Here is a 44458-nt window from a genome sequence, read left to right as displayed (position 1 = left end):
TATCAATAACGATAAATTCATGTTCATCGATTTTCGCCTGACCGTATTTACGATCTCGCGTTAAACCTGGAAAATCCGCGACTAATGCATCACGCGTACGAGTTAAGCGGTTAAATAAAGTTGATTTGCCCACATTTGGGCGGCCAACTAAAGCGACGACTGGTAACATATTTCAATCCTATAAAACAAAAAAAACCCCTCCGCAATAAATGCAAGGGGCTGACAGTATACAGTAAAAATTAAAGGAATTATTCTACATTTATCGATGGTTTTTCAATCGCAACTAATTTACCACTGCGGGAGAGCAAATAGAGGTGTGTTTCTGTGGCTATCGGCTCTTTATATAACCCATCGGAGTCAATTTTCTGTTGCGCAACAAACTCTCCGGTATCACGATCCAGCCAGTGCAGGTAACCTTCCCCGTCACCAACAACCAGATACTCATTAGCAACAGTCACGCCGCTGACATTTCGGTAAGAGAGTTGCTCGTTTACCCAAATCTGAGCGCCGCTGCGACGGTCAACCGCATACACCCAGCCGCGATAATCCGTTAAATAAAGGCTGTTACCCGATAACGTAATATTATTAAAACCAGAATATTTAGTTGACCAGAGCTGTTCACCTTTGAGCAGATCAATGGCCGTTAAATTGCCGTTATAAGCGAGTGCAAAAACCTCACCGTTGGAGATCACAGGTTGCATATCAACATCGACAATACGGTCTAATTCAGTTGCACCATAGGGACGAGCGATGGGCAGTTGCCACAATGCCTGACCGGTCTCGAGTAACGCCGCTGAAACAAACCCATCAGCCCGGCCGTAAATAATCCCTCCTTGAGAAACGGAAGGAGCAGAACTGCCGCGTAATGTTAAATTAGGCTGTTTATTTCTCAGAGTCCAAAGTTCTTCGCCGGTTTGGCTGTCTAAAGCAATCAAATCTCCACGGCTCGTATGGACAACAATTTTACCGTTGGCATAAACGGGTTTGGCAAGCACTTCACCGCTGACCGTAGATAACCATTTTAATTTACCGGTGTTTTTATCAATCGCTAAAACTTGCGCATTTTCAGTGCCGATAAACAGGGTATCTAACGCCACCGTGATACCGCCGGAGAAGCGTGCTGAACGGTTTAATTGATTATCTTTATATTCACTAAAATCATTTGACCAAAGTGATTTACCTTCGCCCAGCGTAAAAGCTTTGACTTTTCCTGCACGGGAAGCGGCATAAATGGCTTCTGAATCAACGGCAGGTTGTAATTGTGAATAATATTTATCAATACCGTTACCGACACTTTTTTGCCAGCTAATCTTGGGTTGATAGGAAGCTTCAAATACAGGCAATTCAGCCATCGTCACAACATCTTCTTCGCTATTAAAAAGCGAACAACCGGTTAATAAAAAAGCTGCTCCAGAAATAACAGCAATACATTTAAGCCATTTTTTCATCTGATATCTCAATCTATTTTTCAGTTTCAAGAATTGGGGCAGCAACCGTTTTATCGGCAACTGTCGCAAGATCATCAAATTGTAATTGTAAAAGAGGCCCAACATTTCCCTGGCTTGCATTCACCGCATTCTGAAATGCAGCGCGCGCATTTTCAGTATCACCCATCTGCACATATACACCCCCTTTGACTTGATTAGCTTTCGCTAAAAAACTCGGTTCTGTAATTAATGCCAAAGTGCCTAAGGCCTGTTGATTTTCGCCCAGTTGCGCTTCTACGCGGGCTAAGCGTAAATTGATAATATTATCGAGTGGTGCGTATTCATTTTGTGATTGCAGTTGGACAAATTGGGTTTTAGCAAGCGCAAAATCTTTTTGCTGTACCGCTTCTTTGGCAAGCAGTAAAGCGGCTAACACACCGTAGTTATTATCCTGGTTGTCCGCCACAAAGGCTTTGATATCATCAAGTCCGGCTGCCGCATCTTTGCTTTCAAACTTAACTAACATGTCAGAATAAGCCTGCGAAGCTTCTTCCTGTCCGCTGAGCAGCGAGTCGTTATAAAAACGCCAGCCCCACAGTCCGGCCAGACCGACAACGGCAGCAATCATTAATGTATTGCCGTTTTCTTTCCACCAGCCTTTAATGGCATCAACCTGCTGTTCTTCTGTTTCGTAACCTTCAATAATATCAACCACGTGTTATTCCTTGTTATAAATTATTTAAAATAGCCAGGTAGTACCTTAATTAGCTCACTCATTGCAACGCTTTGTTGCTCAAATTGACCCTGTAAGTCTTTAATTGTGACACAACCACTCTCTAGCTCACTTTCAGCAATGATCAACGCCAAACGAGCGCCGCTTTTATCGGCCCGTTTCATTTGTTTTTTGAAGTTACCCGCGCCGCAATGGTGCATCATTTTCAGTTCAGGCAACGCAGTTCGAATCAGTTCTGCCATTTTAAAACCGGCAATATTAGCACCTTCGCCAACCACTATGCTGTATATATCGACGTCTTTTTTAACATCCTCATTTAATGCCAGTGTTTCCAGCATCAGGATAATTCTTTCCAGACCCATTGCAAAACCGACCGCGGGTGTTGCTTTACCCCCGAGTTGTTCAACCAGACCATCATAACGTCCACCCGCGCAGATTGTACCTTGCGATCCAAGACTTGTGGTTACCCACTCAAAGACAGTACGATTATAATAATCTAAACCACGCACTAAGCGCTCATTAATTACATATTTAATACCTGCCGCATCAAGATATTTTTGCAGTTGCGCAAAGTGCTCGACAGATTCGTCATCAAGATATTCAGACAGTTTCGGCGCATCGACTAATAACGCTTGAACATCAGGATTTTTACTGTCAAGAACACGTAATGGATTGCTCTGCATACGGCGCTTGCTGTCTTCATCCAACTGTTCAACATGAGCCGATAAATAGACAACTAATGCCTCTTTGTATAAAAGACGCGCTTCGTTAGAGCCTAAAGAGTTCAACTGCAGTTCTACATCGTTAAAGATTCCCAGAGATTTCCACAAACGCGCAGAAAGTAAAATAACTTCCGCGTCAATGTCGGCACTGGCTATGCCAAAGGTTTCCACACCAAATTGATGAAATTGACGGTAACGTCCTTTTTGCGGACGTTCATGCCTGAACATCGGGCCGGTGTACCATAAACGGCGTTCCTGATTATATAATAAGCCATGCTCGTTACCGGCACGCACGCAGGATGCTGTCCCTTCAGGACGCAAGGTTAAGCTGTCGCCGTTACGATCGGCAAAAGTATACATCTCTTTTTCAACGATATCGGTTACTTCTCCGATTGAGCGTTTAAAAAGATTGGTATTTTCGACAATTGGCATACGTATTTCAGAGTAACCGTAACTGCTCACGACTTGTCTAAATAATGACTCTAATTTTTGCCAAACCGGTGTTTGTTCAGGAAGGGTATCGTTCATGCCACGAATTGCTTGGATCTTTTTTGCCACAATGATTTCCGCATACAGTTGAGAATAAAATAATGAGTCATTATAAGGACTTTTCAAATTAGATGGAACCATGCAGCCGGGTTTCTCAGATAATTTGTAATATCTCATTGAATAACTTATAAAAAAGCCCGTTATTGTTTAACAAATAACAGGCCGGCTCGAATTAGTTACACTTTTAGGATGATGTTGCTCTGATCCGTGCGGCTGACACGCGCTCGAATTTTAGCCTCAAGCTGATCAATCACATCATTATTATCGAAACGATCCCGCTGACGCACGCCATCTTCGTAAAAACCACTTTTGTTTTTACCCCCAGTAATGCCCAAATCAGAAATTAATGCTTCTCCCGGCCCGTTGACAACACAACCGATAATAGACACATCCATTGGCATGACGATATCCTCAAGACGCTGCTCTAGTGCATTGACCGTCGCAATAACATCAAATTCTTGACGCGAACAGGTTGGACAGGCAATAAAATTAATTCCGCGGCTGCGAATACGTAATGATTTTAAAATATCAAAACCCACTTTAATTTCTTCTACAGGATCAGCGGCCAGAGAGACACGCAGGGTATCACCTATGCCCTGAGCAAGTAACATGCCTAAGCCAACGGCAGATTTAACCGAACCGCTGCGCAGTCCCCCGGCTTCGGTGATCCCTAAATGCAGTGGTTGGTTTATCTGTTTTGCAAGCAATTGATATGATTCAACCGCAAGCCATGCATCCGAGGCTTTTACGCTCACTTTAAATTGGTCAAAATTAAGCCGGTCTAAAATATCCACATGACGTAATGCCGAATCAACCAGCGCTTGTGCCGTTGGCTCTCCGTATTTTTCCTGAATATCAGCTTCCAGTGAACCACCGTTTACGCCAATCCGAATAGGAATATTATAATCACGCGCGCAGTCAACAACGCTGCGAATGCGCCGTTCATTACCAATATTACCGGGGTTAATGCGCAGGCAATCAACGCCATATTCGGCGACTTTCAGGGCGATACGATAATCAAAGTGGATATCGGCTATCAAAGGGATATTGCTTAAGGCTTTAATTTCTCGAAAAGCCTCCGCAGCATTCATGGTCGGCACGGAAACGCGCACCATGTCTGCACCAACCGCTTCTAAGCGTCTGATTTGCGCAACGGTGGCGGCAACGTCAGTGGTCAAGGTGTTGGTCATAGATTGCACTGTAATGGGCGCATCTCCACCAACAGGTACATTACCCACCATTATCTGTTTCGATACACGGCGTACAATTGAAGAAGGATGGCTCATAATAGTATTACTCTTTGCTGATAGACCACTGTTTAAAAAACGCTTCACGCGATAATGATATTCTCCCTCAAACCGCTGCGACGTTATCTTCACTTTCAAAGAAAAAGTCAACTATTCAACTGTTTCATTAGCCGGTTTGGGAGTTGCTTTCTATACAGATTTATTCTGCTCGAACCTGAGCTTATGCCGGAATATAAAACTCCAGCGCTTGTCCCGCAGTAAAAGCACGTTCGATTATTTTATCTTGATATTTTATGTCAACGGCACTTGGAGCACCTAATTTCATTTTAAAGGGTGCGATTCCTTCAAGTGACAAAGTGTCATTATTTTTGTACAGACCAAAAGCCAAACGTTTACCCGTTGCATCAAAGATGACCGTCCAACAATCTGCGCTGAAAGATAAATCCAGAGACTCAGCAACAGCCGTTGGCGGCTCTGCAATCGGCTCATTCTTTTCGACGGCAACACTTGTGTCAGCACTGATGATTTCATCTGCACTACTACTTTCATCGACGGCGCTTTCAATGACTGCCTCAGGACTAATTTGCTCAACCGCTTCGAGCTCGGTTGACTGTTCTAATTCAGGCAAGGTCTGATCATTTTGCTCATTTTGATCAATAGGGTTGAAGGGTTTATTTTCAACACCTTTGCTGCTTTCAGCTGGTGCAGCCGACTCTGCTGCGGCAAAAAAACCTGACTGCTTAACGAGCACTGTGGCCAGTATGGCGATTAACAGCAAAAGCACTAACAGCCACAAAGGTATTAGTCTCTTTTTGGCAGCAGGCGCCATGCTAGCCGTCGCTCTAATGCTTGCATGGCACGCCTGATTTTTGGAAAGTTGTTGGTACTCAACAAATTCATCTAAGGACTTTAAAGCAACTACTTTTGCATAGTTAGCAAGGTACCCTCGCAGATAGATAGGCACATATTTGCCACTTTCAATCAAAGCAGAGACATCGTCTTCTAATTCTTTTACTGCGCTCTCGTTTAAATTCAAAAGCTTGGCAACCTGTTCGACAGATAATGAAGCTTTTAATCGAGCATTATGCAGTGCGAGGCCCAGTGGGGAGATAATTTTAGTTGTGTCGTTATTCATAATATCCATGATTTAAATAATCTAATGCTTGATGGGATTCTGGGAATGTTTCTAATAATATTCCGGCATATTTATTCAGACTTGCATCATTTCCAGTCACATAGCTTAAGCGAATCCATTGCCATAAACTCTCCGCAGAGTGTCCATTTGGTTTTTGATAATTGAATAAATTTAACTGTGCCTCTTTATAATTTTTTTGAGTAATATTTATTCTTGCCAGTGAAAGATTCAAATATAATTTATTCGGATTATGTGAAAGGGAAGATTGGTAATAAAATAGTGCTTTATCTAGCTGGTTTATTTGTTCAACACACAATCCTGCATTCTCATAGATATCTGCAACATTGCTATGATGGTTCTGTGAAAGTGCCGTTAAAAATGCATTTTCTGCTTCATCGTAACGCTTTTGCTGACACAAAAAAGTACCGTAGTTATCGTAAGTTTCCGAATTATTACGATCCAGAGACAGGGACTTTTTATACATCTTTTCCGCTTTTTCAATTTCATTAACGGCTTCATAATAATGAGCAAAAACACGGTAAACATTGGCATCTTCGGGCTGGTATGACAAGGCTTTTTCAAGGTTCACTTTCGCTAGCTGCATCTGCTTGTTTTCTAAATAAACGAGCGCAAGTTTAACGCGTATTGCGGATGCACTCTTTTTGTCCAATGACATTTTTTGACCCACAGCAGAATTTCTTGTGGTGGTTGTAGTTGCACTGGAAGTACAGGCCGACAAGACCAATAAGAGCAAAATAGAAACGAAAGTTTGACGCATATATTCCTTAAAATGATGCTAGTTAATCTACACACCAAGGTAATAATGTACTCATTTTAAAGATCTAAAATGTTCACAAAAAGTGGTCGTATTGTGACCTAAAATGCTGACTATTGCATTCCTTTTAATACCTTTATGGAAGGTCAGGCAGCTTATACTTAAGAAGATCAAGCTATTGAGTTTACTTGTAACACTACTTGACTTCAAGGTACAAATTCAGAGGAAAGCCCGAATAAGCAAACAGAAGACAATATACAAAGAGTGACCTGCTCTTTTTAACTATTGTAAGCACTGACGCTACTCGGTTGTCTCCCGCCGTAAAAGGCGGGAAACAGCTATCTTAATGTGCTACAACTAAGTTACCCAATGGCAATAGAAAATCAATTATCCCTGATTAATAGCGATATTTTCACCCTGCAGGCGTTTTTTCATAGTGCGTTTAGTGCGATCAATTACATCCCCGACGAGTTGCCCGCAGGCGGCATCAATATCATCACCACGCGTTTTCCGAACGATCACCGTATATCCGTATTCCATTAACACTTTATTAAAACGATCCACCCGGCTGTTGCTTGGTTTTTGGTAATCATTACCCGGGAAGGGGTTAAAAGGAATAAGGTTTATCTTACAAGGTGTATCTTTAAGTAAAATGGCCAATTCATGAGCTTGATCGGTCGAATCGTTAAAGTGATCCAGCAACAAATACTCTATCGTCACTTTACCACGGTTAGCCTTGGATTTTTCGATATAACGTTTCACACCCGCTAAGAAATCAGCAATATTATACTTGTCGTTAATGGGCATCATTTGCGAGCGCAATGTATCGTTTGCAGCATGCAATGAAATCGCCAGAGAAACATCAATGCGGTCGCCTAAAATATCAAGCGCCGGGACAACGCCCGAGGTTGAGATGGTGACACGACGTTTTGAAAGTGCATAACCAAAGTCATCTAACATCAACTCCATGGCGGGGATGACATTATTAAGATTAAGTAACGGCTCACCCATTCCCATCATGACCACATTAGTAATAGGACGCTTACCACTTTCCCCCATCACTCCGACAATTTTAGCGGCACGCCAAACCTGGCCTATAATTTCACTGACGCTTAAATTACGGTTAAATCCCTGCTGGGCAGTTGAGCAGAAGTTACAGGCTAACGCACAACCTACCTGTGAAGAAACGCACAAAGTCGCACGATCTTTTTCGGGAATATAGACAGCCTCAACTTCTTGGTCGCCGACCGTCATCGCCCATTTTATCGTACCATCATTACTGCGCTGTTCGACTTTAACCTGCGGTGCAACAATTTCTGCGCATTCTTTTAATTTTTCACGTAGTTTTTTATTAACGTTACTCATCTGGTCAAAATCTTCACAACCATAATGATAAATCCATTTCATTACTTGCTCAGCACGAAAGGGTTTTTCACCCAATTCGACAAAAAATGCACGTAAACCTTCGCGGTTCAAATTCAGTAGGTTTACTTTTTTTATATTCATGAAAGCCTCGTTAACAACAATAAATTACTCAATACTGCCAGGTGCCGTTGACCTTACAGCATCGAAAGGTTAACAGCCCGGATATGATCAAAATCAGGGAAAGGATTGTACAAAGGTTAAACGCATTTGGCTAGGGCGAAAATAACAAATAAAAAAGCATTTCCCGATGAAAAATCTATTTTTCTGTTTAAACAACTGTCAACATGGGTATTTGTTGTTTTTCTGACCAGCTGTAATAAATTTCAGGGGGCAGCTTTTCTCCTCTTTGATTAATCGTTTTCTGAATTTTCCCGCGTTTTAATAAAACCGCCATCATAGGTGATAACCCTTCGACTCTTAAGTGGAAGTGTTTAAGCAGCTGTTTTTCTTCAACGCGTCCGGCATTTTTTACATATTCTGCAATGGTCGATAAAATCATGAGTAAAGAACCTTTAATTGTACTGCCGCTAATACATTTCCTTTGCGGTTAAGGCCGTAAAATACGCAAAGAATGACCATCGCTGATAGCATTAAATACATCAAGCTACTTAGCGGATGCTCCATGAAGGTCATTACCTGGTAATAACAAACGGAAATAATATAAGCGGCTGCCGTTGACCATACCGCAATAAAACGTGCCCAAACAATGCCCACCTCACGCACTATAGCCCCCATTGCCGCCGCGCAGGGTGCATACAACAAGATAAATAACAGATAAGCAAAAGCCGCTTCTTTGCTGACAAAAGCCTTTTGAATATTGCGGTAAATAGTAAGATCAACTCCCTGCTCTTGTGCAGCTAGCGCTAAATTTGTGGTCTCCCCCACACCGAGTCCCAGCGGATCTCTAATATTAATACCTAATAAATTTTCAGGGATGGTTTGCAGTGCGCTATTGAGTTTTTCAAGCAGGGTTAATTCCACCTCCACTTCACCGGACTGAGTTGAATAAAGGTTATTTAAAGTCCCGACTATCGCTTCTTTAGCAAATATCCCGGTGACAATACCCAATGTTGCCGGCCAGTTATCCTGGGTAATGCCCAGCGGCGACAATACCGGCGTAATAATTTTAGCACCCTTGCTCAGTAGTGACTGATCACTATCCTGATGGCCAAAGCTGCCGTCTACACCGACCGAGTTAATCACATTCAACAGTGTTACTACCAGGATGATGGTTTTCCCGGCTCCCAGTACAAAACCTTTCATTTTTTGCCATGTTTTAATGAAAGTATTTTTTAATTTTGGCAGTTCATAATCGGGTAATTCTAAGAGTAGATTTTCACTTTTACCCGGTAAAATGGTATGACTTAAAATATAACCGGTTATAACAGCTACTAAAATACCGATCAGGTAGAGTGAAAAGACAATGTTCTGACCATTTTCAGGAAAGAAAGCACTGGCAAACAGCGCATACACCGGTAAACGTGCTCCGCATGACATAAACGGAGACATAATAACCGTCAACAAACGTTCGCGTTCTTTTTCAAGTGTGCGAGTGGCCATCACCGCGGGCACGGTACAACCAAAACCCACAATCATAGGCACAAATGATTTTCCGGGCAGACCGAGATACTGCATGCCCTTATCGATCACAAATGCGGCACGAGCGAGATAACCTGAGCTTTCTAATACGGCTAAAAACAGGTATAAACAGCCGATAACTGGAATAAAGGTCATCACGGTTTGTATACCGTTACCAACACCGTAAGCTAATACATTAATTAACCATTCGGGGGCTGAAACAGCGCTTAATAACTGTGCACTGCCATCAACAAAAATAGCACCCGCAGTAATATCAAAGAAATCAACAAAGGCACTGCCGATATTAATTGAAAACATAAACATCAGGTACATAACCAATAAAAAGAAGGGAATGCCGGTAAACCTGTTTAAGGTAAGTGCATCAATCTTCTCGGTGATGCTTCTGCCTAAATGTCCCTGTAAACGTACCGCCTGTTGCGAAAGCTCGTAGATAAAACTGTAGCGTGTATCGGCTACCTGAAGGTCGATATCAATAGTGGCAGCTAACTTTGTTTTTGAAAGTGCCTGGTTTTGCTGGGGCGAAAAAAGTTCTGTGATGCTTTGGTCATTTTCTAACAGTTTGATTGCTAATCCGCGATTTTCAAGTCTGTGCTCAACCGTTGCTAACAAAACAGTTGCCTGATCAATCACTGCCTCCAGAGTTTCACCGTAATCCAGTTTAATAGGGGCAGTCGATACTTGTCGGTTAAAAGCCTGCAGTTTGTTTTTAAGCTGCTGCACCGCATTTTTATCATGGGCAGATAAACTAATCACCGGGCAGTCTAATATTTTACTAATACATTGTTCATCAATGACTAATTGTTTTTTGTCCGCAACATCCATTTTATTTAGCACCGCAACGACCGGTAAACCAAGCTCTTTAAGTTGCAGGGTAAGGTATAAACTGCGTTCCAAATTACCGGCATCAATCACATTAAGTAGCAAATCCGGGCTATTTTTCATAATATATTCAAAGGCCACACGCTCATCAAGCGAGTTTCCGTCCGGATCGTAATCAAGACTATAAATACCGGGTAAATCGATTACCTGAACTTCACAGTCACGATCTACATTAAAATAGCCTATTTTTTTTTCGACCGTTACACCACTCCAGTTGCCAACATGCTGATTGGCACCGGTTAATGCATTAAATAATGACGTTTTACCTGAATTTGGGTTACCAATAGTGGCGACAGTTAATGTCATACGGACAACTCCACCTCAATTTGACTGGCTAACATTTTGCGCAGGGCAATATTATTGTTTGCGCAGCGAATAGCGAGGGGATCCCCCATTGGCGCTAAACGTAATAGTTTAATTTTGGCTTTCGGTAAAAAGCCTAAGTTGAGCAGCTTTTTACGCATCACCGGCTCCATATCCTGCATATTAACGATATTGGCCGTTTGCCCTACTTCCAGATCCGATAAAACCATTTCTAACCCCTTTTAAATCTTAATACAAACCGCAAATGTTAATTATTATCATTTAGATTTAATGTTAATACAAAGCCCTGCTCCATTCAATGTTCTAGATCATTATATTTACAGTATTTAAAAAAGACTCTGGTAAACTTAAGCTCACACAATGTAGAGAATAGGAATTCATATGAACTTCAACGACCTTAATCTTGTTTATTCGACCGACGGAGGGAAGATTGATAAGCCAAAAATTGAAAAAAAAGCGGCTAAAGGTGATGGTATTATTCGCATTCATCGCGAAACTAAAGGACGCAAGGGCAAGGGAGTCACCTTAATCAAAGGGCTGGAATTGGATGAAAAAGCATTAAAAGCACTTGCCAAAGAGATCAAAAAACGCACCGGAACAGGGGGCTGCGTTAAAGATTTTGTGATAGAGATTCAGGGTGACCAGCGAGAAATTGTTAAACTTTTTTTAGAGCAAAAAAATCACAAGGTGAAATTGGCCGGCGGTTAATGGCGACATAGAGTCTTAACAGCCCTAAGAAGATCATCTTAATGAGGCTGTTAAGTACTTTATTTTTTATAAAGTGCCTGAGAAGTGAAATTAATGCCCTGCCAGCCGGAAATCATAAATTGACGAATATTTTGATGATCTGTTGCCTGCGGATGTTGTAAAACATCTTCCCGGTAATAATCTCCAAAACATGCCAGTGTTTGTGCTGCCGTTAAATCTGCTAATTTTGCAAAAGAGAAGATCTTACATGAACCGGAGTTTTGACCCGCTAAATTTAAATGCGGACCATTTTCAAAGGCAGTTTCGCTAAAATTATAATTTTTTTCAATCAAATCCAATACCTCGGAGAAACTAATCTCCTGCGGCTGAGTTTTTATTTTATTCAAAAATTCATTAACTGACATAACAATTATTCCACCTTTTACGAATCAAAATAAATGCTTTTATTTGCGGGCATATTTTCGGGACTGACAGACTCACCTTTAATGACTTTCTCTTCAAAAGCCCATTCACCAAGATCGATCAGTTGACAACGTTTACAACAAAATGGACGATGAGCACTTTCAATTATCCATTCAACTTCTTTTTTACAGGTTGGGCAGTTAACTATCATATAAAACTCCTAGCAATTTAAAACGCCTAGCAACACATTTGCTCAAACTCAATACTGTCTAAGGTATTGGTTTCACTTTTGGCACTCATAAAGCGAATCGAATAACGCTGGTTATGTCCACTTATAACAGGATAAACTCCCTGTTTTTTATCTACTTTGACAACGATAAAACCGCATTTTTCAACTTCCGCCTGATAAAAACCATTTTTAGCTGTCTGCATTGTGGCAACAGCTTGAGAACGCTTTATTTTTAAAAATAAGGTTAATGCTTTTTCTAAACTGGTAAAATGGCTGAACCAGGATTGCGCATCCTGCTGGCGTTTTCCCAGATCAGAGGCCAACCAAAAATGGAACTGTGGTAAATCAAAATTACAGGTACCACCCGGAATAAAAAAGCGTTGTTTTAAAGAGGTTAAAAAACGGTTGGTTTTAAAGAAACGCAGTTGTTTCGGCAGAATAAGTACGGCATGAATGAGTTCCTCAATTTCTGAAATTAAATCAGTCACGGTTTTCTGATCCACTTGATCATGGTTTAACCACTTTCTCATCTGCTCAGACAACGAACGTAAGTCTTTAATTAGATCATGGCGAATATCGCTACGTTCAGCTAATTCGACCAATTCCAACAGGGCTTTAAAAAAAATAGTCGAGTCATTAACATGCTCAAAAGAGATGCTCATTTTAAGCTGAGAGAAGAGAAATTCAAACCGTAAATAACTACGATTTTTCTCATTCAGAGGGTATTCAAAAGCAATCATTTTTATCTAAATATCTCCACAAAAAATGGTAACAATACAGCAAAATAAGGCAAACAGAAACAAATGTCTGTTATTTGATTAGTTTTTCAATTTGCGAAATTGAGCATCCAGCAGCTGCACTCTCTTTTTTAATTCAGGCAGGGAAAGGTGACTGTTATCGATAATATAATCCGCTTTCCCCAGGCGAGTCTGCCTGTCTATTTGACTGGCAATGATAGCATAAATAACCTCTTCATCCCCACCATCCCGCGCACAGGCTCTTTTTACCTGAACAGCAGGGTCAGCATCAACAACCACATCATAATCGGTTAATCTATCTATATTATTTTCAAATAATAAAGGGGCTTCCAGGAGTATATAATCTCCCTTAGCCTTAGCCAATTGCTCAACTATTCGAGCGCGAATAAGAGGATGCAGTAAATTATTCAGCCATACTTTTTCCTGTTCATTTTCAAAAATAAGCCGGCGTAAAAAAGCGCGATTGAGATCCCCCTTTGTCAGTACCTCACGGCCAAAGTGCTGCTCAATTTTTTGCAATGCCAGTTGCCCCTTTTCAACAACTTGCCGGGCCACAATATCCGCATCAATAATCTCAATGCCTAATTCAGAAAAAAAACCGGATACCGTTGACTTCCCGCTACCAATGCCGCCTGTTAAACCGATAATTAATGTCATAAGATTCCTTTATACGCAAATTACTGAAGATACATCTTCAAGTAATTTAGGTATAGGTTAGATTTATTTTTATTATTTATAAGAGTAGTCACTTTAGAACATTGGTATTAACAATGCATTAAGGTAATATTTGTTTTTTTATTGTTAATGGAAATTCAGCATGGTTGCACAAGAAATAATTCAGAGTGTCAAAATCGCGTTAGATGAAGATTTAAACGGCCTCTCTCCTCTTGAAGGTGATATCACAGCGAATTTAATTCCTGATGGTAAACAAGCTAAAGCGATTGTGATAACACGTGAAGATGCGGTTTTTTGTGGCAAAGCATGGACCGAAGAAATTTTCCGCCAACTGGGAAATCAAGTAAAAATAACTTGGTTTGTCAAAGATGGTGATTTTGTTGAAGCCAATAGCCAATTATTTAGCCTTGAAGGGGCTGCCCGTACTTTATTAACGGGTGAACGCAGCGCGCTTAATTTTATACAAACATTGTCGGGCATTGCAACTAAAGTTAAATACTATGCGGATTTAATCAAAGAAACAGATTGTAAATTACTCGATACCCGTAAAACCTTACCCGGTTTACGTAATGCCTCTAAATATGCCGTATTATGTGGTGGAGGTTTGAACCACAGGATTGGTTTGTATGACGCATACTTAATTAAAGAAAACCATATTATGGCCTGTGGCGGCATTGATGCGGCAGTTAAGATGGCTAAAACCCAACACCCGGAACGATTGGTTGAAGTAGAAGTGGAATCTATTGCGGAACTAAAACAAGCATTAGATGCGCGGGCAGAGCGTATTATGTTAGATAATTTCAGTATTGCAATGATGCTGGAAGCCGTGGCAATTAATAGTAAAATACCAAACTCAACTGCAAAGTTAGAAGTTTCAGGCAATGTTGACAGCAAAACGATCCTTCCCTATGCCCAAACGGGCGTGGATTATATTTCCGTAGGTGCTTTAACCAAACACGTACGTGCCATTGATTTATCGATGCGTTTTATAGACTAGTTTGTATTTATTAAAAACCGCCCTAAGCTTGTTACACTGTTTAGGGGGTTTTTATGTCATACAAAACGTTGTTTTTTTTACTTTGTCTTTTTTCTGCGTTATCCCACGCCAACAAAACCTTACCACCACCGATTCAACTTGCTACGATTTATCACCAAGATATTAATATCCAGGAGTATTGGGTAAGTGAAAAATTGGATGGTGTGCGAGCCTACTGGGACGGTAAGCAGCTCATCTCTAAACAGGGTAATATTTTTAATGCACCGCAGTGGTTTATTAAAAATTTCCCGCAGCAACCGTTATCTGGCGAATTGTGGATTGATCGTCAGCAATTTGAACAAGTTTCAGGAATCACACGTAAACAGCATCCCATTGACCGAGAGTGGCAAAAAATCTCTTTTATGATCTTTGACCTGCCAGCCTCTGACGCTGATTTCACCTCCCGCCTGCAACAAATGGAAAAATTAATTAACTCAAGTGAGTCAGCTTACCTAAAAATGATTAAGCAGCAACGAATTGAAAATAATGAGCAGTTACAATTATTATTAGAAGAGGTTCTGGTCAAGGGTGGCGAAGGTTTAATGCTGCATAGAGGAAGCGCTTATCATCAGGCTAAACGCAGTAAAGATTTAATGAAATTAAAAAAATATGAAGATGCTGAAGCGGTTGTTATTCAACATCTCTCAGGTAAAGGCAGGAATACAGGCAGGCTTGGCGCGCTGCTGGTTGAAACAAAAGACGGGATTAAATTCAAAATTGGCACGGGATTCTCGGATCTCGAACGTGAAAACCCGCCGCCCATAGGCGCGACAATTACTTATAAGTATGTCGGAAAAACAAAAAACCATGTTCCCCGCTTTGCAAGCTTTATGCGTATCAGAGACTCTTATTAAAAATTAAAGGCTTACAGTTTTTTTATAATCGCTGCATTGGCATCGGGAAATGAATAATTATGTAATTCTGCTTTTTCAACCCAGCGCATGCTTTGCCCCTCTTGAGCCAAGGCTTCACCGGTAAATTGACTAACCAGAAAAAAATTAAGATTTAACTGCTTATCTCCATAATCAAAAAAGGTTGTTTCTAACAAACAATAGCCAAGCGCTGTTATGCCGACTTCTTCCTTTAATTCTCTTAACATCGCCTGCTCTGCACTTTCATTTTTGTTAATTTTTCCGCCGGGAAACTCCCACTTTCCACCCTGGTGCACATCATCAGGACGTAAACAGATTAAAAACAAATCTTGTGAATTTTTTACAATGGCAATACTAATGTCAATATTTTTCATAACAGTCCTTTTAAATCCATAAAAAAAGGCTCTTCTAAAAGAGCCTTTTTATAACCGTGAAATCTTAAGACAAACTAGGCAAGTTTACCATGGCACTGTTTGTATTTTTTACCAGAGCCGCAGGGACAGGGTTCATTGCGCCCCACTTTTTTCTCGTTACGTACAAAAGTTTCATCGCGGCTGCTGTTTTCTTCGGGAACTATTTCACCCTGATTTGCCTGCGCATGCTGCATTTGATGTTGAGCCTCTGCTTCAGCCTGACGACGCTGCTCTTGAATAGCATCAGCCTCGTCCTTTGACTGCACTTGCACTTTAGAAAGGATAACCACAACATCATGCTTTAAGTTTTCCAGCATTTGTAAAAACAACTCGAATGACTCACGTTTGTATTCCTGTTTAGGATCCTTTTGTGCATAACCACGTAAATGAATACCCTGGCGTAAATGATCCATTGCAGCAAGGTGCTCTTTCCACAAGGTATCAATTGTCTGTAGCATTACAGATTTTTCGAAACCTGCAATAATTTCTGGACCGACCTGTTCTTTCTTCGCAAGGTATGAAGATTTGGCATGCTCAACAATTTTTTCACGAATGTTTTCTTCCTGCAGGTTAGCATCATCAATTAACCATTGCTGAACAGGTGAATCCACTAGAAAATCAGTTTTTAAACGACGCTCTAACCCTTCAAGATCCCACTGTTCAGTGAGTGAATGGGGGGGAACATATTCATTAGCACAACTATTAAACACATCATCCCAGATTTGCTCAATAGTATCAGTGATCTCTTCACTGTCCATCACACCGTTACGCTGCTGATAAACAACTTTACGTTGTTCATTAGCCACATCATCAAAATCAAGAAGAGATTTACGCATATCGAAGTTTCGACCTTCGACTTTACGCTGCGCATTCTCAATCGCACGAGAGACCCAAGGGTGCTCAATGGCCTCGCCCTTCTCCATGCCCAATTTTTTCATCATATTAGACACTTTTTCTGAAGCAAAAATACGCATCAGAGCGTCTTCCATTGATAAATAGAAACGGCTTTCGCCAGGATCGCCCTGCCGTCCGGAACGACCACGCAGTTGGTTATCAATACGACGAGATTCGTGCCGCTCGGTACCGATAATATATAAGCCACCCGCATCTAATACTTTTTGATGTTCCTCTTTCCAAAGATTTTTTTCAGCTTCAGTTTGCTCGGGAGTCAACTCGCCTAACTTATCCAAACGAGCCTGCAAGTGACCGCCCAGAACGATATCGGTACCTCGTCCTGCCATGTTTGTTGCAATAGTGACAATACCTAACGCCCCTGCCTGAGCAATAATATCCGCTTCTTTAGCATGAAACTTAGCGTTTAACACGCTGTGTTTTATTTTTGCTTTATCCATTAAGTTGGATAATAACTCAGAGTGTTCAATAGACACAGTACCGACCAGGATAGGTTGCCCTTTCTCCAAACGCGGTTTAATGTCATCGACAATAGCTTGATATTTTTCCTGTTCCGTTAAATAAACCAAGTCTCCGCCATCTTTGCGGATCATTGGTTGATTGGTTGGAACCACGATCGTTTCTAAACCATAAATAGACTGGAATTCAAATGCTTCAGTATCAGCAGTACCGGTCATACCGGCCAGTTTGGTATACAGACGGAAATAGTTTTGGAAAGTGATCGAGGCTAATGTTTGGTTCTCATTTTGAATTTGTACACCTTCTTTGGCTTCTACCGCCTGATGTAACCCTTCAGACCAACGACGACCGGGCATTGTACGTCCGGAGTGCTCATCAACAATAACAACTTCGCCCTTTTCGGTGACGATATATTCAACATCTTTTTCAAATAGGGTATGCGCACGCAAGGCGGCATTGACATGGTGTAATAAACTAATACTGGCAGCTGAATAGAGTGATTGGTTTTGATCAAGTAAACCACGCTCTTGTAGAATAAGCTCTACTTTTTCCTGACCACGTTCGGTGAGTAAAACCTGTTTATTTTTTTCATCAACAGTAAAATCGCCTTCGCCTATATAATCCTCGGTATCTTCTTTATCCTGTTTAGTTAACATCGGGATAACAGTATTCAACTCAGTATATAGGGTAGAATCACCATCGGTCGGGCCGGAGATAATCAGCGGCGTTCTTGCTTCATCAATTAATATTGAGTCAACTTCATCGATAATGGCATAGTGTAACGGGCGCATAACACGCTGCTGCGCTTCAAAGGCCATATTATCGCGCAGGTAATCAAAACCAAATTCATTATTGGTACCATAAGTGATATCAGCGGCGTAAGCTGCGCGTTTTTCATCGCCCGACATACCCGAGATATTAATACCAACAGTTAGCCCTAAAAATTCAAAAAGTTGAGCATTCCACTTGGCATCACGACTGGCAAGATAATCATTTACCGTTATAATATGCACGCCTTTACTGGTCAGTGCATTAAGATAAGCTGGCAATGTCGCCGTTAATGTTTTACCTTCACCGGTACGCATTTCGGCAATTTTATTGTCATTTAAGACCATTCCGCCAATTAACTGCACATCAAATTGGCGCATACCAAAGACGCGCTCAGAGGCATTACGCACCACGGCGAAAGCCTCAACCAAAATGCTGTCCAGGCTTTCACCCGATGCGACACGCTCTTTAAACTCGGCTGTTTTTGCTTTTAATTCTGCATCCGACAGCGCTTGTATTTGTGGTTCTAACTTATTAATTTCATCTACTACTTTACGCAGTTTTTTCAAATAACGGTCATTACGACTGCCTATTATTTTTGTTATTAGCCCTGTAATCATTTCACTTTCTCATTCTATAAAAATTAAAATTTTAACGTAAACCCGTTTTCCAGCAACACCACTTTTGAAAACCAGTAACTCTTATTTAAAACTACGCATTGATAAAATTATTACTTATACCAAATTACTTGAAAACGCCTGAATAGCAACCCGATAATTCATCTCTACTGAAATGACCTTTAATTACAAGAGATGGAGATTATTTTTTGTAATTTCAAGCCCTTAAATACATTTTTATCTATCTGATCTACAAAAAGAAATCAGCAGGATTTTATTTTATCATTAAAAACATAGAATCTGTTTCCTTACTTGAATAGATAACCGCTATACTGACCATTGTGTCTTCACAATGATGAAATTAATGAATAGAACCCGACAACCAAAATCCGTTTCTTCGTTATTGAATAAAAGCGGTTTGCAGCATGATGTAGTCCTTATCATGGCGCTTAACAGTTTACTACAAAGGCATTTGAAACAACATAATATCCCCGGATGTAGGATAGGAAGTTTACAAAATGGGAGCTTGCTTATAGAAATCCCGGATGCAACATGGATGATGCGCTTGCAATTTATGCGGACTGAGCTTTTGACCTTATTACGCCAACGGGTCCCATCTCTATTAAGAATCAAAATCAAGGTAAATCCGGCCCTGTCTAGCACCCGCAAAACGCAACATAAGCCGCCGAAAAAGAACATTAAACGAGCAAGTAAAATACCCGCTGATGTTGCAGAATCATTTTTAGCCTTGGCTGAAGATGCTGAACCCGGATTGCAAAAAGCCTTACGCTCCTTAGCTAAATATTCTAAAAAATAGGTTGCTAAAAAACCACAAAAAAAAACCTTTAGAAAACTAAAGGTTTTTTTATTTAGAGGGCAAAAACAGGAGAGACGTATTGAATGGGGGATTCACTTACCGGCTCTTCAAAGGTGACCATTTCCCAAGCCTCCTGGTCTGCTAGTAAAGCACACAACAGTTGATTATTAAGGGCATGCCCGGTTTTAAAGGCTTTAAGATGGCCTAAAATAGTGTAACCAGAAAGATAAAGGTCACCAATAGCATCCAGCACTTTATGTTTTACAAATTCGTCTTCATAACGCAAACCATCAGGATTTAAGACTCGAAACTCGTCTAAACCGATCGCGTTATCCAAGCTAGCCCCTAAGGCTAAATTATTTGATTGTAAATATTCTACACTTTTCATAAAACCAAAGGTTCTAGCGCGACTGATCTCTTTTACAAAAAGGTCACCGGAAAAATCCATCTCTATATGCTGGTTTTGACCTTCAAAAACAGGATGATCAAAGTCGATTTTAAAATCTAAACTGAAGCCTTTATTCGAGGGTTGTAATTCAGCCCATTTTCCCTCTTTTTCATCTTCAACTCGTACGGTCTTTTTAACACGAATGAATTTTTTAGGACTGTTCAGTTCTTCAATACCCGCAGATTGCAGGAGAAAAATAAAAGGACTTGCACTGCCATCCATAATTGGAATTTCAGGGGCGTCAACATCGATAATGATATTATCAATGCCCAACCCGGCAAGTGCAGCAGAAAGATGTTCTACTGTGGATATTTTTTGGCCCTGATCGTTGACCAAACAGGTACATAAAAGCGTTTCTTGGACAGCTTGTGCATGTGCTTTAAAACTGACAATAGGATCGAGATCGGTTCGACGGTAGACAATACCAGTATTCGCCGGTGCAGGGTGAAATTCAATCGTCACCTTATTACCAGAGTGCAGACCAATACCTATCGACTTGACGCTCTTCTTAAGTGTTCTTTGTTTAATCATTATTCCCCCTACGCCGCTTCAGCGTATCTAATACTTGGAATTTTACCAGTTTGTGATAAATATCGCAAACTGGTAATAATTATTAATCAGCCTGTTTACGTAAAAAGGCTGGAATATCCAAGTAATTTCCTTCCGGTTTTGCGGCACTTGCGCTCTCTTCTGCTGGCGCTGGTTCGCTGGCAATCTCCGGCGCTGGCGATTCAACCTTCGGCGTCGGAATTTTAACCACAGAAACTTCTGATTTTCGCTCCCCAAGACCGGTCACAATAACAGTCACATGTAATTCCCCGCTATCAATTTCAGGATTGACTGTCACGCCGAAAATAATTTGCGAGTCATCGGAAGCAAACTCTTTCAGTGCATCACCAACAATATGATATTCATCCCAGCTGAAGTCTAAGCCGGCCACTATGTGCACTAACACACCACGGGCATTTGAAAGATCAACATCCTCAAGTAGCGGACAAGAGATAGCTTTTTCAACAGCCTCTTCTGCACGCTCTTCGCCGGAAGCCACACCAATTCCCATTACCGCTGTCGTACCAGCTTCTGTCATTACTGTTCGAACATCAGCAAAGTCAATATTGATGGTACTTTCTTCATTATTAATTATGGCAGAAAAGCCAGATACGGCATCGTATAACACGCCATTTGCAGCGCTTAATGCATCTAAGAATGAAACCCCGCGCGGTAATGATTTTTGCAGTTTATCATTCGGAATGATCAGCAATGAATCAATATGTTCAGACAAGCGTTCAATCCCTTGATTGGCATAATTAATACGTTTTTTACCTTCAAATGTAGAAGGTTTAGAAACCACGCCAATAGTCAAAGCGCCCAGTTCTTTAGCAATCTCAGTAACAACGGGGGAAGCCCCTGTGCCTGTGCCACCGCCCATACCTGCAGCAATAAAAACCACGTCTGCACCGGTTAGTATTTCACGAATTCGGTCTTTATCTTCTAAGGCAGATTTGTACCCGATTTCCGGATTTGCTCCAGCGCCGAGTCCATTGGTGATACCCGCCCCAAGTTGCAAACGAATATCAGCTTTTGATGACCGTAATGCTTGAGCATCGGTATTCATGGCAATAAACTCTGCACCCGACAAGCCTTTTTCGATCATGTAATTAATAGCATTACCACCGCCGCCGCCTATGCCGACCACCTTGATAACAGCTTGTTGTTCATGTTCATCACTGACTATTTCAAACATTTGCTCTTTTTCCACTTTATATTCATTATCAGACATAGTATCACCGCCTTGGTTATACAAAAATTGATTGTTAATATTCTTTTTTAATCCAACTCTTTAATCTATTTAAAATAATTTAAAAACGACTTGTATCCACACTTTCATAATTTTCGCTAAACTGTGCAGTTTTAAAACGTAACAGACCTAAAACAGTTGAATAAGCAGGTGTCGCAACATCCTCGGCTAAACCTTGTAAATTATCAGGTTTGCCGATACGGATCTGCATATTATCAAAAACTTTCTCCGCAACTTCAACTAAACCTTTCATTTGTGCGGCACCGCCCGTTAGAACAATACCCGCAGCTAATTGCTGTTTTAAACCCTCCATTTCAAGGTTATTGCTCAGCTTGCATAACTCTTTTTTTACTAAACCTAATAATTCACTATAACGAGGTTCAATCACATCAACCAACATTTTCCGTTGCAGGGTGCGAGCACCTCGCCCACCCACACTGCTCAATTCAATCATTTCATCAGAATCTATACCGTCGCGCAGTAAACAGCCATATTTGATTTTTAATTTCTCAGCCGAACTCGGCGGTGAACTAAAGGCAATGGCAATATCATTAGTGACCGAATTACCGGCATAACTCAGCACTGAACTATGGCGCAATGCGCCGGCGATATAAACAGATATATCCATAGTACCGCTGCCCATATCAACAATGCAAACACCCAACTCTTTTTCATCTTCACTTAAGATAGCGGTACTGGACGCAACGCCGGAAAATGTCAGTTGTTCAATTGATAAACCACATAATTCTACCGCTTTTTCTAAATTTTTAACAAAATCATTATGGCAGGTAATTAAATGCACATCAGCTTTTAGTTTAACCCCAGATAACCCTAGCGGGTTACTAATCCCCTCTTGAGAATCAATTGCATATTGTTGCGGGATCACATGTAATAAACGTCTATCGTCACGTATTTTAATCGATTGGGCATTGTGCAGCACACTGGCAATATCATAGGAAGAGACTTCATTATCGTCTATAGCCCAGGTGCCCGACTCATTGGTCGATTCAATATGTGCACCAGATACCGATAAATTCACCGAGGACACTTTACAATTGGCCATCTCTTCAGCAAGCGTTAACGCCTGCTGAATCGCAGTGACAACGGAATCTAAATCAGTAACAGAACCTTTATCAACACCTTTTGCGGGCACTTCTCCAATACCCACGATATTGATCATATTATTGGCCATCGGCTCTCCAATTAAAAGAACGATTTTGCTGCTGCCAATATCTAATCCTACTGTATAACTACTTTCCATACTCAAAACTCACCGTTATCTTTATTAAACTGCACAATCTTGGGGTATCTGTTAAATATCAAGATTTCTCTTTTTGCCAACCAATCGCTATCCCGGTATCATAACGCAAGTCTAAATAATCAATTGTATCAATATCGTATTTATTTTCTATCAATGGAAATACGCTTAAAAAGCGTTGAATACGATCCAGTTTTTGTTCTTTTCCTAAACGTAATGCGATACCATTTTCTAAAATTATTTTAGTTGAGTTACGCTTATCGCTGCTTAATAATTTAATCTTAAAATTGTTCACTTTTAATAACTGTTCAATTTCCAAGTAAGTTTGCAGTACTTTCTTCGCAAACTCATCTTCACCATAGAGTTTAATATATTGATCGAGAACACCCTCCGGAGAGGTGTGAATAATATCACCTGCCTGATTTAACAGCGCATTATTGTTCCAAATCGCAATGATTGATTGCTCAACAATATGAATTTTTATTGTATTAGGCCATTGTTTGCGTATCGACGCAGAATAAACCCATGGCATATCTTCAAGCTGTTTCTGAATTTGTGCAATTTCCAGAGTAAAAAAATTCAAACGATCTTTTTGCTTTTTTAATACAACACGCACATCATCCGATGCAACGTGCTGCATTTCACCGGTTAAAATTAAAGAGGTTAACGGTAAAGATTGTTCATCGGTTAACCATGCTTTTAATTTTGAATAACTGTCTTGTAACCCATATATTAAAATAAGAAAAAAAATTAGACTAATCCATTTTCCAACTTTTATTTCTTTTAATTTAAATACCATATAATTACAGTGTTTGCTTTAAAATTTCGATCGTAAGCTGATCGAAATCAAAACCAGCTTGTTTTGCAGCTTTAGGTACTAAGCTTGTTTCTGTCATGCCGGGCACTGTATTCACTTCTAATAAATACCACTGTCCTGACTCGTCCAGCATAAAATCGACTCGTCCCCATCCGCAACAACCAATGGCAGAAAAGGCATCAACAGCTAATCGGTTTAATTCAGAAAGCTTCGCAGGTTCAAGACCGCAAGGACAATAATATTGAGTTTTTGTTGATTGATACTTAGCCTGATAATCATAAAATGTATTATCGGTATGCATTCGAATAGCCGGTAATGCTTTTCCGTTTAACATTGATACCGTGTACTCTTGCCCGGTGATCCAGGTTTCAAGTAATACTTGTCGATCAAATTTAAAAGCTTCACTCAATGCGGCAATAAGCTCAATTGCAGTGCTTACTTTTGCCATCCCGATACTGGAGCCTTCACTGACCGGCTTTACCATCACGGTACCCGATAAACTTTTCAGTATCTGCCTGGCCTGCGCAGGATCAAATGCGTCTTTATTTATAATTCGGTACTGAGCTGTCGGTAATTGCACACTTTGCCAAATTTGTTTGGTCTTTGATTTATCCATTGCAATGGCTGAGCTTAAAACATCACTGCCTGTATAGGGGATACCTAATGTACTTAAGAACCCCTGTATAACACCATCTTCACCACCTCGACCGTGCAAGGCAATAAAAACGCGATCAAAATTTAATGTTTTTAGCTGCAATAAATCATCAAACTTAGGATCAATAGCATAGGCATCAACACCCTGGCGTAACAATGCATTTAACACGGCTTTTCCAGAGCTTAATGAAATTTCACGCTCAGCACTGTTGCCACCTAATAAAACCGCTACTTTACCAAAATCTAAACTCATTGTACGCGACTCGCTTCTTTCATTTTTTCTATGTTTAGTTGTAATTCAGCTAATGTTTTAACCACCGCGCCAATATTGCCGGCTCCCTGCGTTAGAACAAGATCGCCATCGTCAATTATCTGCGCCAGCATGGCAGGCAGCAACGCCGGTGTGGCAACAAAAATAGGCTCTTTACCACTGAGTTGCCTAATAGTACGGCATAAAGAGCGGCTATCGGCACCTGCGATAGGCGTTTCACCGGCAGGATAGACATCCAGCAGTAATAATTGATCCACCTGCGCTAAAACATGCGCAAAATCTTCATAGAGATCACGAGTTCTTGTATAACGGTGGGGCTGATAAGCCATGACTAAACGTTTATTCGGCCATGCCGCACGCGCAGCAGTTATGGTTGCTTGTACTTCAGTGGGGTGATGACCGTAATCATCAATCAAAATAGCTTTACCACGCCCGGTTTCAAATTCACCGTATTGTTCAAAACGGCGGCCAATACCAGCAAATTCATTAAGTGCCGTTAAAATAAAGGCATCATCAATATCGTCTTCCATTGCAACAGCGATCGCAGCTGCGGCATTCAATGCATTATGTTTTCCGGGAAGATTAAGCTCTATTTTCATTGCCGGTTTATTAATTCTATGCACTAAAAATTCACTGCGATTGACGCATTGCGAGAAATCTGAAATACGCACATCTGCTTGTTCATGAAAACCATAAGTAACAGTTTGACGCGCAAAACGCGGAATTAATTGTTCAATAACAGCATCATCAAGGCATACCACCGCAGTACCATAAAAGGGTAAGTTTTGTATAAAACGAACAAAGGTATCTTTTAATACTTCAAAACTGCCCTGGTAGGTCTCCATATGGTCAGCTTCAATATTAGTCACTACCGACACCATAGGTTGCAAATGTAAAAATGAAGCATCACTTTCATCGGCTTCTGCGATTAAATAGCGACTTTGCCCTAATTTTGCATTTGTACCTGCGCTATTTAACAGACCGCCAATCACAAAAGTAGGATCCAGTTGTGCCTGCCCATAAATACTTGCTATTAAGCTTGTTGTAGTGGTCTTGCCATGCGTACCTGCAACGGCAACACCATGACGATAACGCATCAATTCAGCCAGCATTTCTGCTCGGCGTACCACCGGAATTCGCGCCTGTTGCGCTGCTAGCAATTCTGAATTATCAGACTTGATTGCCGTTGACACTACTACGACTGACGCACCGTATATATTATCCTGTTTATGTCCAATAAAAATCTCAGCGCCCAGTGAACGTAATCGCTTTACGACTGAATTCTCGGCAATATCGGAACCGGAAATTTTATAACCTTCATAGGCTAATACTTCGGCAATTCCGCCCATGCCAGCGCCACCGATCCCCACAAAGTGAATTTGCTTAACACGGCGCATTTCAGGCACCATAGTGCGTATTTGGGCTAGGTCGATTTTCATCATAATAAATCACTTGTCTAATATAAAGTTGTAAGCCGGCAATATTTAATTGCGCGGTGCTTGAACTAATTGATTACAGATAGACGCAACACGCTCGGTTGCATCAATGATTCCTACTTTTTTACTCTTTTGTGACATTGCGGTCAATAATTCTCTATTCTCTAGGAATAGATGCAAATAATCACTTATTTTTTTTTCAGTTAATTGTTTTTGTGCGATTAACACTGCGCCCTCTTGATCGACTAAATATTGCGCGTTTTTAGTCTGATGATCATCCGCAGCATGGGGCAAAGGAACAAAAATCGCAGGTAAACCGACAACTGCCAACTCGGCAACGGTTAACGCTCCCGCGCGGCAAATAACCAGATCAGCCCAGTCATAAGCACTCGCCATATCAGCAATAAATTCTTGCACATTGGCCGTCACATGCAGTTCTTGATAACTTTTTTGTAGAGTCTGATAATGTCCTTTGCCACTCTGATGCGTAATATTGAGCTGTGCAGCGTCAAATGAACTGAATACTTTGGGTAATAAGTCATTTAATACTTTAGCCCCTAAACTCCCGCCAACCACTAGTACTTTAAGTGCCTCATTTTCAGCTGATATTTTTTTTACCGGCAACTCAATAAGCTCTTGGCGCACAGGATTGCCCACCAAAATCGCTTTACTGCTTGTAAAAGCACCTGAAAAGCCCATTAATACCCGCTTGGAAAATAGCGATAAGATGCGATTTGTTAAGCCGGCGGTCGCATTTTGCTCATGTAAAATAACCGGGATTCCCATACTCCAGGCAGCAATACCACCCGGTCCGCTGGCAAAGCCTCCCATGCCTAAGACTAAATCAACCCGGCGCTTTTTTAACACCGAACGTGCTTGCCAGATTGATTTAATAATGCGAATGGGTGCCATCAACAAACGTTTTAGACCATTTCCCCGTATTCCGGCAATATCGATAAAATCTATTTCATAACCGTGTTCAGGCACCAGTTGTGCTTCCATACGATCCGCGGTTCCCAACCAGCTGACGGCCCAGCCCTGCTTTTTTAATGCATCTGCCACCGCAAGTCCCGGGAATACATGCCCCCCGGTACCGCCAGCCATGACCACTAATGTTTTTTTATTGGACATCGGCTTCACCTGTTGTTTCCTTTAATTTAACTTTTTTAGTGCGTTTGACTTTTTTAATCACCGTTTTTGCCGTCGCAATGCGTGTTTCGTAATCAATACGCAATAATAAACCTATCGCCAAAGAGATAGTGATCAGGCTTGAACCACCATAACTAACCAAAGGAAGGGTTAACCCTTTGGTTGGCGCAATACCAGATGCGGCGCCAATATTAACGGCTATTTGAAAAGCAAACCAGATGGCAATACCAATAGCGACGTAACCCGGGAAAACAAAGGTTTGCTTAAGCGCATCTTTACCGATAGAAAAAGCTTTATAAACCACATAAAATTCCAAAATAATAACCAGACTAACCCCCACAAAACCTAACTCTTCCGCCAGTATTGCCATTATAAAGTCGGTATGTGCTTCAGGTAGATACTCTAATTTTTGGACGGAATTTCCTAAACCTTCTCCAAACCAACCACCCCGGCCAAAGGCCATCAGTGACTGAGTTAATTGATAACTGCGGCCAAAAGGATCCGCCCAGGGATCTAAAAATCCAAAAACACGCGCCATACGATAGGGAGAGGTCATGATCAGCGCGACCAGAACAGCCAGTAACGAGACGCCGATACCCACAAATGAAATTAACTTGGCATCGGCAATAAATAACATGCCCATCATGATAACAACAATCACCACCGTTGAACCCAAATCAGGCTGTAACAGTAACAATAATGAGAAAGCCGACAATAATATCAGCGGTTTGATGAAACCTTTGATGGTATCGATCACCTCTTTTTGACGGCGATAAAGATAACTTGCTAAAAAGAAAATAATCGCAGGTTTTGCAAATTCCGATGGTTGAATATTAACCGGCCCTAATCTTAACCAGCGGTGCGCTCCGTTGACTTCGGTGCCCACAATCAGAACTGCAATCAGTCCTAAAAAAGCCAAGCTGAGGATAATACCCTGATAATCATACCAACGTTTCATCGGGATACAGACCACACCGGAGAGCAGCACTAGACACAGTATTAAATAGAATGCCTGCCGTTTAAGAAAGCGAAAGGGATCGGCGGACAGGGCAATACCTTCGGGAATTGAAGAAGATGCAACAATCACCATGCCAACACACATAAGGATGAAGGTAACAATTAAAAGCTGCCTATCATAGGGTTGAGGGGAAGGATTAGTGAGCTTTTGGATCAAGCGATTAAAAAACGCCATCAGTTGATTCTCGCAGGCAATGCTTTGACTAAATTTTTGAAGTGATCACCTCGTTGCATAAAGTTTTTATACATATCTAAGCTGGCACAGGCAGGGCTTAATATAACCAGGTCCCCGGCTTGTGCCGTGGTGAAAATTTTAGCAACGGCCTGATCTAAATTTTCAACCAGCAGTGCGCGTTTATTTTGTGCCGCTATTTTTTGGCGATCGGCCCCAAAACAGACAATCAGACCTTCAATCTCCTTGAGCACCGCCGCTAACTCACTAAAATCAGCACCTTTACCATCCCCCCCTAAAATAACATGCACTTTACCGGGTATGGTTTCCGATAAACCCAGTAACGCGGCCTGCGTCGCGCCTATATTGGTGGCTTTTGAATCATTTATCCAACGGACATGGTTAATCTCAGCCACAAATTCACAGCGGTGCGACAAACCGGCATATTCTTGCAGGGTCGTTAACATCGCAGTTTCGCTTAAGCCGACAGCCTCACCCAATGCTAAAGCGGCCAAGGCATTCATCCAATTATGCTTGCCACTTAATTTCAGGTGCTGAACAGCAAGTAGCGCAGAGCCCTCTTTTGCTAAACAAATCTGCAGCTGCGCATTGGTCAGCAATCCATAAGCGCGCTGATCAAAACCAAAGCTGGTTTTATTAACGCCAGGATTTTTTGGGTATGTTAATGGATCATCACGATTATAGAGCACCATTTTGCATTGCTCATAAATCCGATGTTTCGCAGCTGTATAGTGTGCATAAGAGTCATATCTGTCCATATGGTCTTCGCTGACATTTAATATCGTCGCGATATCCGCATTTAATGAACAGGTAGTTTCTAATTGAAAACTCGATAATTCCAGAATATATAAATCAATTTCAGGAGACAATAATTCCAGCGCGGGAATGCCGATATTACCACCAACAGCCACTTTTACTTTTGCAGTATCGGCCATTTCACCGAGCAAACTGGTTACTGTACTTTTACCATTTGAACCGCTGATAGTAACTAATTTAGCATGCGCGTAAGCGGGTTTTTTAAGCTCCCTAGCAAACAACTCAATATCACCAATGATCTCACAACCCCTGGCTAGCGCAAATTGTAATGCCGGCGTCGCTAATGCGATGCCTGGGCTTGCAACAATCAAATCAAACTTGGCAAGCAACTCACCGTTCAATTCGCCTTTGATAAGTTTAACTGAACTGTCGAGCTTATCTTCCCCGGGAGGGGTTTGCCGCGTATCAAACACGGTCACTTGCTTAGTTTGTTTTAATAAAAAATTAACACAAGATAAGCCGGTTTCTCCCAATCCTAGAACTGCAATCTGCTGGTTCGACATTTTAACGTACCTTCAGCGTTACTAAACCGATTAATACTAAGACAATAGTAATAATCCAAAAACGCACAATAACACGCGGCTCAGGCCAACCTTTTTTCTCATAATGATGATGAATGGGCGCCATTCTGAAAATGCGCCGTTTACGCATTTTAAATGAGCCTACCTGTAAAATAACCGACAGGGTCTCTACTACAAATATCCCTCCCATAATAACCAGCAAGATTTCTTGACGGACCAAAACCGCAATCACACCCAGTAAAGCTCCTAATGCCAGTGAACCCACATCGCCCATAAACACTTGTGCAGGGTAAGTATTGAACCACAAAAACCCTAAACCTGCGCCTACTATGGTGCCGCAGATAATCACCAGTTCGCTGGCTTTAGGAATATAGGGAATATACAGATAATGAGCGTAGTTAACGTGACTGGTCAGATAGGCTATTAATGCAAATGCAGCGGCAACCATCACCGTCGGCATAATCGCCAGCCCGTCTAAACCATCGGTCAAATTGACCGCATTACTGCTGCCCACCACGGTAAAATAGACTAAGGGGATAAAAGCCAGACCGAGATAAGGCATAAATTCTTTAAAAAAGGGCATAACAAAAGTGAGTTCCGCCGGTGTTGTAGCGGTTAAAAACAATACAACCGCAAGCACCAGTGCCGTTACCGATTGCCAAAAATATTTCCAGCGGGCAATTAAACCGTCGGGGTGTTTACGGACCACTTTTAAATAGTCATCCATAAAACCAATTGCACCAAAAGACAGCGTTGTGAACAGCACGATCCAAACATAATGGTTGTCCCACCTGGCCCATAATAAGCTTGAAAAAGTGATTGCACCAAGAATCAAAATGCCGCCCATGGTTGGCGTACCGGCTTTACTGAAATGAGATTCAGGACCATCCTGACGGACGATTTGTCCAATCTGAAACTTTTGTAAAAAACGTATTAATTTAGGCCCAAAAAACAGTGAAAATGCTAACGCGGTTAATACCGCCATAACAGTTCGCACCGACAGATATGTTAATACATTCAAAAATGTAAAATGGCTTGAAAATAACTCAGCTAACCAGACGATCATAGTCTTATACCCTATATATTAATTATTATTGTTAGCAGATCAAGCACAGAATTTATTTTCTGCCTGCTTGATAAAGTTAACAATCTCTTCCATTTTTGAACCACGCGAGCCTTTCACTAAAACCGTCAGCTTATCGTTTTGTTCTAACAATAGATCTTTCAAGTAAGCATTTACTTGCTTGTTATCATCGAAGTGCAGCGCTTCACCCTGTCCCGCCTGTTGAAACGCCTGATGGGTTTTAAAGGAAAGCTTACCGACCGTTATTAACTTTTTAACGCCCTTTTGCGCAGCGTACTCACCAATGCTGTGGTGCTCATGTTCACTAAACACGCCTAATTCAGCCATGTCTCCAAGAATAAGAAGATGCTCAGAAGCATATTGTTGAAGCAAATCTATCGCCACTTTCACAGAAGCAGAATTGGCATTATAACTATCATCAATCAAAGTCACTAATTCATTAATTTGACCGATATCAACCCGTCCGTTGACCTGTTTAACTGAACTTAAACCCGCCGCTATCTCCTGCAAGTTACAGTCTAATGCAATGGCCATTGTTGCAGCGGCAAGCGCATTACTGACATTATGCAATCCGGCTAAATTCAATTGAATGGAGATTTTTTGCGGGTCTTTTTTAAGCATTACATTAAGGTCAAAAGATGCCTTACCCAAAGCAGAAAAGACAATATTTGACGCACTCACATGCGCTTTTTTACCCTCTCTTGAAAAAGTGAAGACCTGCCTGTTTAATTTTTTCAATTGAGTTAAATACTCACTGGCAAAATCAGCATCTAAATTCACCACGGCAATGCCAGTTTCGCCAAGACTTGACCAGATCTCCCCCTTTGCCTGCGCAACCCCCTGCAGCGATCCAAAGCCTTCAAGATGAGCAGGCATCACATTATTTATTAATGCTACATCGGGTTTTGCGAGTTGCGACGTATAGGCAATTTCACCTAAATGATTAGCACCCAACTCGACCACAGCGTAACGGACTTTTTCGCTTAAACGTAATAAAGTAAGGGGTAAACCGATATCATTATTAAAATTACCCGCGGTTGCCAACACACTTTCATTATCACCCGTATGACGGCAAAGTATTGCGCTGAGTAATTCTTTGGTGGTTGTTTTACCATTACTGCCGGTAATAGCGGCACATTTTAATGGGCTTATTTTTAGCCGGACATAACTCGCTAACAGGCCTAATGCGATTCGTGTATCTTTTACCAAAATACAGGGTAAATCGACCTTCGTTTGCCGGTCAATTAATAACGCAGTCGCTCCCAGCTGTACGGCTTTTTCTAAGAATTGGTGCGCGTCATAAAGCTCACCGCGCAGTGCGATAAATAGGTCACCCGATTGAATTTGTCTTGTATCGGTGCTGATCTGATTAAAAACAGCCTTCGGGTGCACGCAATTAACTAGTTGCCCCGCGGTTGCTTTGGCTATTTCAGCAAGTGTTAAGCTGATCATCTTAATACCTTCTTGTTATTTTTATTGTATTAAACGTAATTTTTATGCCAACCAGCTATGCCGTGACAGTTATTTTTTTATGATGCTTAATACCTAATTCATTCACAAATCATACTAATTATGTACCGAATCATCGCTCAGATCAGCTAATTTTTGCAGTGCAGCTAATAATTCCCGATCGCTATAATGCACTCGTTGCTTGCCAAAAATTTGGTAATCTTCATGTCCCTTGCCGGCCAGCAGCACCAGATCATCGGATTGTGCTGAATTTAATAAAAAATTCACCGCTTGCCTGCGATCATGAATCACCTCGACCCGATCCGCTTTAGTAAAACCTTGTAATATGTCATCAATAATCTCCTGAGCATTTTCGGTGCGCGGATTATCATCAACCAAAACCACTTGTTGAGCATAATGCTCTGCAATTTTAGCCATTTGCGGACGTTTTCCCGTGTCGCGGTCACCACCACAGCCGAAAACACAAATAAGACGACCTGAAGATTTATGTTTTTGCAGCGCCAATAATACCTTTTCTAATGCATCGGGTGTGTGCGCGTAATCAACAACAAAGGTGATATTTTGTTGCGCAAAGTAATATTGCTCCATTCGGCCCGGCACGGTGTTTAATTTCGGAAAGATTGTCTGCACTTGTTCGATGCTGATATTTTCTAGCAATAATTGGGTTAATACCGCCGCCAAGTTTGCAACATTAAAATCACCATAAAAGGGGGCAGATACTGATCCCTTCCCCCAACTTGAGTGAAATTTAAAATTGACACCTTGAGCATGATAATCAACATCAGTTATCCGCAGGTAAGATTGTTTATCGCTTAAGGCTTTGGCATTGAAACCATAACTAACGGCATCGGGAAAATCACTTAACCACTGTGCGCCAATCGGGTCATCGGCATTAATGATACGTTGTTTGAGAGGATATTTTTCAAAAAGGCTTTTTTTAGCTAAATGATAATTTTCCATTGAACCATGATAATCAAGGTGATCACGGGTTAAATTAGTAAATATTGCGCTAAAAAAAGGGACAGCGGAGACGCGCCCCTGATCCAGTCCATGAGAGGAGACTTCCATTATCGTATATTCAACGCTCTGCTGCTGATAAGAATGTAGTTCAGACAATACCGATATCGCATCTAAGGTTGTATTTAAACTGCTTTTCAACTGCCCGAATAAACCATTACCAATGGTACCCATTTGTGCACTTTGCTTACCTAACAGCATAAAACTGTTAGCCAGCAAGGTCGCGATAGTTGTTTTCCCATTGGTACCGGTCACCGCAATCACTTTATGCAGCTTACTTTGCCCAAAAAAGAAACGATAGGCTAATGCACTTAAAATATCCGCCAGCTTATAAACTGCGAACACCGGCACTGCTGATCGAATGCTTATCTGACCATGTTCAGATTTTTCTGTGGTTTCCGATAACACAGCACAAGCGCCCATTTTGATGCTTTTATCAATAAACAATCGGCCATCATGCTGCGCCCCCTGAATAGCGACAAATAGATCACCCGAGCAAATCTGGCGGCTGTCTAAGGTGATACCTGAGACCATGGTCCCAGATTCACAGTCACTTAACCAAGGTTTAAGTAACTCATCTAATAACATAGTCTGCGGGTTTTCAGGCATGCTTAATTAGACTCCAAATAAGTGTAACTGTCATTTTCATCATCGGGACGCACGTGAGTTAATAAAAGTGCACTTTTCATCACCGTTGAAAAAACCGGTGCGGCAACATCACCCGCATAATATCTGTCACCCTGCGGCTCATTAATCATCACCACTATTGCAAAACGCGGCTTACTTGCAGGTGCTAACCCGGCAAAAACGGCGACATAATCATCGCCATAACCACCGGCTACCGCTTTACGTGACGTCCCCGTTTTACCTGCAATGCGGTAACCTTCTACTTTCGCTTTAGGTGCGGTCCCGCCCTGCTCACTGACGCCCTCCATCATTGATACGACTTCCCGAGCAATATTATTTGGAATCACCTGCTCTCCCTTTGCCGCAACTGAGTTTTTCAATATCGACACCGGGTATTGCACACCACCACTGCCTAAAATTGCATAGGCTCTTGCAAGTTGCAGAGTCGTTGTTGTTATGCCGTATCCAAAAGACATGGTCGCCAACTCAAAATCGGACCAGCGGCGACGCAGTGGTAAGCGGCCGTAACTCTCGCCAATTAAACCAATGCCGGTATTATTTCCAAAGCCAAAGTCAGAAAAAGTTTGTTGTAATTGATCAGGTTCCAAACGTAGAGCAAGTTTACTGACACCAATATTACTGGATTTTTTTAGGATCATGGCCAGATCTATTTTGCCCAGATTATGGCCGTCGCGAATCCGGCGACCACCAATACGCATCCAACCCGGGGAAGTATCTATAAGTTCATCAACGTTGGCTTTTTTATAAATAAGGGCACTCGATACCACTAAGGGTTTAACCGTCGAACCCGGTTCAAAGGTATCTGTTATGGCACGATTTCTGAGTTTGTAAGGCCGGTATTGGTCGCGATCATTGGGATTAAAGGACGGATAGTTTACCATCGCATAAATTTCGCCCGAATTAACATCTAAAACAACAAGAGACCCCGATGCTGCATCGTTTATTTTAATAGCGCGCTTTAGCTCACTGTAGGCAACGGCCTGAATGCGCTGATCAATACTAAGTTGTAAATTACCCGCAACCTTTTTAACTTTAAGGACTTCGATATTATCAATTACATTACCAAGGCGATCTTGACGTACTTTTTTTTGTCCACTTTGCCCCTGCAGGTAGCTGTTATAACTTTTTTCAATACCTTCGATACCTTGAGAATCAAGATCCGTTAAGCCTAAAATATTGGCATTAATTTCTCCCGTAGGGTAAAAACGGTGTGACTCAAGCTGATCGGATATCCCGGCTAATTTCAGCTCTTTGATATATTCTACAACTTGTTGGTTTACCTGGCGTTTAAGGTAAGAAAATCGGGAGTTTGGTTTTTGGAGGATATCTGCAAGCTGATCCAGATCAATGTCCAACACTTCAGCTAAAGCGGGCCACTTTTTTGACTCGTAGAAATACGCTTTGCTGGCGGTCTCTTTGCCTGTTTTAGGATTAACAACAACACTTTCTGACAATTCCTGCTGCGTAAAAGCAAATGCCGCTTTAACTCGCTTAGGATCCGCCCAAATTGCGTAGGCAGGCACACTGATAGCTAACTCTTCACCATTTCGATCTTCAATATTACCACGATGAGCCACTGACTCTGTGACACGTAAACTGCGTTTATCCGCTTCATTGGTTAAATATTCAGGTTCAATAAGCTGCAGATAAGCTAAGCGACTAATTAACAGTAATGCAATTGTTCCGACCGTGATTGAAACAAAGATATAACGCCACGAGGAAAAGGTCTCATAAACATTTTTCTTGGGTATTTTTTGGGCAGTTTTTTGCTTTTTAAAATTCCGTTTTATTTTCATCTCAGCTCCACCAATACACTGTTCTTTTTTGTTGCCTGTGACATGGACAATTGTTTGAGTGCAATACGACGAATACGGCTGTGTTCATCTAATGTATTCTCTTCAATTAACAAATTGCGCCATTCCATCATCAAGTCGTCTTTGTCCTGGGCTAAGCGATCTATTTGCGTCACCAACCCGCGCGTTTCATGAGTGGTGTAAACATTATAAATAGCGCTGCATACAATCAATATTCCGAGCACAACAGAAAAAAAATGTTGGCGTAAATCAGCCGCAATTAAGCACAACAAATGTGTATTGGGCAGGTTGCCGTTACTCACTTTCCGGCTCGGCTATTTTCTGTGCAACACGTAAAACAGAGCTCCGTGCCCGAGCATTCTCACTGATTTCTGCCGCACTTGGTTTGAGTGCTTTGCCGAGAGATTTAAGGGTCTTGCCATGTTGCATCTGCGCTTCTGTTAAAGGTAAACCAGCCGGATATTCACGCCCCTTTTCTTGTTTACGTATAAAACGTTTAACTATCCGGTCTTCTAAAGAATGGAAACTGATCACCGATAGCTGTCCGCCAACGGCTAATATCTCCAGCGCGCCATCAAGTACTTTATGGATCTCTTCCAATTCACTGTTGACATAAATCCGAATAGCCTGAAAGCTGCGGGTTGCAGGATGTTTTTTCTTTTCTCTTTTAGGACAGAGACGTTCAATTAATTGTGCCAATTGCAGTGTGCGTAAAAACGGCGTTTCGGCACGATCTGCCACGATCGCACGGGCAATGCGGAAAGCAAACTTTTCCTCACCAAAGGTTTTTAGTACCCAGCCAATGTCATCAACATCTGCTTTTGCCAACCACTGTGCAGCGCTTATACCCGAGGTAGGATCCATGCGCATATCCAGCGGACCATCACGCATAAAACTAAAACCACGTTCAGCATCATCAAGTTGCGGTGAAGAAACACCAAGATCCAATAACACACCGTCTATTTTACCGGCCAGCCCTAACTCTTTTATATATTCAGCTAATCCGGAAAAGGGACCGTGGACAATAGTAAAACGAGGATCTTCTTTCATCAGTGCTTCGCCGGCTTCAATCGCGCGCGGATCTCTATCTATTCCGATTAATCGCCCCTGTGCACCTAACCTTTCGAGAATATGCCGAGAATGCCCTCCTCGTCCGAAGGTCCCGTCTACGTAAATACCGTCTTTTTTTAAACCTAAGCCGTTAACTGCTTCATCGAGCAATACTGTTATGTGTTTTGCCATTAGAGTGAAAACTCCCTTAATCCTGCGCTTAATTCTGTTCCTGTCGGCAATCCATCTTGCAAATCATTTTCAATCTGTTGATTCCACATATCTTCATCCCACAATTCAAATTTATTTAATTGCCCCACCAACATCACTTTTTTTTGTAGTTTTGCATGTTGCCTGAGGGTTGGTGCGATTAAAGCTCGCCCATTTTTATCCAATTCACTTTCCGTTGCATATCCCAGAATAAGGCGCTGTAAACGACGCTCTTGCGGGTTAGTACTGGATAAAGCACTTAATTTTTTTTCAATCAATAACCATTCATTAAGCGGATAGATCAGTAAACAGGGCGACTGAATATCGATAGTACAGACAAATTGACCCTGACAAGTCTCACCTAGCCAATCTCGATATCGAGTTGGAATAGCGATTCTTCCTTTGCTGTCAAGATTGATTGCATTCGCGCCACGCAACATAATTATCTAAGATCCATCTTTTATTTTAATGAAAATGATCTGATTTAGAGAAAAAAGATCCACTTTTATGCACATTTCTCCACATTTTATCAGAAGTCTAATAAACTATCGCGTTTTTGCAAGGAAAGGATCTAATTATTTAACGGTATAGATCACAGCTGTAGGCTAAAGGAGGGGATTGAATAAATCGGCGACAGTATAAAAAAATCAAATAATAATCAACACTATCCCGATAGAGATTGGTCGTGATATACTATGTGACTGATTAATTTTTTAACTCAATTATTAAAGGAATTCCCTTTGCAAGACGCACAATTAAAAAAATTTGTTTTACAACAGCTTGAAGATTTCAAAGCCAAAGATATTACCGTGATCGATGTTTCTGCAACCTCCGATGTCACTGATACTATGATTATCTGTACAGGTAATTCTAAGCGCCACGTTCGTTCTGTAGCAGAACAAACGGCACTGGCAGCCAAGAATGCAGGTGAGAATCCTTTAGGTATCGAAGGCTTAGAAGGCAGTGAGTGGGTATTGCTGGATCTCGGTAACGTTGTCGTTCACGTTATGCAGGATGAAACAAGACAGTTTTATCAACTTGAGAAGCTCTGGGAACAATCTGCTTAATGAAAATTCAGTTAATCGCAGTCGGCACAAAAATGCCCGACTGGGTTGAAAAAGGATATCAGGAATATGCGCGACGCTTTCCAAAAGAGATGCAACTTGAATTGTTAGAAATCAATGCCGGAAAGCGTGGTAAAAATGCGGATATAAAACGGATCTTGAAAAAAGAGGGTGAATTAACCCTTGCGGCAATCCCTAAAGGCAATAAAATTGTCACCCTGGAAGTCACGGGGCAAGCATGGACCACTGAACAGCTTGCCGATGAGATGGGCAAGTGGCAGTTAGATGCCAGAAATATTAGTTTGTTAATCGGTGGACCTGAAGGGCTTGCGCCTGAATGTATAGCAAAGTCCGAACAACGCTGGTCACTTTCCGCATTAACTTTGCCCCATCCTTTAGTGCGAATTATCGTCGCTGAAAGTTTATACCGTGCTTTTACTTTAACCATTAACCACCCCTACCATAGAGAATAAGACTACGTGGTTAAAAAACGCATCAGCATAAGGAATCATTCCGCAGAATCCGCCCTGTTTATGCGCCGTACTCTGGTTATCTTTATTGCCATCATTGTTGCAATAGGGGTATTAATCAGCAACCTCTATTACCTGCAAATAACCTCTTTTGAAAAATATCAAACGCGTTCCAACGACAACCGTATCAATGTGCAAACGATTCCGCCAAACAGAGGCCTGATTTATGATCGTAACGGCATCATTATCGCCGAAAACCGGCCGGTTTATAATCTCCAGGTAATCGTTAATAAAACAAAAAATTTAGATGCCGAGATTATTGCATTACAAAAATTATTAGCTTTAACGGATCAGGAAATCCAAACCTTTCACGAACAAAACCGTTACGCAAGATCCTTCAAAGCAATCGTAATTCGCCAGCAGCTGAGTGAAAAAGAAGTCGCTCTTTTTAGCGTTAATCAATACAAATTTAAAGGATTTTCGATTCAAGCGAACCTTAAACGTTATTATCCTTTTGCTGATACTTTTACCCATGCCCTCGGTTATATCGCCAAAATTAACAGTGCAGATCTGCAGCGCATTGAAGAACGCGGCGAAAGTGCGCGTTACCGGGCAACGGAATATATCGGTAAACTGGGCATCGAAAAATATTATGAAGATATATTGCACGGGGAACCCGGACAACGTCAAGTCGAAGTAGACAGTTGGGGAAAAGTCATCCGTACCCTTAGCTTTACCCCTCCAATTCCGGGAAAAGACATCATATTAAGCCTTGATGTCAAACTGCAGCAGAAAGCACAACAATTGTTGGATGGAAATCGCGGTAGCGTGGTTATGCTGGATGCCAATACCGGCGGCGTTTTAAGTTTAGTCTCCAGTCCAAGCTATGATCCTAACCTTTTTGTGCAGGGCATAAGTAACCGCCAATATCAGGCACTGCTGCAATCAAAAGACCGTCCGCTGATTAACCGGGCCACTCAGGGCCGCTATCCGCCAGCCTCAACCATTAAACCAGAAATGGCTCTACTCGCGTTAGATGCAGGTGTTATCACCGAGAACACTGAAATATACGATCCTGGTTGGTGGATTGTACCCAATTCTAAGCACCGCTTTCGTGATTGGAAGCGCTGGGGACACGGTACAGTTGATGTTCACAAGGCCATCGAACAAAGCTGTGATACCTTTTTTTATCAAACTGCCTATAAAACCGGCATCGATCGCATGAGTCCTTTTATGGAAAAATTTGGTTTTGGCAATTACAGTGGTCTTGATATAGGTGAAGAAACAAAAGCTATCATGCCATCTCGTGAATGGAAAAAGGCAAGATTTAACGAACCCTGGTATGACGGAGATACAATATCCGTGGGTATCGGACAAGGTTACTGGACGGTTACACCGATTCAACTGACCAAAGCAACGGCCATTTTATCCCGCAAAGGTAAAGTAATAGAGCCGCATATGCTGCAATCCATCGTTTCTGGAGAGACGACTTTTACGCCGGAGCGAGCGCCGCAAGAGCCAATCCTGCTGAAGGATGATCATTATTGGGAAATAGCATTAGATGCCATGTATGCCGTTACCAGTAAAAGATCCGGTACTGCCGATAGAGCATTTATTGGCAGCAGTTATTCCGTAGCCGGTAAATCCGGTACTGCACAGGTTGTCAGCATCAAAGAAAATGAATCATATGATGCAGACAGCATGAAAGAGCGGCATCGGGATAATGCGATGTTTGTTGCATTTGCACCCTTTAAATCACCGGAAATTGTAGCCAGTGTTGTTCTCGAGAATGCCGGTGGTGGTAGCAGTCAGGCGGCGCCGATCGTCCGCTCTTTGTTTGATGAATATTTTGACAACAAACCACCCTCTCCAACTACTCAATTGTCAGGCTTATAATAATGCTCAATACGCAAGCTCAAAAGAGCATTTTTTATCGTTTGCACATAGATCCGCTGCTCCTGATAGGCTTATTGTCTTTAATGAGTTTAAGTCTGACCGTACTCTATTCTGTGGCCGGTTATGAGATGTTAATCAGACAGGTCATTCGTTTAACCATTGCCCTTGCGGTGATGTTTGTAATCGCGCAAATTCCTCCGGAAATGTACCAACGCTGGACACCGGCGATTTTTGTTATTGTGGTTTTAATGCTGATCGCCGTGCTGGTCTTTGGTCATATCGGCAAAGGCGCACAACGCTGGTTAGACCTTGGTTTTACAAAATTTCAACCTTCGGAAATGATGAAACTGATCATGCCATTTATGGTTGCTTATTATATAAGTGAATATAATTTTCCGCCGCGTTTGAAAGAGATTTTTATCTCCCTGTTAATTGTCCTGGTCCCGACCCTCTTAATAGCCGTACAGCCAGATTTAGGTACTTCCATATTAGTCGCGTCATCGGGCGTTTTTGTGCTCTTCCTGTCGGGGATTTCATGGTTATATATTGGCATAGCCGCGAGCGCCGTACTCGCATTTGTTCCCGTGCTGTGGTTTTACTTAATGCATGATTATCAGCGAAATCGTGTATTGACCCTGTTTAATCCGGAATCCGATCCGCTTGGCGCGGGTTATCATATTATCCAGTCCAAAATAGCGATTGGCTCGGGTGGTCTGTTAGGTAAAGGCTGGTTACAAGGAACACAATCTCAGCTTGAATTTTTACCTGAACGACACACCGATTTTATCTTTTCGGTTTTTTCAGAGGAGTTTGGGTTTATTGGTATCTTACTGTTATTAACCGTTTACCTGTTGATAATTTCGCGTGGTTTATGGATAGCAAACCAGGCCCAAGATGCTTTCACAAAATTAGTAGCAGGCAGTATTACCCTCACTTTTTTTGTTTATGTATTTGTAAATATTGGTATGGTGAGTGGTTTATTACCCGTAGTAGGCGTCCCTTTGCCGTTGATAAGTTATGGTGGCACCTCAATTGTGACTTTAATAGCCGGTTTCGGAGTGTTAATGTCTATCAATACCCATAAACGTTTTAATAGAAAATAAGAAGATAATGTGCAAATTTAAAATATCACTCATCTCCCTGCTGACTGTACTGCTGATCGGATGTAGCTCTTCTACCGGCCGCTATCAGATAGAGAATGATCACAGTCCGGAGAAAACGCCTCCGCTGGGTCATATTGAAGATGTGAATCCTCGTTATGAAGCTTATTCCCGCGGTGGCAATAAAGATTACACCGTACGCGGGATTGATTATAAAGTACTGAGAGGTATTACAACGCTCAGCGAACGGGGAAAAGCCTCCTGGTATGGTAATAAATTTCATGGCCACTTAACCTCAAATGGTGAGCGTTATGACATGTTTGCAATGACCGCCGCTCATAAAAACTTACCCCTGCCCAGTTATGTAAAAGTAACCAATTTGGAAAATAACAAACAGATAATTGTGCGCGTCAATGACCGGGGCCCCTTCCATAAAGGACGCATTATTGACCTTTCTTACGCGGCGGCCTATAAACTGGATATGTTGAAAACCGGCACTGCAAAAGTGGAGATTGAACTTCTGCATTTCCCTGCTCAGGAAGATCTGAGCAATCAGTTTAACGGCGAATATTACATTCAGTACTTAGTGACTTCTTCACCGGGTAAAGCTGAGGATCTCGGTAAAAAACACAGTGCGGAATATCAAGTAAAAAATTTATTTATCGCAGAAAATAAACTCTATAAATTACGCTTGGGACCCTTTAACAGTCAGGTAAGAGCAGAAAAAATATTGGCTGAAATGAAGAGTGATTATCCGCAGGCATTTATCCTGCATAATGAATAAAGACTAAAGCTTAAACTCTACTGTTAAATAAAATGAGCCTATTTAAAATAGGCTCATTTTATTGCTTATAGCCAAACTATTACTGTCCGGCTATTTTCATTTTATTAATTAAAATAGAGCCTGTTTTAAGGCTGCTGCGCGGATCAATATCATTACCGATCGCCGCAATCCCCATAAACATCTCTTTTAAATTTCCGGCAATGGTAATTTCATGTACAGGGTAAGCAATCACTCCGTTCTCAATCCAAAAACCGGCCGCTCCGCGGGAATAATCTCCGCTCACCAGGTTTACACCTTGGCCCATCAACTCGGTAATAAACAGTCCAGTGCCCATCTCTTTAAATAACCCGGGCAAATCTAAATCACCCGTTTTAACAAACCAGTTGTGAATGCCGCCGGCGTGTCCGGTACTTGCCATTTGCATTTTCCGCGATGCGTATCCGGGTAATAAATAGGTCTGCAGCACACCACTTTCAACAATATTCCGCTCAATGGTTTTGCTTCCTTCCTGGTCATAGGGTGCGCTGGCGATACCTTTAATCAGGTGCGGATGTTCCGAAATTTCCATCCATTCCGGAAATATTTTTGTTCCTAAACTATCCAGTAAGAAACTCGATTTTTTATACAAGCTCATGCCGCTAATAGCACCGACCAGATGGCCAAACAGACTGGTTGCAACTTCCGGAGCAAAAATCACAGGGCTTTCCTGGGTTTTTATTTTAGTTGCACCCAAACGCTCGACACTGCGCTTAACAGCATCTTCTGCCACCCATTTCGCGCTCAGCAGATCCTTAACGTCCCGCCCGCTAGTATAACTATAATCGCGTTGCATCTCCTGTTGCTGCTGCGCAATTAACACACAACTCAAACTATGACGGCTGCTTGCATAGCTGTTCAGGAAACCATTGCTATTGCCGTACACCTTAAGACTTGAATGACTGTTAAATGCAGCCCCATCAGAGTTAACAATACGCGAGTCACTGGATAATGCGATATCCTCACACTCTTTGGCAACCGCCAAAAACTCCTCCGTGGTATAGTCGCAGGGATGATAAAGATCTAAATCCAGCGGATTTTTTTCTAAACTTTCAGGGTCTAATAAACCGGAAAAGGGGTCTTTGCTGGTAAACTTGGCAATATCGACAGCCGCTCTAACGCTTGATTGAATGGCTTCTAAACTTAAATCAGCCGTTGATGCGCTGCCTTTACATTGGTTTACGTAGACGCTGATCCCCATTGCACCATCATGATTAAACTCGATATTCTCAACCTCACCCAAACGCGTATTAACAGAAATACCGGTTGACTTTCCTAGCGCAACTTCAGCCTGGTCGACTCCAAGCTGACGGGCAAATGTTAATGCCTGGTCAACCGCATTTTCGAGTTGTTGTTTCTGTTCAATCATGATTAATACACCATTTAGAATAAAATAAAATTTGACGAGAGAAGTATTCGAATCAGTTAAACCACAGCTGACTCGGTAAATAAGAATAAGGCGCAACGGAAAGCTCACTGACTTTATCAACAAGCTTATCTTCTGAGTGACTTACCATGCTGAAAATCACCTCTTACTGCAGTGAATACTGCATTTTCGAATCGTTCGCGTATAATAGAATAACATGCTTTAAAGCAACCTTCTTGCGATGATGTTATGATGCGCATAATTATACCTTTTAACCGTGATAGAAAATAAATTTATGAATAAAAAAGTTGTAGAAGTTGTTGAAGACGAAATCAGCAAATCACAAATTAAACGTGACGCTGATGCGCTGAAACTAATCGGCCGTGAATTAGTGGCATTAAATAAAAAACAACTTGCTCAGATACCGGCAAGTGAAACACTTTTTCATGCTATTTCAGTTGCCCATAAAATTAGCGGCAAGAATGAAGCTGTGCGCCGTCAAATACAATACATAGGCAAGATACTAAGAACTGAAGATATTAGTATTATTCAAACTGCGCTTGATAAGCTGAACAATAAACATCAGCAAT

General features: G+C 41.6%; 44 protein-coding genes (1 of these 44 running past the window's edge). 10 read left to right on the top strand and 34 right to left on the bottom strand.

Translation table 11 applies throughout. From position 1 onward, the window contains the following. The 11 genes from ACJAZP_RS09370 to ACJAZP_RS09320 form a co-directional block, all read right to left on the bottom strand. On the bottom strand, positions 1–169 hold a 169-nt coding region (locus ACJAZP_RS09370; protein WP_415230478.1), incomplete at its 3' end, for a GTPase. 79 nt (positions 170–248) lie between these two features. Then, positions 249–1448, bottom strand: coding sequence for an outer membrane protein assembly factor BamB (bamB, locus tag ACJAZP_RS09365; protein ID WP_415230477.1), 1200 nt, complete (start codon positions 1446–1448; stop codon positions 249–251). Positions 1449–1461: 13 nt separating this feature from the next. Then, positions 1462–2142, bottom strand: a complete 681-nt coding sequence (locus ACJAZP_RS09360) for a tetratricopeptide repeat protein (RefSeq protein WP_415230476.1) — start codon at positions 2140–2142, stop codon at positions 1462–1464. Between the two features lie 20 nt (positions 2143–2162). Then, complete coding sequence (gene hisS / locus ACJAZP_RS09355; protein WP_415230475.1) at positions 2163–3440, bottom strand: histidine--tRNA ligase; 1278 nt, start codon at positions 3438–3440, stop codon at positions 2163–2165. Positions 3441–3607: 167 nt separating this feature from the next. Beyond that, positions 3608–4717 carry a flavodoxin-dependent (E)-4-hydroxy-3-methylbut-2-enyl-diphosphate synthase gene (ispG, locus tag ACJAZP_RS09350; protein ID WP_415230474.1) on the bottom strand — a complete coding sequence of 370 codons (1110 nt, stop codon included), beginning with the start codon at positions 4715–4717 and terminating at the stop codon, positions 3608–3610. Between the two features lie 181 nt (positions 4718–4898). Continuing rightward, on the bottom strand, positions 4899–5813 hold the full coding sequence (locus tag ACJAZP_RS09345) for a RodZ domain-containing protein (RefSeq protein WP_415230473.1): 915 nt from the start codon (positions 5811–5813) through the stop codon (positions 4899–4901). Beyond that, on the bottom strand, positions 5806–6591 hold the full coding sequence (gene pilW, locus ACJAZP_RS09340; protein WP_415230472.1) for a type IV pilus biogenesis/stability protein PilW: 786 nt from the start codon (positions 6589–6591) through the stop codon (positions 5806–5808). Before pilW ends, ACJAZP_RS09345 begins: the two co-directional genes overlap by 8 nt. A 384-nt stretch (positions 6592–6975) precedes the next feature. After that, the gene (locus ACJAZP_RS09335; RefSeq protein ID WP_415230471.1) at positions 6976–8094 is read right to left on the bottom strand and encodes a bifunctional tRNA (adenosine(37)-C2)-methyltransferase TrmG/ribosomal RNA large subunit methyltransferase RlmN; all 1119 of its coding nucleotides are present in this window, start codon (positions 8092–8094) and stop codon (positions 6976–6978) included. Positions 8095–8281: 187 nt separating this feature from the next. Further along, on the bottom strand, positions 8282–8512 hold the full coding sequence (locus ACJAZP_RS09330) for a FeoC-like transcriptional regulator (protein WP_415230470.1): 231 nt from the start codon (positions 8510–8512) through the stop codon (positions 8282–8284). Further along, the gene (feoB, locus tag ACJAZP_RS09325) at positions 8509–10797 is read right to left on the bottom strand and encodes a Fe(2+) transporter permease subunit FeoB (RefSeq protein ID WP_415230469.1); all 2289 of its coding nucleotides are present in this window, start codon (positions 10795–10797) and stop codon (positions 8509–8511) included. The genes ACJAZP_RS09330 and feoB overlap by 4 nt, the downstream gene beginning before the upstream one ends. Continuing rightward, positions 10794–11024, bottom strand: coding sequence for a FeoA family protein (locus tag ACJAZP_RS09320; protein WP_415230468.1), 231 nt, complete (start codon positions 11022–11024; stop codon positions 10794–10796). Before ACJAZP_RS09320 ends, feoB begins: the two co-directional genes overlap by 4 nt. Positions 11025–11196: 172 nt before the next feature. Here ACJAZP_RS09320 and yciH point away from each other — a divergent pair, with 172 nt between their 5' ends. Further along, entirely contained in the window at positions 11197–11523 is a 327-nt protein-coding gene (yciH, locus tag ACJAZP_RS09315; protein WP_415230467.1) for a stress response translation initiation inhibitor YciH, read from the top strand. A gap of 59 nt (positions 11524–11582) precedes the next feature. Here the strand turns inward: yciH and ACJAZP_RS09310 are convergent, their stop codons facing one another. From ACJAZP_RS09310 to coaE, 4 genes are all read right to left on the bottom strand, one after another. Next, complete coding sequence (locus tag ACJAZP_RS09310) at positions 11583–11927, bottom strand: HopJ type III effector protein (protein WP_415230466.1); 345 nt, start codon at positions 11925–11927, stop codon at positions 11583–11585. Between the two features lie 17 nt (positions 11928–11944). Continuing rightward, the gene (gene yacG / locus ACJAZP_RS09305) at positions 11945–12136 is read right to left on the bottom strand and encodes a DNA gyrase inhibitor YacG (RefSeq protein WP_415230465.1); all 192 of its coding nucleotides are present in this window, start codon (positions 12134–12136) and stop codon (positions 11945–11947) included. A 26-nt stretch (positions 12137–12162) separates the two neighbouring features. Next, the gene (zapD, locus tag ACJAZP_RS09300) at positions 12163–12894 is read right to left on the bottom strand and encodes a cell division protein ZapD (protein WP_415230464.1); all 732 of its coding nucleotides are present in this window, start codon (positions 12892–12894) and stop codon (positions 12163–12165) included. Positions 12895–12972: 78 nt separating this feature from the next. Then, positions 12973–13569, bottom strand: coding sequence for a dephospho-CoA kinase (gene coaE, locus ACJAZP_RS09295; RefSeq protein WP_415230463.1), 597 nt, complete (start codon positions 13567–13569; stop codon positions 12973–12975). A gap of 160 nt (positions 13570–13729) precedes the next feature. On the opposite strand from coaE, the gene nadC reads away from it, so the two are divergent. Together nadC and ACJAZP_RS09285 are read left to right on the top strand one after the other, a co-directional pair. After that, positions 13730–14584: a carboxylating nicotinate-nucleotide diphosphorylase gene (gene nadC, locus ACJAZP_RS09290; protein ID WP_415230462.1), complete on the top strand. Its 855-nt coding sequence runs from the start codon at positions 13730–13732 to the stop codon at positions 14582–14584. A gap of 53 nt (positions 14585–14637) precedes the next feature. Then, positions 14638–15477: a DNA ligase gene (locus ACJAZP_RS09285; RefSeq protein WP_415230461.1), complete on the top strand. Its 840-nt coding sequence runs from the start codon at positions 14638–14640 to the stop codon at positions 15475–15477. Positions 15478–15488: 11 nt separating this feature from the next. On the opposite strand, the gene mutT is transcribed toward ACJAZP_RS09285, so the two are convergent. Both mutT and secA read right to left on the bottom strand, forming a co-directional pair. Continuing rightward, a complete protein-coding gene (gene mutT / locus ACJAZP_RS09280; RefSeq protein WP_415230460.1) occupies positions 15489–15869 on the bottom strand; it encodes an 8-oxo-dGTP diphosphatase MutT in 381 nt (126 codons plus the stop codon). Between the two features lie 74 nt (positions 15870–15943). Beyond that, positions 15944–18667 carry a preprotein translocase subunit SecA gene (gene secA / locus ACJAZP_RS09275; protein WP_415230459.1) on the bottom strand — a complete coding sequence of 908 codons (2724 nt, stop codon included), beginning with the start codon at positions 18665–18667 and terminating at the stop codon, positions 15944–15946. A gap of 349 nt (positions 18668–19016) precedes the next feature. On the opposite strand from secA, the gene ACJAZP_RS09270 reads away from it, so the two are divergent. Continuing rightward, a complete protein-coding gene (locus tag ACJAZP_RS09270; RefSeq protein WP_415230458.1) occupies positions 19017–19481 on the top strand; it encodes a DciA family protein in 465 nt (154 codons plus the stop codon). 52 nt (positions 19482–19533) lie between these two features. On the opposite strand, the gene lpxC is transcribed toward ACJAZP_RS09270, so the two are convergent. From lpxC to mraZ, 16 genes are all read right to left on the bottom strand, one after another. After that, a complete protein-coding gene (gene lpxC / locus ACJAZP_RS09265) occupies positions 19534–20460 on the bottom strand; it encodes a UDP-3-O-acyl-N-acetylglucosamine deacetylase (RefSeq protein ID WP_415230457.1) in 927 nt (308 codons plus the stop codon). Positions 20461–20542: 82 nt separating this feature from the next. Next, positions 20543–21709, bottom strand: coding sequence for a cell division protein FtsZ (ftsZ, locus tag ACJAZP_RS09260; RefSeq protein ID WP_415230456.1), 1167 nt, complete (start codon positions 21707–21709; stop codon positions 20543–20545). 79 nt (positions 21710–21788) lie between these two features. Further along, positions 21789–22988, bottom strand: a complete 1200-nt coding sequence (ftsA, locus tag ACJAZP_RS09255) for a cell division protein FtsA (RefSeq protein ID WP_415230455.1) — start codon at positions 22986–22988, stop codon at positions 21789–21791. Positions 22989–23046: 58 nt separating this feature from the next. Beyond that, on the bottom strand, positions 23047–23784 hold the full coding sequence (locus tag ACJAZP_RS09250; protein WP_415230454.1) for an FtsQ-type POTRA domain-containing protein: 738 nt from the start codon (positions 23782–23784) through the stop codon (positions 23047–23049). Positions 23785–23788: 4 nt separating this feature from the next. Then, on the bottom strand, positions 23789–24709 hold the full coding sequence (locus tag ACJAZP_RS09245; RefSeq protein WP_415230453.1) for a D-alanine--D-alanine ligase: 921 nt from the start codon (positions 24707–24709) through the stop codon (positions 23789–23791). Next, on the bottom strand, positions 24706–26169 hold the full coding sequence (gene murC / locus ACJAZP_RS09240) for a UDP-N-acetylmuramate--L-alanine ligase (RefSeq protein ID WP_415230452.1): 1464 nt from the start codon (positions 26167–26169) through the stop codon (positions 24706–24708). The genes ACJAZP_RS09245 and murC overlap by 4 nt, the downstream gene beginning before the upstream one ends. A 42-nt stretch (positions 26170–26211) precedes the next feature. Next, positions 26212–27294: an undecaprenyldiphospho-muramoylpentapeptide beta-N-acetylglucosaminyltransferase gene (gene murG, locus ACJAZP_RS09235; RefSeq protein ID WP_415230451.1), complete on the bottom strand. Its 1083-nt coding sequence runs from the start codon at positions 27292–27294 to the stop codon at positions 26212–26214. Next, positions 27284–28504, bottom strand: a complete 1221-nt coding sequence (gene ftsW, locus ACJAZP_RS09230; protein WP_415230450.1) for a putative lipid II flippase FtsW — start codon at positions 28502–28504, stop codon at positions 27284–27286. Before ftsW ends, murG begins: the two co-directional genes overlap by 11 nt. Then, positions 28504–29841 (bottom strand): UDP-N-acetylmuramoyl-L-alanine--D-glutamate ligase, encoded by a 1338-nt coding sequence (gene murD / locus ACJAZP_RS09225; protein WP_415230449.1) that lies wholly within the window; start codon positions 29839–29841, stop codon positions 28504–28506. Before murD ends, ftsW begins: the two co-directional genes overlap by 1 nt. A 1-nt stretch (position 29842) precedes the next feature. Further along, positions 29843–30925 (bottom strand): phospho-N-acetylmuramoyl-pentapeptide-transferase, encoded by a 1083-nt coding sequence (gene mraY, locus ACJAZP_RS09220; RefSeq protein ID WP_415230448.1) that lies wholly within the window; start codon positions 30923–30925, stop codon positions 29843–29845. Positions 30926–30964: 39 nt separating this feature from the next. Next, entirely contained in the window at positions 30965–32395 is a 1431-nt protein-coding gene (locus ACJAZP_RS09215) for a UDP-N-acetylmuramoyl-tripeptide--D-alanyl-D-alanine ligase (RefSeq protein WP_415230447.1), read from the bottom strand. A 114-nt stretch (positions 32396–32509) separates the two neighbouring features. After that, complete coding sequence (gene murE / locus ACJAZP_RS09210; protein ID WP_415230446.1) at positions 32510–34039, bottom strand: UDP-N-acetylmuramoyl-L-alanyl-D-glutamate--2,6-diaminopimelate ligase; 1530 nt, start codon at positions 34037–34039, stop codon at positions 32510–32512. A gap of 2 nt (positions 34040–34041) precedes the next feature. After that, positions 34042–35874, bottom strand: coding sequence for a peptidoglycan D,D-transpeptidase FtsI family protein (locus ACJAZP_RS09205; RefSeq protein WP_415230445.1), 1833 nt, complete (start codon positions 35872–35874; stop codon positions 34042–34044). Beyond that, on the bottom strand, positions 35871–36194 hold the full coding sequence (gene ftsL / locus ACJAZP_RS09200) for a cell division protein FtsL (protein ID WP_415230444.1): 324 nt from the start codon (positions 36192–36194) through the stop codon (positions 35871–35873). The genes ACJAZP_RS09205 and ftsL overlap by 4 nt, the downstream gene beginning before the upstream one ends. Further along, the gene (gene rsmH / locus ACJAZP_RS09195) at positions 36187–37134 is read right to left on the bottom strand and encodes a 16S rRNA (cytosine(1402)-N(4))-methyltransferase RsmH (RefSeq protein WP_415230443.1); all 948 of its coding nucleotides are present in this window, start codon (positions 37132–37134) and stop codon (positions 36187–36189) included. The genes ftsL and rsmH overlap by 8 nt, the downstream gene beginning before the upstream one ends. Next, on the bottom strand, positions 37134–37592 hold the full coding sequence (gene mraZ / locus ACJAZP_RS09190; RefSeq protein ID WP_415230442.1) for a division/cell wall cluster transcriptional repressor MraZ: 459 nt from the start codon (positions 37590–37592) through the stop codon (positions 37134–37136). Before mraZ ends, rsmH begins: the two co-directional genes overlap by 1 nt. Before the next feature lie 300 nt (positions 37593–37892). Between mraZ and rsfS the strand changes: the two genes are divergently transcribed. The 5 genes from rsfS to ACJAZP_RS09165 are packed head-to-tail and all read left to right on the top strand — an operon-like array spanning position 37893 to position 42466. Continuing rightward, on the top strand, positions 37893–38219 hold the full coding sequence (gene rsfS, locus ACJAZP_RS09185; protein WP_415230441.1) for a ribosome silencing factor: 327 nt from the start codon (positions 37893–37895) through the stop codon (positions 38217–38219). Then, positions 38219–38689 (top strand): 23S rRNA (pseudouridine(1915)-N(3))-methyltransferase RlmH, encoded by a 471-nt coding sequence (gene rlmH, locus ACJAZP_RS09180; protein WP_415230440.1) that lies wholly within the window; start codon positions 38219–38221, stop codon positions 38687–38689. Before rsfS ends, rlmH begins: the two co-directional genes overlap by 1 nt. Positions 38690–38695: 6 nt before the next feature. Beyond that, entirely contained in the window at positions 38696–40582 is a 1887-nt protein-coding gene (gene mrdA, locus ACJAZP_RS09175; protein WP_415230439.1) for a penicillin-binding protein 2, read from the top strand. A 2-nt stretch (positions 40583–40584) separates the two neighbouring features. Then, positions 40585–41685 (top strand): rod shape-determining protein RodA, encoded by a 1101-nt coding sequence (gene rodA / locus ACJAZP_RS09170; RefSeq protein WP_415230438.1) that lies wholly within the window; start codon positions 40585–40587, stop codon positions 41683–41685. Positions 41686–41692: 7 nt separating this feature from the next. Continuing rightward, complete coding sequence (locus tag ACJAZP_RS09165) at positions 41693–42466, top strand: septal ring lytic transglycosylase RlpA family protein (protein ID WP_415230437.1); 774 nt, start codon at positions 41693–41695, stop codon at positions 42464–42466. Between the two features lie 79 nt (positions 42467–42545). Here the strand turns inward: ACJAZP_RS09165 and pmbA are convergent, their stop codons facing one another. After that, entirely contained in the window at positions 42546–43871 is a 1326-nt protein-coding gene (pmbA, locus tag ACJAZP_RS09160; RefSeq protein ID WP_415230436.1) for a metalloprotease PmbA, read from the bottom strand. Positions 43872–44163: 292 nt separating this feature from the next. Here pmbA and yjgA point away from each other — a divergent pair, with 292 nt between their 5' ends. Then, positions 44164–44458: the 5' portion of a ribosome biogenesis factor YjgA gene (yjgA, locus tag ACJAZP_RS09155; protein WP_415230435.1), read on the top strand. 212 nt of this gene lie beyond the right edge of the window; only the first 295 of its 507 coding nucleotides appear in the window; it begins with the start codon at positions 44164–44166; its stop codon lies off the right edge, out of view.

This window comes from Psychromonas sp. (genome assembly GCF_047632955.1).
Taxonomy (GTDB): Bacteria; Pseudomonadota; Gammaproteobacteria; order Enterobacterales; family Psychromonadaceae; genus Psychromonas.
This window is presented reverse-complemented; position numbering and strand designations above follow the sequence as displayed.

Excerpts from the sequence above, each read along its gene's own strand:
- mutT (WP_415230460.1), bottom strand. The coding sequence starts at position 15,869 with ATGAAAAATATTGACATTAGTATTGCCATTGTAAAAAATTCACAAGAT.
- rsmH (WP_415230443.1), bottom strand. The coding sequence starts at position 37,134 with ATGGCAAAACACATAACAGTATTGCTCGATGAAGCAGTTAACGGCTTA.
- ACJAZP_RS09270 (WP_415230458.1), top strand. The coding sequence starts at position 19,017 with ATGATGAAATTAATGAATAGAACCCGACAACCAAAATCCGTTTCTTCG.
- ftsA (WP_415230455.1), bottom strand. The coding sequence starts at position 22,988 with ATGGAAAGTAGTTATACAGTAGGATTAGATATTGGCAGCAGCAAAATC.
- murC (WP_415230452.1), bottom strand. The coding sequence starts at position 26,169 with ATGATGAAAATCGACCTAGCCCAAATACGCACTATGGTGCCTGAAATG.
- ACJAZP_RS09310 (WP_415230466.1), bottom strand. The coding sequence starts at position 11,927 with ATGTCAGTTAATGAATTTTTGAATAAAATAAAAACTCAGCCGCAGGAG.
- rodA (WP_415230438.1), top strand. The coding sequence starts at position 40,585 with ATGCTCAATACGCAAGCTCAAAAGAGCATTTTTTATCGTTTGCACATA.
- ftsW (WP_415230450.1), bottom strand. The coding sequence starts at position 28,504 with ATGGCGTTTTTTAATCGCTTGATCCAAAAGCTCACTAATCCTTCCCCT.
- ACJAZP_RS09215 (WP_415230447.1), bottom strand. The coding sequence starts at position 32,395 with ATGATCAGCTTAACACTTGCTGAAATAGCCAAAGCAACCGCGGGGCAA.
- ACJAZP_RS09250 (WP_415230454.1), bottom strand. The coding sequence starts at position 23,784 with ATGGTATTTAAATTAAAAGAAATAAAAGTTGGAAAATGGATTAGTCTA.
- yacG (WP_415230465.1), bottom strand. The coding sequence starts at position 12,136 with ATGATAGTTAACTGCCCAACCTGTAAAAAAGAAGTTGAATGGATAATT.
- murD (WP_415230449.1), bottom strand. The coding sequence starts at position 29,841 with ATGTCGAACCAGCAGATTGCAGTTCTAGGATTGGGAGAAACCGGCTTA.
- coaE (WP_415230463.1), bottom strand. The coding sequence starts at position 13,569 with ATGACATTAATTATCGGTTTAACAGGCGGCATTGGTAGCGGGAAGTCA.
- murE (WP_415230446.1), bottom strand. The coding sequence starts at position 34,039 with ATGCCTGAAAACCCGCAGACTATGTTATTAGATGAGTTACTTAAACCT.
- ACJAZP_RS09205 (WP_415230445.1), bottom strand. The coding sequence starts at position 35,874 with ATGAAAATAAAACGGAATTTTAAAAAGCAAAAAACTGCCCAAAAAATA.
- ACJAZP_RS09345 (WP_415230473.1), bottom strand. The coding sequence starts at position 5,813 with ATGAATAACGACACAACTAAAATTATCTCCCCACTGGGCCTCGCACTG.
- mraY (WP_415230448.1), bottom strand. The coding sequence starts at position 30,925 with ATGATCGTCTGGTTAGCTGAGTTATTTTCAAGCCATTTTACATTTTTG.
- ACJAZP_RS09330 (WP_415230470.1), bottom strand. The coding sequence starts at position 8,512 with ATGATTTTATCGACCATTGCAGAATATGTAAAAAATGCCGGACGCGTT.
- secA (WP_415230459.1), bottom strand. The coding sequence starts at position 18,667 with ATGATTACAGGGCTAATAACAAAAATAATAGGCAGTCGTAATGACCGT.
- zapD (WP_415230464.1), bottom strand. The coding sequence starts at position 12,894 with ATGATTGCTTTTGAATACCCTCTGAATGAGAAAAATCGTAGTTATTTA.
- ispG (WP_415230474.1), bottom strand. The coding sequence starts at position 4,717 with ATGAGCCATCCTTCTTCAATTGTACGCCGTGTATCGAAACAGATAATG.
- ACJAZP_RS09320 (WP_415230468.1), bottom strand. The coding sequence starts at position 11,024 with ATGGTTTTATCGGATCTGGAAGTAGGGCAAACGGCCAATATCGTTAAT.
- mraZ (WP_415230442.1), bottom strand. The coding sequence starts at position 37,592 with ATGTTGCGTGGCGCGAATGCAATCAATCTTGACAGCAAAGGAAGAATC.
- ACJAZP_RS09165 (WP_415230437.1), top strand. The coding sequence starts at position 41,693 with ATGTGCAAATTTAAAATATCACTCATCTCCCTGCTGACTGTACTGCTG.
- pilW (WP_415230472.1), bottom strand. The coding sequence starts at position 6,591 with ATGCGTCAAACTTTCGTTTCTATTTTGCTCTTATTGGTCTTGTCGGCC.
- nadC (WP_415230462.1), top strand. The coding sequence starts at position 13,730 with ATGGTTGCACAAGAAATAATTCAGAGTGTCAAAATCGCGTTAGATGAA.
- lpxC (WP_415230457.1), bottom strand. The coding sequence starts at position 20,460 with ATGATTAAACAAAGAACACTTAAGAAGAGCGTCAAGTCGATAGGTATT.
- yciH (WP_415230467.1), top strand. The coding sequence starts at position 11,197 with ATGAACTTCAACGACCTTAATCTTGTTTATTCGACCGACGGAGGGAAG.
- pmbA (WP_415230436.1), bottom strand. The coding sequence starts at position 43,871 with ATGATTGAACAGAAACAACAACTCGAAAATGCGGTTGACCAGGCATTA.
- ACJAZP_RS09335 (WP_415230471.1), bottom strand. The coding sequence starts at position 8,094 with ATGAATATAAAAAAAGTAAACCTACTGAATTTGAACCGCGAAGGTTTA.
- ACJAZP_RS09245 (WP_415230453.1), bottom strand. The coding sequence starts at position 24,709 with ATGAGTTTAGATTTTGGTAAAGTAGCGGTTTTATTAGGTGGCAACAGT.
- bamB (WP_415230477.1), bottom strand. The coding sequence starts at position 1,448 with ATGAAAAAATGGCTTAAATGTATTGCTGTTATTTCTGGAGCAGCTTTT.
- ACJAZP_RS09285 (WP_415230461.1), top strand. The coding sequence starts at position 14,638 with ATGTCATACAAAACGTTGTTTTTTTTACTTTGTCTTTTTTCTGCGTTA.
- feoB (WP_415230469.1), bottom strand. The coding sequence starts at position 10,797 with ATGACATTAACTGTCGCCACTATTGGTAACCCAAATTCAGGTAAAACG.
- rlmH (WP_415230440.1), top strand. The coding sequence starts at position 38,219 with ATGAAAATTCAGTTAATCGCAGTCGGCACAAAAATGCCCGACTGGGTT.
- murG (WP_415230451.1), bottom strand. The coding sequence starts at position 27,294 with ATGTCCAATAAAAAAACATTAGTGGTCATGGCTGGCGGTACCGGGGGG.
- ftsZ (WP_415230456.1), bottom strand. The coding sequence starts at position 21,709 with ATGTCTGATAATGAATATAAAGTGGAAAAAGAGCAAATGTTTGAAATA.